The organism is Brevibacillus composti (assembly GCF_016406105.1).
Classification (GTDB): Bacteria; Bacillota; Bacilli; order Brevibacillales; family Brevibacillaceae; genus Brevibacillus; species Brevibacillus composti.
The window spans coordinates 2,948,210-3,005,880 of sequence record NZ_CP066308.1 but is presented as its reverse complement, the minus strand read 5'-3'; the positions used below and the strand labels follow the sequence as shown (position 1 = coordinate 3,005,880).

Below are 57,671 nucleotides of genomic sequence, written 5' to 3'. Positions count from 1 at the left end.
AGGCTGGAGGAAGAATCGGGTTGGACGGATATCTTTATTTATCCGGGGTATCAATTCGCGATCATCGACGGCCTTTTGACCAATTTCCATCTTCCCAAATCAAGCCTGGTCATGCTGGTCAGCGCTCTCGCCGGACAGGAGCATATCCGGCGGGCCTACGAGGAAGCCATCCGGGAGGAGTACCGTTTCTTCAGCTTTGGTGATGCGATGCTGCTGATCTAACCGGGGAAACCCGGTTTTTTCTTGTGCTATCCAAGCCGTTTCTATATAATAGGAAAGAATTACATTCTTGAGGAGTGTACATAATTTGGCTGTCCGCTATGAACTGATCAAGACTTGCAAGCAAACCGGGGCCCGCCTCGGAAAGCTGCATACGCCGCATGGGACCATCGACACTCCTGTATTTATGCCGGTGGGTACACAAGCGACGGTAAAAACCATGAGTCCCGAAGAACTGAAAGCAATCGGGGCCGGTATTATCCTCAGCAATACCTATCACCTTTTTTTGCGGCCCGGCCATGAAATCGTCAGGGAAGCAGGCGGTTTGCACGGGTTTATGAACTGGGACCGCGCCGTCTTGACCGACTCGGGCGGGTTTCAGGTGTTCAGTCTCAGCAATCTGCGCAAGATCACGGAAGAGGGCGTTTCCTTCCGCTCCCACCTGAACGGAGAAAAGCTGTTCATCGGTCCGGAAGAAGCGACCCAGATCCAGAATGCCTTGGGTGCCGATATCTTTATGGCTTTCGACGAATGCGCCCCCTATCCGGCCGAGTACGACTATGTGAAGCAATCCATGGAGCGTACCAGCAGATGGGCGGAGCGCTGCCTGAAGGCACATGCCAGACCGAATGAACAGGCGCTCTTCGGAATTGTGCAGGGAGGCATGTACAAGGACCTGCGGGAGCAAAGCGCCAAGGATCTTGTATCCATGGATTTTCCGGGATACGCCATCGGGGGATTGAGCGTGGGTGAGCCATTCCCGTTGATGTATGAGATTCTTGAGCATACGGTTCCGCTTCTGCCCACGGGCAAGCCTCGCTACCTGATGGGGGTCGGCTCGCCGGACGCCTTGATCGAGGGGGCCATGCGCGGGATCGACATGTTTGACTGCGTTCTGCCCACCCGGATCGCCCGCAATGGGACATGCATGACGAGCCAGGGCAGACTGGTGATCCGCAATGCCAAGTACGCCCGCGACTTCGGTCCGCTCGACCCGCATTGCGAATGCTACACCTGCAAAAATTACACCCGGGCGTACATCCGTCATCTCGTGAAGGCGGAAGAGACATTTGGCATCAGGCTGACCACGTATCACAACTTGCACTTTTTGGTCAATCTGATGAAAGAGGTGCGTCAGGCGATAGCCGAAGACCGCCTCGGCGATTTTCGAGACCAGTTTTTCGCTCAATATGGGTTGAGTGAAGATAGATCTTTTTAAGGAGGACTCCCATGGAAGGTATCCAAAGCTTTTTACCGATTATTATCATGTTTGCGATTTTCTATTTCCTCTTGATCCGCCCGCAGCAGAAGCGCCAAAAGCAGCGCAATGCAATGCTGGCCTCGCTGAAAAAGGGTGACAAGGTCGTGACCATTGGCGGCGTTCACGGGACCATTCAGGACATAGGCGACGACACCGTTACGCTGCGCATTGCCCACAACGTCAACGTCACCTTCGACCGCGGCGCCATCAACAGCGTGGTAGCCAGCAGCAATGAACCGGCGGCGGCAGAATCCAAAGAAGCCAAAGAAGCCAAAGAAGAAAACAAATAAATGAGTAAAAAAGAGAGGGCCCGCCGCATCTGAGCGGAAGCCCTCTTTTTTTACCCATGATAGACCGCATAGCACCTATCTGCTGCTGGAGGAGGCGTTGACGCCGAAGATTCCCCCGATGGAGGCCATGACGAATGCGCCAATCAGGTAGAACAGCGTTCCCCACTGCATCGGCGCATCGAATCCCAAAAAGCCGATCAACAGCACCAGCAGGAAGTAAAAAAGTCCAGTCAGCCCGCCGTAGTACCAGCCCTTGCCACCACAGCGCCGGCCGGTTACATAACCGCCGACCAACAGGCCGATTGTATTAATGACATAGGTAAAATAGGGCAGCGAGCTTTCGCGGATCGAGGTGAATGAGAGCAGCAAGGCGACGATCAGGGCGCCTACCAGGACCAGGCCGAGCGTGTACAGCAGACCGGCAAAGACTGAGGTGGAAGCACTCCGCAAGGAAAACCCTCCTAACTCGTCAAGTTTGTACCATCTATATGAGAGGCTTGGTCCCGGTATTCATCTTCGCGTTGAACATCATGAAGAATTTTCGTAGAATGGATGAGGAACCAGACGGGGGGTGAGGATACATGATTAAAACCTACTTCTACAACCACTCGGAACAGAAGATGTATCATGACGTGGACCTTAGCCAAAAGGACCAATTTCTGAAATCGCCGGAGGATTTGCTCTGGATCGATCTGTACGACGTGGGCAACAGTGAGCTGCAGTACATTGCTAAGATTTTTGATTTTCACCCGCTGGCCATTGAGGACTGCCTGCATGTGAGCCCTCGCGCCAAGGTGGACAAATACGATGATTATTGTTTCTTCGTGTTTCACGCCTTGCGCTATAACGAAGAGAGCGATGATGAAATCACAACGGTAGAACTGAACGTGTTTCTCGGGCCCAACTACATCGTTACGATCCATAAATCGCCGATGAATACCATCGGACGTATCGCCTCGATCTGCCACCGCAACATTTCATACCTGAATCGCGGCCCTGATTATTTGCTTTATGCCATTGTTGACGGAATTACAGACGAGTACTTTCCGATCATGGATCGTATCAGCGTGCGGATTGACGAATTGGAAGATGAAATCTTCGATCACCAGATGGAAGAAATTACGGAAGAATTCCTCGCTCTCAAGCGGACGATTATCCTGATTCGTCGCGTCATTCTGCCGCAAAAGCGGATTTTTGCCAGTGTCAATGGACGCTATTCCTTTGACATCTCCGAGGAAAACGTTCCGTTCTACATTGACCTAAATGACCACCTGGAGCGGATCGCCGACTCAACCGAGACGTTTCGCGACCTGGTGAACGGAGCCCTGGACACGTATTACACCATCATCAGTGCGAAAACGACGGAGACCATGCGTGTCCTGACGATTATCTCCACGATTATCCTGCCTCTGACCTTTATCACCGGCCTTTTTGGAATGAACACCTTCAGCTGGCTGGGGGAAGAGGCGGAGCCGTACATGCTGATCGTCGCCTTAACGGTGATGATCACGATGACGTTCGTGATGCTGCACATCTTCCGAAAGCGAAAATGGCTGTAGACGTTTAGCCAAAATTGGCGATAATAGTTGCCCCTTCTTACGCGGAGACTAGATATGAAACTCTGCGTGAGGGGGGGCGTCTGTATGGAAGACTTGACTACGGCCGTAATGCGGACCATCTTCTCGTTCTTTTTCATCCTGCTTCTGCTCCGCCTGATGGGAAAAAGAGAGCTCGGCAAGCTCTCCATCTTCGACGTCGTCATCTCCATCATGCTGGCAGAAATGGCCGTTATGTCCATTGAACAGATTGATAAAAAAGCGAGCCTGTTTTACGTGCCGATGCTGCTGATCTGTCTCTTGGAAATCACCATGTCCTGGTTCTTTATGAAAAGCAAAAAGGCCCGCGATGTGATGGAGGGCTCGGCGGATCTGATCATTGAAAACGGGGAGATTCGCGAGGACGCCATGCGCCGCAACCGGCTCAATTTTGACGACTTGATGGTCCATTTGCGCCAAAAAAACGTCAAGAACATCGCCGACGTCGAATTCGCGGTAATTGAACCGACGGGAGAGATGAGCGTGTTTCCCAAGGAATCGAGGCTTCCGGTGACCCGCGGTGATCTGAACCTGCGAGGGCCAGCACCCGCCAGCCAGGTAACCTATTCCGGTTTGCCGATTCCGCTCATTTTGGATGGAAAAGTGCGTAAGCAAGCTCTTCAAAAAATCGGCCAAAACGAGCTGTGGCTGAAACGGGAGATACGCAAATTCGGCGTCAAAGATATACGGGAAGTCTCCTTTTGCAGCATCGATGATCGCGGCTGCATTTTCTTGGACAAAAAAGACAAGCCGCGGCACTAGCGTGTCAGCGGCGTGGAAAGAAAACGGATAGCTGTTCGCCGATCCAGGGAATGCGGCGCACGTCCTGTTTGCCGAGGATGCGCAGAGCGACGAGCAGCAGGACATACAGCAGCGTACTGGCCAGGGAAGAGAGGATCAGCAGCTGGACGACGGGCGCTTCCGCAAAGAGATGCGAAGACATGTAAGAGCCGGCGTATCCCATGGCCAGCATGGCGATGACGATTTTCCCCATCTCCACCAGATCCACGGTGAAGCCGATCTGCTTGATCAGGCTGGCAATGTGCAGCAGGGTGACCAGGGTGATGCCGATATTGGTCGCGATCACCGCGCCGTGTATCCCGAATTCCGGACGGGCCGTAAAGACAAACATAGTGGCGGTTTTGACGATCGCGCCGATGAGGGTATTGCGAAAGACGACCTGGGCAAAATCTAAGCCTTGCAAGGCGGCAGCCAGCGGCGCCTGGAAAAACAGGAAGACGGAGAAAGGGGCCATCTCCCGCAAAAGCACGCCGACTTCGGCATTGCCGTAGAGAAGAGCGCAGAGCGGCTCGGCAAAGATAAACAAGAGCACGGTACAGGGAGCGCCGATGACCAGCGTGATCCGCATTGCCTGGTAGATGCGTCTGTGAACCAGCGGCGCGTTTTTTTGATAAGCCGCTTCGGCTACGGCAGGAACGAGCGATACGGACAGGGAATAGGTAAGGAACGTAGGAAAAAGCAATAGTGGCACAGCCATCCCTGCAAACTGTCCGTACAAGCCTGTAGCCGCTGCGGTCGAAAAACCTGCCAGTACCAGTGCAAAGGGGACAATCATCGGTTCCATCACGTAGGCGATCGAGCCGATCAGCTTGCTCATGGTAACGGGCAGCGAAACGTGAAACAACTTCCGTAAGCTGTTGCGGCTTTCGAACATGGCTGCCAGGAGAGGGCGTTCCCACACCTGTGCGGCCGTTTTCTGTGTCGCTCTCCGGTATTGCCACAGAATGTACAGGAAGCCTGCAGCTTCACCGAACAGAATGCTGCCCACCGCACCGGCAGCCGCGTATTGTACGCCGAGAGGCATAAAGGTGATCGTCATCACGACGACGAGCGCCATCCGGATCACCTGTTCGACGACTTGGGAGACAGCAGTCGGCGTCATGTTGTGTTTCCCTTGAAAATATCCCCTGAGGACCATGGAGAAGCTGGAGATGGGAATCACCGGTATGGCTGCCAGCAAGACTACATGTGCGCGCGGATCGGTAAAAAACAGTCCGGCGAGCGGGGCCGACAGGGTAAACAGGATGGTGCTGATGACCAGGCTGATCCCTCCGGTCACGCCCAGGGCCAGGACCAGGAAGCGGCGTGCTTGGCGGGCATCCCTGGCGGCTTCTGTCTCCGCGACGTGTTTGGCAATTGCCAGCGGCATGCCAAAGGTGGCCAATGTAATGAGAAAGTAGAGCAGAGGCACGACCATTTGATAAAGTCCGATCCCTTCTGCTCCGAGGATGCGGGAAAGTATGATCCGATTGGCGAAACCGAGCAGTTTGGTGACGCCGCCCGCGATGATGAGGATGACCGTTCCGTAAAAGAAAGACTGTCTCATGGCAGGCTCCTTTACCGCCGAAATTTCATGAACAGTTGATGTGTTCGAAAACATCTTCTTTAAGAGAATATGGACGTGCTGCTGGCTGCATGACAAGTTTATCTGCATAACCAAGCGCTTCTTTTGGCTCGATAGCGGGCAGGGAAAAGCTGGCGAATGAGGGGGATTCGGATGGAGGAGAAAGAGAAACAGGCATGGTACGCGCACGTAGCGAGTCTGTGCCAAAGCAAGGCGGAGGAGTTCGAGATTCTGGGCTATGAAAATGTGGGGCCACAGGACATCTGGGATTGTGTGACGAGCGGCTATAAAACGGTGCCCCCGCTGCATCAATTGGTCAATGACATTTTGTCGTTAAAGCCCAATAAATACATGAATTATCTCATGCTGCAAATGTACAAGAACTCATAGGCGAAACTTTTTTGCGGGCTTCTCGTAGAGAAGAGGAAGCAAGGGGATATGAGGGCTGAGGAACTCATTCCCTAATCAAGGGGTTGGTTACCATGGTTCCGCTTTCCTGCAAAAATTGACACGTTTTTTCTTACTTCGCTATAATGGGCATATTGGTTTCGCGACAACCGACGGAACCCTGGAAGGAAAGAGGGGTATTACTACATGGTTAAATGGGGAAGAGTCATCCTGTTTCTCGTTATCGTGGGGTTGCTGGGAACACTGATCACCACGACGACGACGCGGGTGGCGGACGAAATCACGCTGGGTTTGGACTTGCAGGGCGGTTTTGAGATCCTGTACGTGGTCGAGCCGCTGGAGTCCAACCAACAGGTGGATATTGAACTGTTGAAAGCGACCGCTCGAATGGTAGAGAAGCGGATCAACATCGGGGGAGTGGCGGAGCCTGTCATCGAAACGGAGCTGCCCAACCGACTTCGCGTCAAGATCGCCTCACAGGAGGCTGACCAGGACAAGCTGCGTGAACTGATTGGAAAGCCGGCAGTACTGACATTCCGCGACGAGCAAGGCAATATCCTCCTGCGAGGCAGTGATTTGGCTCCCGGCGGTGCAGGAGTGGGCTTCGACGAATTGAGACGGCCCGTCGTTACCTTGAAAATCTCCGATCCGAAAAAGCTGGAACAGGTTTCGCGGGAAAATCTGCATAAACATATGGCCATCTACCTGGATGAAAACATGATGACCAACCCGGTCATCCAAAACGTCATTACCGGGGGAAGTGCCCAGATCTCCGGTGATTATACGCAGGAGTCAGCACAAGAGCTGGCCGACCTGCTCAACTCCGGCGCAATGCCGGCAAAATTGGTAGAGAAGCAGGTTACCTCTGTGGGGGCCTCGCTCGGTAAGCTGGCTCTGGAAAAAACGATTAACGCCGGTTACGTCGGTGCAGCCCTGATCTTTGTGTTCATGCTGCTGGTGTACCGATTGCCTGGGCTGGTGGCCAATATCATGCTGGCGACCTTTACCTATGTGAGTATCGTCGTCCTGCACTGGATGGATGCGACGCTGACCCTGCCGGGGATTGCTGGTTTTATCCTTTCTGTAGGGATGGCTGTCGATGCCAACATCATTACCTACGAGCGGATTCAGGAAGAGATTCGCTCCGGCAAAACAATATTGTCTGCTTTCCGTGCAGGTGAACGCCGTTCATTGATCACCATCCTTGACGGGCATATTACTACGCTGATCGCCACGGGTGTCCTTTTTTACTTTGGGACAAGCTCCATCCAGGGATTTGCGGTTGTCCTGGCGATGACGCTTATCGTCGGTTTGCTGACCAACGTATTGGGATCCCGTTTGCTGCTGGGGCTGCTCGTCCGAGCCAATCTGATCAGGAAGCCATCTTGGTTCGGCGTAAAGGAGAGTGATATCGGTGAGCTCTAAACGACAACATGACGATATCGTCAAGTTTGACATTGTGAAGAATAGACGAAAATTCTACGCGTTTTCTATCGTAATTTTGCTGGTGGGCCTCGTGTGCACCTTGATTATGGGACTGAATCTCGGGGTAGACTTTAAAGCAGGGACCCGCCTCGATATCTACATCGGGAAGGATTTCCAGGTTAGCGATATCGATGCGATTATCAAAGAGACCATTCCCAATACAATGTACACGCCTGTGACCCCTTACGGGGAGCAGCAGGTACAGACGCGCTTTGACCACACGATTCCTGCCGATCAACTGGCGGCGCTGGAAGCAGCGTTGAAAGCGAAATACGGGCCGCAGGTATCCAAACAAGAGGCGACAGTTGACCCGAGCATCGCGAAGGAACTGGTGAAAAAAGCGGCCATCGCCGTAGCTGTAGCGGGTATCGGAATCGTCATCTACATTGCGTTCCGTTTCCAATTCCTGTTCGGGATTGCATGTATCATCGGCCTGGTCCATGACGTGTTTATTCCGATTGCGCTGTTCTCGGTCTTCCGGTTGGAGGTTGACCTGACCTTCATCGCTGCGATCTTGACCATCGTCGGTTATTCGATTAACGACACAATCGTAATTTTTGACCGGATTCGGGAAAACCTAAGAACCATGAAGTCCAAAACGGTGGAAGATCTGGAGCATCTGGTCAACGTCTCGCTCTGGCAGACGATGCGCCGCTCCATCTTTACTGTAGGTACGGTATTCCTGACGGCTGTCGCGATCGCGATCTTGGGGAGCGAAGGCATTCGCACCTTCTCGCTGGCGCTCATCTTCGGTCTGGTGAGCGGGACCTACTCCTCAATCTTCGTCTCCGCGCAGTTTTGGGTTACCTTGAAAAAACGGGAAATGGCAAAAAAGAAACGTCTTGCTCCGGCCCCGACAGAGGGCTGATTAATTCGTACCGCGGGGATTTCCCCCGCGGTTTTTTACTCTAGGCGATCCGCAAACGGGAGGAAGTGGCGAATGGACAATCGTACGGCAAGAGCTCAGTTTGGAGCGTGGGTGGGGATCGTCGGCAATATTGCCTTGGCGGCTGCCAAGCTGTTCATCGGGCTTATGGCCAAATCCCAGGCGCTGGTTGCCGATGCTGTGCATTCTGCGTCCGATGTGGTCGGCTCGGTAGCGGTTTTGATTGGACTGAAAGCGGCGGAGCGTCCTCCTGACGAGGATCATCCCTACGGTCATGGGAAAGCGGAGTCCATCGCGGCGATCATCGTGTCCGTTCTACTCGCGATCGTCGGCTTTGAAATCGGTTCGTCCTCGGTAAAATCCCTGTTTTCTCCTTTGGCGGCTCCAGCTTTTATCGCGGTCTGGGCGGCCGTCGGCTCGATGATCATCAAAGAATGGATGTTTCGCTACAAATACAAGCTGGGCAAAGAGCTGAACAGCCCCTCCCTGATCGCCAATGCCTGGGAGCATCGCTCTGACGTCTTTTCTTCTTTCGCTGCCCTGATCGGGATTGGCGGTGCGATACTCGGCGGGCGTTACGGCATCCCCTGGCTGCTCTACCTCGACCCGCTCGCAGGTATTTTCGTCTCCGCGCTCGTCCTGAAAATGGCGTACGGCCTGTTGATGGAATCCATTCACAACACCCTGGATCACGTCCTGCACGAAGACCAGTCGGTCGAATTGCGCCAAGCGATTGCATCCGTCGAGGGCGTGATGCGGATCGACTCGCTGCGGGCTCGGGAGCACGGGCATTACCAGATCGTCGACGTGAAAATCGGCGTGGATCCCCAGATCACGGTGGAAGAGGGACATCGCATCGGCAAACGGGTGAAACACTGGGTGCTGGACCGCTTTCCCCAGGTCAGAGATGTGTTCATTCACGTCAATCCCTGCGATCCAAAGCCTGCCGAGGCAGAAAATCGGCCAAGGGAATAAAGCCCTTTCGCCAGTTGTCAGTTTCCCTCTCTTTCCTCTATAATGAATGAGGATTGGAGGAAGGCCTATGCTGAGAGCGAAAACACGCTGGCAATTGGCTGCGTATGACCAAGAGACGGCGGACTTGATTGCCCGCGAGTGCGGCTTGGCTCCGCTCGTCGCGAAGCTGCTGGTGATTCGCGGGATCGATTCCCCCGAACGCGCAAGAGAATTTATGGAGGCAGGCCCGGAGCTCTTCCATGATCCCTTTGCCTTGTACGGCATGGAAGAGAGTGTCTTTCGCATCCGTCAGGCCATCGAACGGGGAGAGCCGATCTGTATCTACGGAGACTACGATGCAGACGGTGTCAGCTCCACTTCATTGATGGTGCATCTCATGAGACGGATGGGGGCCTCTTTTGATACCTATATTCCCAATCGTTTTACAGAAGGATACGGCTTACATAGGGACGCCATTTCAGAATTGAAAGAACGCGGCTTCAAGCTGATCGTCACGGTCGATACGGGGATCAGCGCGGTAGAGCAGGTGGACCATGCAAAAAAACTGGGGCTGGACGTCATCGTCACAGACCACCACGAACCTCCGGAGGTGATCCCGGAGGCATTTGCTGTGATCAATCCCAAACAGCCGGCCTGCAGCTATCCCTTCGATATGCTGGCAGGCGTCGGCGTGGCCTTTAAACTGGCTCACGCCCTGCTGAAGGAGCCGCCTCTCGACCTCGCCGACCTGGCGGCACTGGGAACGATCGCTGATTTGGTGCCGCTCGTCGATGAAAATCGCATCCTGGCCAGACTCGGACTGAAGCGGCTGAACCAGACGCGCAATGTCGGGCTGCAGGCTTTGATTAAGGTGAGCGGACTTTCTGACAAGGAGATGCTGACCGCCGGACATGTCGGGTTTGCCCTCGGTCCGCGGTTAAATGCGGGGGGCCGCCTGGAGACAGCGGCCGCGGCGGTGAAGCTCTTGACGACCGAAGACGTGCAGGAAGCGGAGGAAGCAGCCAAGCAGCTGGACGACCTGAACCGGGAACGCCAGGAGCTGGTGGAGAGCATCACTGAGGAAGCGGTCCGCATGGTGCAGGAAAAGTACCCGCTGGATGAAAATAGGGTGCTCGTGCTGGCCAAGGAAGGCTGGAATGTCGGAGTCGTGGGCATCGTCGCTTCCCGGCTGGTAGAAAAATTCTACCGGCCGACAATCGTGCTCGGGATCGATCCGGAAAAGGGCATCGCCAAAGGTTCGGCCCGGAGCATCACCGGCTTTGACATGTACGAGGCTTTGACCGCTTGCAAGGAGTGGCTGCCGCATTACGGCGGACATACGATGGCGGCCGGGATGACGCTTCCTGTGGATAACCTGGAGCCTTTTCGCAAACAGCTAAACCAATTGGGCAGCGAATGGCTCACAGAGGAAGACCTGATCCCGTTGACACGCGTGGACGTCGCCCTGGAGGTAGGAGATATCAATTTGGAGACGGCCGATCAACTGGAGCAGCTCGCTCCGTTTGGCATGGGCAATCCGACGCCGCTGGTCCTGGTCGAGGACGTGGAAGCGGCGGGAATGCGGGCCATCGGCCGGGATCAGACCCATCTGAAATGTTCGCTGGTCAAGGGAAGCGAGCAAATCGACGCCATCGGCTTTAATTGGGCGCAAATCGTCCCGCAGGTGACGCCAAAGGCGCGCTACCGGATCGTCGGGGAATTGTCGGTCAACGAGTGGAACGGCAACCGCAAACCGCAGATGACGATCCGCGATCTGTCCATCCCCCATCGGCAAGTCTTCGATTGGCGAGGCTGCCGGGATAAACAGGACAGATGGAGAAGGATGCAGGAGAGCGGAAATACCCGCACCTTGCTGTTCCGTCAGGAGAGCTATGAGGAGCTGCTTCCGGTCGCCACGTTGTCGGGGCGGGCCGACACCCTGGTCCATCTCGCATCTGTACGGGGAGATGCCGCCGGAGCGGAGGCGGACACCGTCATCCTCTACGATCTGCCCAAGACGCGCAGCGACCTGATGAGGGTAGCGCCACATCTGGAGAGAGCGGAGAGGATCTACTGCCTGTTTGGCGATCCCGATCTGGGGCTGGAGCGGCTGTCCTGCCCGGGACGAGAAGAGTTTAAGCTGGTGTATCAATTTTTCATGCAAGTGCAACGGGTCCAGCGCGTTCACCTGGATGCGATGGCACGCAGATTGAAGCTGAAGCGGGATGTGTTGGAAGGAATGCTGGCTGTGCTGGTGGAACTCGAGTTCATCAAACAGGAGCCCGATGCCTTCCGGCTGCATCCGGAAGCGGCAAAACGGCCGCTGGAAAGCTCCCGCTTGTATATAGAATGGAGGGAAGAGAGCGAACTTGCGACAGAGCTTTTGCTTTCTTCCTATGATTCATTGGTTACCCATTTTCAGCAGCAGGTGGCAGCGACCACCTCGTAGGAGGAATTATTTCATGGATTTTAAATCGTACATTCGCGTGGTTCCCGATTTTCCGCAGCCAGGCATTCGCTTCAAAGACATCACCACCCTGTTGAAGGATGGTCCGGCCTACAAGGCGGCGATCGAGGAGCTGACCACTTTTGCCCGCGAAGTGCAGGCTGATGTCGTCGCGGGACCGGAAGCGCGAGGATTTGTCGTGGGCGCGCCGCTCTCTTTTGCGATGGGCATCGGCTTCATTCCGGTGCGCAAATCGGGCAAACTGCCTTATGAATCGATTAAGGCCGAATACAATCTGGAGTACGGCAAAGATGCGTTGGCGATTCACGTGGATGCCATCCAGCCGGGGCAGCGCGTGCTGATCGCCGACGATTTGCTCGCGACAGGAGGCACGATCACCTCGACGATCAAACTGATCGAGCAACTGGGCGGTGTCGTCGTCGGAGCGGCTTTCCTGATCGAGCTCTCTTACCTGGAAGGACGGCAAAAGCTGGGGGACATACCGGTCAAGTCCCTCGTCGTATACTAAACAGAGAAAAACGGGCGCACAGCCCGTTTTTTTGCATTCACGCACCCAGCCGCGTTTCCCTTGAGATTCACCTTTACAATACAGGGGACTTACAAGATAATAGGATAAATAGTCGTCATTCGTCATATCCTCCCTTGCGAGTGCGAGAGGGAAGAAGAATCGGCTTTTGGATGAATGCATTAGTAACTCCGAGAAAGCTTCCAAGGAAGCTTTTTTATGAGAGGATAAGGGAAGGAACTATGAGCACCGGCATTAATGAAGTTCTCACAAAAGCAGGCAGTTACTTGTCCAAAGCGGACCTTGATCTGATCACGCGCGCTTATCAGCTGGCCGAACAGGCACATGAGGGCCAGGTGCGGAAATCGGGCGTTCCTTATATCATGCATCCGATTGCCGTCGCAGGCATATTGGCAGGGTTGCATATGGATGCGGTCACGATCGCTGCCGGTTTTTTGCATGATGTAGTGGAAGACACCGACATTTCGCTGGAGGACCTGCAGAGCCAATTTGGCGCAGAGGTAGCCTTGCTCGTCGATGGCGTGACGAAGCTCGATAAAATCAAATACAAGTCAAAAGAAGAGCAGCTTGCTGAAAATCACCGCAAAATGCTGGTAGCCATGGCCCAGGATATCCGGGTCATCATGATCAAATTGGCCGACCGTCTGCACAACATGCGCACGCTTCGCCACATGTCGGAGGAGAAGCAGCGGGAAATTTCGGATGAGACGCTGGAAATTTTTGCGCCGCTCGCTCATCGTCTGGGGATCGCCTCAGTCAAATGGGAACTGGAAGACACCTCCCTCCGCTACCTGAACCCGCAGCAATACTACCGCATCGTTAACCTGATGCAGAAGAAGCGGACGGAGCGGGAAGCGTACATCAACGAAGCCGCTGACACGATCAAAGACAAGCTGAAAGAGCTGAACATCGAGGCGGAGATCTCCGGCCGCCCCAAGCATATCTACAGCATTTATAAAAAGATGACCAAGCAGAACAAGCAGTTCAATGAAATTTATGACCTCTTGGCGCTGCGCATCATCGTCAATGACATACGGGACTGCTACGCCGTGCTCGGGATTGTCCACACCTTGTGGAAGCCCATGCCAGGCAGATTCAAGGATTATATCGCGATGCCCAAAGCCAACATGTACCAATCGCTCCACACGACCGTCATCGGGCCGAAAGGGGAGCCGCTGGAGGTGCAGATCCGCACCTGGGATATGCATCGGACGGCCGAAATCGGGATCGCGGCGCACTGGGCCTACAAAGAAGGCAGAAGCGTGGTCCAGGGCTCTTTCGCTGAAAAGCTGGGCGATTTGCGGGAGATCATTCAGGGAGGCTCGGAGGAGGCGCCGAACGCGCAGGAATTCATGGAGTCTCTGAAGCAGGATCTCTTTTCCGATATGGTTTTCGTCTTTACGCCAAAAGGCGACGTGGTGGAGCTGCCCAAGGGCTCGGTGCCGCTGGACTTTGCCTACCGCATCCACTCGGCAGTCGGCAATCGGACGATCGGCGCCAAGGTGAACGGCAAAATCGTGCCGCTCGACTACTCGCTCAAGACGGGCGACATCGTAGAGATCTTGACCTCCAAGCACTCGTACGGTCCCAGTCAGGACTGGCTCAAGATCGCCAAGTCGGCGCAAGCGCGGAATAAGATCAAGCAGTGGTTCAAGAAGGAGAAGCGCGAAGAAAACGTCGCCAAGGGCCAGCAGATGGTGGAGGCGGAAATCAAGGCTCGAGGCTTTGACATCAAAGAGGCGATGACGGAAGCCAATCTGAAAGAGGCCGCTGCCCGCTTTAATTTTCAGGGACATGAGGACATGTTCGCGGCCGTCGGTTACGGGGGAATAACGGCCTCGCAGATCGTGACCCGCCTGATCGACAAGCTGCGCAAGGAGAGGGAAGAGCAATTTCCGCCCGTGCCGGAGTTCAAGCCTACCCAGCCGCAGACGGTCGTACGCAGCGAGTCGGGTGTCAAGGTAAAGGGCGTAGACAATCTGCTCGTGCGGATCTCCCGCTGCTGTACGCCCGTCCCCGGAGACCAGATCATCGGATTTATCACCCGGGGCAGAGGAGTGTCGGTCCATCGCAAGGACTGCCCCAATGTGCTCACCGAAGAGTGCATGGAGCGCTTAATCGATGTGGAGTGGGACACGGACTACAAGCATAATTACCATGTGGACATCGAGATTACCGGGCACGATCGCAGCGGCCTGTTGAACGATGTCTTGCAGGTCGTGGCGGAGACCAAGACCAATATCTCCGCCGTCAGCGGCAAAGCGGACAAAAACCGTGTCGCGACGATTCACATGACCATCTCGATCAGCAATATCGACCACCTCTTAAAAGTGGTGGAGCGCATCAAGCGCATCAAGGACATTTATTCCGTTCGCCGGATTTTAAGCACCTGATCGAAGCGGATCAGGTGTTCTTGTTTCAGAAGAGGAAGGAGATTGAAGCTGTGCGTGTCGTCGTTCAAAGATCCCGGGAGGCAAACGTCACCGTGGCGGGAGAAGTAGTCGGCCGGATCGATCACGGCCTGGTCCTGCTCGTCGGGATTACCCATGAAGATACAGAGAAAGACGTCGATTTTCTCGCGGATAAAATCGCTCACTTGCGGATATTCGAAGACAGCGAGGGAAAAATGAACCACTCGGTGCTGGATCGGGGCGGCCAAATCCTCTCGGTGTCCCAGTTTACACTGTACGGAGATTGCCGCAAGGGCAGACGCCCCAATTTTATGGCGGCCGCCCGTCCGGAGCAGGCAGAACCGCTTTATGAGCTGTTTAACGCCAAGCTGAGGGAAAGGGGCCTGCACGTGGAGACGGGCCGGTTTGGGGCGATGATGGAGGTCCGTCTGGTAAATGACGGACCGGTCACGTTGATTGTCGAAAGCTAGTCGGATCGCTGTGGCGCCAATGTGTATCGCATTCTTTCACAGGAAGACGGCCAGGCCAAGCGATGATTACAATTTCTCGGTGGCCGCCAAGTCCGAAGTTTCGTCCGGGGACCACCGATGCTAGCTGCTATAAGTCGAGCAGCTCCACTGCATCGACGACGGCCTTCGGGTTCACATCGGGAATCATGTGGCCGGTCTGCGGCAGTCTCACCAGCTGCGAGCCTTTCACCGCCCGATGCAGCCGCAAGCCCTGCAATTCCGGCCGGAACGGGTCTTGTTCTCCGACGACTATCACCATCGGCGTGGCGATGCTAGCGTAGTGCCTCTCCATATCGGGAACCGTCTGGACATACGCAAGCACATCCTCGCGATTGGCTTTTAGCTGTCTCGGCCTGGCCCAGAGGGCTCTGGCAGCAGCCAGATAGCCTGCAGGAACCGGGTCAGGGGAAAAGGTAGACTGCACCATCGCGAACGAGAGCTTCCGCGCCAGCGGCGGCAGCAAGGTATGGGCGAGCAGACTGCCCAGCAGGGGCAGGCGCATCAGCTGTCCCAGCAAGAGGTCGGCAGCGCCGGCAGGATACGCTTTTCCCCCATAAGCGCCGGGGGCGAGCAATACCAGGCCGGACAGCTCCCGCGGGTAGGCCAGCGCATACGCGAGCGCCAGCGAGGCGCTCCAGGAATGACCGACCAGAATCGGCTGCTCCGCTTGCAGAGCGGCGAGCGCTTCTTTGAGCAGATGCGCCTGGTCCCGCGGGGTCAATCTGCGCTTCTTCGGCCGTTCACTGTAACCGTAGCCGGGGCGGTCAAAGGCAATCGCGCGGTAGCCGCGCGAAGCAGCCTCTGTGAGTACCGCGGAAAAATCATAGGAGGAAAGGATGCCCCCGTGCAAAAAGACGAGCGGGCGTCCTTTTCCTTTTTCCAGGTAATGGAGGCGGGTGCCCTCCACTTCTACGAATGAACCGCCTGGCGGATACGAGCGCTCGGCTGCTTTCACCGCTTTGCGATTGGCCAGATAGAGCCAGAAGAGAAGAACAGCCGATACGAGAAGCAAGGCATGGGACAAATAGGGGAGAATGACGCTGGCATACATGGTATCCATAAGGCGAAAACCTCCTTTTTCTCCTACTGACGGTGCAATTGAGGCGGCCGGTTTATGCAATGAAGATACTCCATAGTGTATGAAACGCATACTTGTCAGTATGTTGATCGCATAGAAAATCCCGTTTGCCGAAAACGGGCTATTCCCTCTTGGCCTGCGGGGCGGCAGATGACTCTTTGTGCGGCAAGCCGCTCCAGAGCAATTTCGCCAGCTCCGGGAATAGGGCAGGCAGGGAAAGGCGCTTTTTATCAATGAGTGATCCGATGGTCAGTCCGTGAATCAGCGACTGAAGCAGAATGGCGATCACCTCTGGATCGACGTCGGCATTGAGCAGCTTGTCATCCTGCCATCCTTTGATCACCGCGCTGGTGCGGCCGATGATCTGGCTGTACGCTTCTCGCAGCGCATCGGCTACACGCGGGTCGCGGGAAGCCGTGACGAACTCAAAAAAGAGCATTGGCTGAGGAGAATCAGGAGGGGCGCAGCAGACCAGCTCTTCCAAGAGAGCGGCGAAGCCCGCCTGCGCATCGGGGCCTTGCTGCAGCGCGGCCCGGCCCACCTGGGGAAGCGTCTGAAGCTGTCGCGACAGATGATGCTCACAGAGGGCGGCAAACAAATCGCTTTTGCTGGAAAAGTGCCAATAGACAGCACCCTTCGTCATGCCGGCATCGGCGGCGACCAGCTCCAGCGAAGCTCCTGCATAGCCGTGCCTGGCGAAGACGCGGGCGGCTGCCTCCAGGATTTTCGTCCGCGTATCTTGAAGCGCGGAGGGATCGTCAGACTGCAGACTCTCCAGCCAGCGCCGCATTTCCTGTTTCGAGCCAAAATGTCTCCTCACCGCTGTCCAATGGACGCCAGCCGCCTTCCCGACATCGGCGAAGCTGATCTTGTCGAAGGGAAGCTGTGCGGAAAGCTGCGCGGCGGCTGCCCGTATGCGTTCACTCGCACTCATCTCGAACACCTCAATCATCCCCAGTATATTCACGTACCAAACAGTATGTGAACATCATATCGTTTCCAGATCGTGGCAGTCAAGCGTCGGGGCACAAAAAAATCCCTTGCCTTTTCGCAGAAAGACAAGGGATCGGGAGCGGCCCAATAGGCTAGCCCTCACTTGTATTGAGAGAGGAGAAATACTGCAGGATGCCCTTGAACAGCCCGTCGGCAGCCAGTTCTTGCTGCTTTTCCGAACGGAGCTTGATTTCCTCGTTGTAGTTGGAGAGGAAGCCGATCTCGGCCAGAATGGACGTCACAGGGTTCTCGCGCAGCACGTAGTAATTTCCAAAACGGGATTGCAGATCCTTGTAGTTGGTTGCTTTTACCACTTCATTTTGCACCAGCGAGGCCAGTTTTCCGGAATTCCCCCGGTTGTAGTGGAAAATGATCGTCCCGTTGGTCATCGAATTGGGATGGGTGTTGTGATGAATGCTGACGAAGATGTCGGCATTGTTTTGGATCGCCACGTCGACGCGCTGTTGAAGCGTCAGCTTTCGGTCATCGCTGCGTGTCATGATCACCTTGGCGCCAGCCGCCTCCAGTTTGTGGCGCAGGATCATACCCACCTGCAGATTGACCGTCTTTTCCAATGTGGAGAAGCTGGAGCCGGTCGCTCCGTTGTCATTGCCGCCATGGCCGGGGTCGATCACGATTACTTTGCCGACCAGCTCATTTGTTTTGACAATAGCAGGGACGCCGACCGCCGAGACGAGCCATCCGGCGACGTAGCCGGAGGTGCCATCCGGAAAGCTGAGCTGGAACCAGTCGCCTTCCCGTTTCAGGATAGGGTATTTTTCGCCGGGCTGCATCTGTCTGACGATTTCATGTTCAGTGCCAGGGCCGGAGCGCACATTGGTGTCCGGATTCAGCACATGGACGTGCGGTCCGGCCGGGGCGGGCATCTCCGGCTGCTTCACGGTGACGAGCCATCCTGCTACCCAGCCTGTTTTTCCATCGGCCGTCTGCACTTTGTACCAGTCCGCCTGTTTTTCCAGGACGGTCAAGGTCGTTCCGATTTTTAGCGTGCCGAGGACACTGCTTGCCGTGCTGGCCTCGGAGCGGAGATTCAAGCCGTCTGTCTGGACGATGGCTGTCGGTTTGGGCAGCGCGGCGGCCGTATCCGGCTGCACGACGGCACCGCCAGGGCCCGGAACTTCAGTGTCCGTGCCGATGTCTCCCCCGATGTCATGTCCGTCTCCCTGATCCGTTGAGGGGGATGATGCGTGCACGGTCCCTGCCTTCGGGATCCACGCAGGAACCCCGTCGTAGGCAAACTGGATCCAGCCATTCTGCTGGCTGCTGACGGTGATGGTCATCCCGGAATGGAGCTGGCCGATCGCCGGCAGAGAGAGATCAGGGGCCGGATAGACATAGGGGTTGTAGTCCAGCGTGAGCGCGGTGCCGTTTTGGACGGCTTGTCCAGCTCCGGAAGACGGTCCCGGTGCCGTTTGCGCAGGGGAGGGCGTACTGCCCGCCGCTGGAGCCGAGGGAGCATTTCCAGGCGGATGTTCGGTTACCAGCCAGGCGGCCACCCACCCTTTGCTGCTTGCGGACAACTGGATTTGATACCAGTCGCCGCTTTTCTGCAGTACGGTGTACCGGCTGCCGGGATTGATCGTCTGCAAAATCGAATGGGTTTGGCCCGGTCCCGATCTCACATTGAGATTGTCGGTATTGCTCTCGATCTGGGATTTGGCAGCGGGAGCAGGGACGGCGGGGGCAGCGGGCTTGACTGCGGATCCCGGCTGAGCAGCCGGTTTCGCTGCTGCAGGGGTCTTTGCGGCGGTCTCGCTCACCAGCCAATTGGCCACCCATCCTGTTTTTCCGTTTGGCAGGCGAATTTGATACCAATCGCCTTTTTCAGAAATGACAGGCAACACCGTATTGACTGGCAATGTCGTAACCACCTGTTCCTGCGTGCTGGGACCGGATCGCACATTCATGTTGTCGACCTTTACTTGAATCGCTCCGGCAGCCCATACGCTTGCAGCAGGCAAGCTGACGGCAAAAGTAACAGCAAGGAGTGTCCGCAGGAGCTGTTTACGTAAGAACAAGATTTGACACCCTTTCCCATCATTTTCTTAAGGATATTGCGCATGCATGCTTGTTTACATGAAATTACCAAATGACTTCTTTCGTCCTCTGTCTTGTTTTTTCCTGCTCTTCCGACAAACTTCTTTCTCATTTTCCATCTTTTTTCCTTTCCTTTCCCCTGCCTTATGCTTTTGGGTTGATCGGGCCATACTAGAGAGCACAGCCCCAAGTGACAAAAGGAGGTAGACGGGTGAGACAGTCAAAAAAAGAGGCTTTCGCCCAGGAGACGAACAGGCGGTTGTTCTCCGTCGATTTTCACGACTTTCTCGAAAAGGAAGCTGCCTTGAATGATGTGGAAATGTCGCGGGAGTTTCACATCAGCGTGAGAGACGTGCAAGAGCTGCGAAAGCGGATGCGCAGATAAGCGTGGAGCTGGTGCTCCGCTTGTTGACCCGGCTTTTCCGGTCAGCTAAGATGAAGGGGCAGACTGAAAAGCAGGTGAACCCATGATTCAAGTGAAATGCCTAGGACATCAATTCGAGCGGGAAATCGGTTTGATTCTCGCCTTGTTTTATGAAGATCCGGACATCGCCTATGTATCGGAGTGGCAAAAGGACGACGGGCTTCGCATCACGCTTGCGCTCGAGGAGCGGCCGGATGGCGTCGCGGCCAGAGGCGCGCTGGAAGCGGAGGAGCGGCACATCGAGAAGATGACGGAACGCTCCTACGCTCTCTTGCAGAAAGCGGCCGCGGATGAAAGAGAGCAGCGCAAAATCGCCAAGCGGGCCGTCAGCTACGTCCTGCTGCTCCTGCTGGAAGAGCTGACCGGCATCGAGCAGGGCTGGGGGGTACTGACAGGCATTCGTCCGACCAAGCTGATGCACCAGTTTCTCTCTTCGGGCGAGGCGCGTGAAGCCGTCCATCAAAGGCTGCGGCAGGATTACATGGTGCGGCCGTACAAAATCGAGCTGCTGCAGGAGATCGTCGACCGCCAGCTGAAGGTGGTCCCTGACTTCTACCGGATCGACCGGGAGCTGTCGGTCTATATCGGCATCCCGTTTTGTCCGACCAAATGCGCTTATTGCACCTTCCCGGCTTATGCGATTCGCAGCCATACAGCGTCGGTCAATCCGTTTTTGGAGGGGCTTCATTACGAGATGGAGCGGCTGGGGGAATGGCTGACGAGGCGGGACATGCGCATTACCTCGATCTACTTTGGCGGAGGAACGCCCACCAGCATCACAGCGGAGGATATGGATCAGCTGTTTCAGACGATGCACCGCACGTTTCCGCATATGGACAGCGTGCGGGAGCTGACGGTGGAGGCGGGGAGACCCGATACGATCACGCGGGAAAAGCTGGACGTGATGAAGCGGTGGAATGTCGATCGCATCAGCATTAATCCGCAGTCCTTTACCCAAGAGACGCTGCAGGCGATCGGCCGCCACCACACGGTCGAAGAGACGATCGAAAAATACCATCTGGCCATGGAGATGGGCCTTCGCAATATCAATATGGACCTGATCATCGGCCTGCCCGGCGAAGGCATGAGGGAGTGGGAGCACAGCCTCCGGGAAGTGGAAAAGCTGATGCCCGCTTCGCTGACCGTCCATACGCTCTCGTTCAAGCGGGCATCGGAAATGACGCAGAACAAAGAGCGTTATCAGGTGGCAAGCCGGGAAGAAGTAGGCCGGATGATGGCGCTTGCTTCCGATTGGACCCGTGCGCATGGCTACCATCCCTACTATCTCTACCGCCAGAAAAATATTCTCGGCAATTTGGAAAATGTCGGCTATTCGCTGGATGGCCAGGAGAGCATCTACAACATCATGATCATGGAGGAAGCGCAGACGATTCTCGGCCTTGGCTGCGGAGCCGTCTCCAAGCTGATGGCCCCCGGCAGCGGGAAGCTCGTGCGCTGGCCCAACCCCAAAGACCCGCGCACGTACAATGAGACCTACCGGAGATTGACGGAGGAGAAAATTCGCGATCTGGACGAGGTGTACGGGTTCGCTCCGCTGGAATCGAGCGGAGCCAGGTAGCACCGGCCCTCCCGTCCTGGCATGGCAAATCCGCGGGCCTGACGTCGATGAAAAAAGTTTTACCGAGCGCCTGTTGACGCGTGTTTCTCCGTTTGCTATGATTTGCAGTAAGATTTTGCGTGTACCTTTTGAACCTTACAATGATCTGATGACGGGAACAAGTACCCAGGAACCGGATAGCCAGAGAGGAACTGCCGCGGCTGAGAGCATTTCCCTATGACGGCTTGGCGAATGACATCCCCGAAGACCGCAGTGAACGAATGGCTTTTTTGGGCCCTTTCAGTAACTGGCAGGCGTATGCTGGCGTTAACGGCTGAAAAGTGGGATTCTTCTCATCGGGAAGAGTCCAATCAGGGTGGCACCACGGGAGCAATATCTTCTCTCGTCCCTGACATGTTCGCATAGAGCGCATGTCAGGGGCGGGAGATTTTTTGTTTTTGGAAAGGATTCGACAGGATACGAAGATGGAGGGGTAACACAGATGGCAAAGATTCAAATTCCTCGCGGCACGCAGGATATCATGCCCGGCACTGTTGAGCTCTGGCACTACATCGAGGACAAAGCGCGAGACCTGTGCCGCCGGTTCAATTACCAGGAGATCCGCACGCCGCTGTTTGAAAACACCGAGCTGTTCCAGCGCGGAGTCGGAGAGACGACGGATATCGTCGAGAAGGAGATGTACAGCGTCTCCAATCCGCGCAGCGACGATACGCTGACGCTTCGCCCGGAGGGAACAGCCGGGGTCGTCCGTTCGTACGTGGAAAATAAGCTGTACGGCTCGCCCAACCAGCCGGTGAAGCTCTATTACATGGGACCGATGTTCCGCCATGAGCGTCCGCAGGCGGGGCGTTACCGCCAGTTTGTGCAGTTCGGCGCCGAGGCCATCGGCTCCAGCGATCCCGCGATTGACGCGGAAGTGATCGCACTGGCGATGCGCCTCTACCAGGAACTGGGTCTGAGCGGGCTGAGCGTCGAGCTGAACAGCGTCGGCACGCTGGAGGACCGGGCCCGTCACCGCGAGCATCTCCTCGCGCATCTAAATGGCGTCCGCGACCAGCTCTGCCCGGATTGCCAATCCCGCATCGACCGCAATCCGCTGCGGGTGCTGGATTGCAAAAACGAGACGTGCAAGAGCTTGACCAAAGACGCTCCGTCCATTCTGGACTATTTAAGCGAAGAGTCAGCGGCCCATTTTGAAGCCGTCAAAGCGTATCTGACCGCGCTGGATATCCGCTATACCGTCAATCCGCGCCTGGTGCGGGGGCTTGATTACTACACTCTGACCGCGTTTGAGATCAAGATGGCGGAGATCGGCGCAGTCGAAACCCTCTGCGGGGGCGGCCGTTACAACGGTCTGGTCGCACAGCTCGGGGGCGATGATATGCCGGGGATCGGCTTTGCGCTGAGTATCGAGCGTCTGCTGCTCGCTTTGGAAAAACAAGGCATCCAGCTTCCGGTATCTACCGGCATCGATTGCTTCGTCGCCATACAGACGGAAGAAGCGAAAGACGCAGCCTTTGGTCTCGTAGACCGCCTGCGCAGCGCGGGCGTATCTGCCGAGCTGGATTATCTGGGCCGCAAGATGAAGGCCCAGCTGAAGCAAGCTGACCGCCTGGCGGCCCGTTATACCGTCATTATCGGGGAGGCGGAGCTGGAAAATGGCACAGCCGTCCTGAAAGAGATGGCCACGGGCGAGCAGCAGGAGCTGAAGCGGGACGATTTGCCCGCCGAGCTGGCCAAGCGCTTGCAGAAGTAAAAATCACTGGACTGGCCCTGCATCAAGCGGACGGCCGCACAAAAAAGCATGGTAGAAAAAGAGTGGAGGAAAAGACAATGAGTTTGCAATATCGCACCGTACATTGCGGAGAGGTTGGCAAAGAGCACGTCGGACAGGAAATAATTCTAAATGGTTGGGTGCAGAAGCGCCGCGACCTGGGAGGCGTCATCTTTATCGACTTCCGCGACAGAACCGGGATCGTGCAAATCGTGTTCAACCCGGAGCATGACAAAGGAGCCTGGGAAATCGCAGACAAGGTGCGCAGCGAATACGTTTTGGCTGTAAGAGGAACGGTTGTCGAACGGTCCCCTGAAGCGGTCAACCCCAAGCTGAAGACGGGGGAAGTCGAGGTGTACGTCAGCGAAATTCACATCCTGAACGACGCGAAAACGCCTCCGTTCCAAATTGAGGACGAGATCGACGTGGATGAGCAGGTGCGCCTCAAGTACCGCTATCTGGACCTTCGCCGTCCCGAGATGCAGCGCTCCCTGATCCTGCGCAGCAAAGCAGCCAAAGCGTTCCGCGACTTCCTCGATGCCCAGGGCTTTGTCGAAGTGGAGACGCCGATGCTGACCAAGAGCACTCCGGAGGGCGCGCGTGAATACGTGGTTCCGTCCCGCGTCCATCCAGGCGAATTTTTCGTGCTTCCGCAATCGCCGCAGCTGTTCAAACAGCTTTTGATGGTCTCCGGCATGGAGCGCTACTACCAGATCGCCCGCTGCTTCCGCGACGAGGACTTGCGCGCGGACCGTCAGCCCGAATTTACCCAGGTGGACATCGAGACCTCGTTCCTTTCGATGGAGCAGCTCTTGCCGATGATGGAAGAGATGGTCGCCCATGTATTCAAAGCGACCATCGGCGTAGAGGTGCCGACTCCGTTCCCGCGCCTGACCTATGCGGAAGCGATGGAGCGCTACGGCTCGGACAAACCGGATATCCGCTTTGGCATGGAACTGACCGATGTATCCGACCTGGTCGCAGGCAGCGACTTCAAAGTGTTTGCCAGCGCCGTGGCCGCAGGCGGTCAAGTCAAGGCGATCAATGCCAAGGGCTGCGGGCATTACTCCCGCAAGGAAGCAGACGATCTCGGCAAGTTCGCCTCCCGCTACGGAGCCAAAGGCCTGGCTTGGATCGGCTTCAAGGATGGCGAGGTCAAAGGGCCGATCGCGAAGTTTTTCAGCGAGGACGTCTTTACCGCCATGAAAGAACGTTTGGCGGTAGAAGACGGCGACCTGCTCCTGTTTGTCGCCGACAAGCCAAAGGTAGTGGCGGACGCTCTGGGTGCGCTGCGCAGCAAGCTGGGCGCTGAGCTGGGCCTGATCGACCACAGCCAGTTCGCTTTCCTCTGGGTGGTAGACTTCCCGTTGGTCGAGTGGGATGAAGAGAGCCAGCGCTATATCGCACTCCACCATCCCTTCACCCGTCCGAGAGACGAGGATATGCATCTCTTGGAGACGGATCCCGGCAAGGTGCGCGCGCAAGCCTACGACATGGTGCTCAACGGCTACGAGCTGGGCGGCGGTTCGATGCGGATCTACAAGCGCGATGTGCAGGAGAAAATGTTCCGCACGCTGGGTCTCACCGAAGAGGAGGCCAAACAAAAATTCGGCTTCCTGCTCGATGCCTTCGACTACGGCACGCCTCCGCACGGCGGAATCGCACTGGGGCTGGACCGCTTGATCATGCTGCTCGCCGGAAGAAACAATCTGCGCGAAGTGATCGCTTTCCCGAAAACTGCGAGCGCGAGCGACCTGATGGTAGACGCGCCAGGTCCGGTAGATGCCAAGCAGCTGGCCGAGCTGAATATCGCGACCACCCTCAAAGAAGAAGAATAAAGCAGACTTGCACAGTCGCATGAGCGTCTGATACATTGGTAATACTACAAAATAGCCCTGCGATGCACGTGACTTCCGATAGTTTTGAGCCGCAAAGATTTTCTAGGGAGTTTTTCGTCCCGAACCGAGAGGACATGCCTCCATCGAGTGGACGTTCGGGTCGGTTGGGCAAGACACCCACCTGCGATGCGCAGGTTCAAAACTGTAGGAGCAGCACGGCATTTTGGGGCTCCTTTTTTGTCTGGCATTCCCACTTTTCCGATTGCATATAAAACGGGGAATGACCTGGTGCAAATACGGACATGCAGATCAGAAAGGTTGACGGATGATGCTTCATCAATTTTCCCGATGTGAATTGGCCTTCGGTCCCGAAGGTTTGGAAAAAATGAAAAACAGCAAGGTAGCCGTACTGGGTATTGGAGGAGTAGGCTCCTTTACCGTGGAAGCGCTGGCCCGAACCGGCGTCGGCAAGCTGGTGCTCGTAGACAAAGATGTCGTGGATATCACCAATATCAACCGGCAGATCCACGCCACGCTCCACACCATCGGCCAAAAGAAGGCAGAGCTGATGAAAGAGCGGATCGCCGCGATTAACCCGGCTTGCGAAGTCGTAACCCTGAACATGTTTTACAATGCGGAGACGGCGGAGGAGCTGTTCGCCCATCAGTTCGATTACATTGTCGATGCGATGGACACGATGTCCGCCAAGCTTCACCTGATTCTGGAAGCAAAACGGCGAAACATTCCGATCATCTCCAGCATGGGAGCGGCCAACAAGATGGACCCGACCCGCTTTGAAGTGGCCGACATCTCGCAAACCAGCTACGACCCGATCGCCAAGGTGATTCGGCGCGAGCTGCGCAAGCACGGGATCTACAAAGGCGTAAAAGTGGTGTATTCCAAAGAAATTCCGGTGACGATTCGGACAGATGTCCGTGAAAAAATCGTATCCAATCCGGATTCACCAATCAGCAAGGTACGGCAGCCTCCAGCGAGCAATGCCTTCGTCCCGTCGGTGGCTGGATTGATTTTGGCCAGCGTCGTCGTGCGCGATTTGCTCGACTGGCAGCCGGCAAAAGGATAGAGAGCCATGGATTTATTTTCATTTGCACATGAGACGCAGGACAAGGGACGTTCGAAGCCGCTGGCTGCCCGCATGCGTCCGCGCACGATTCAGGACGTGATCGGGCAGGAGCATATTCTCGGTCCGGGCAAACTCTTGCGCCGGGCGATTGAAGCGGATCAGGTATCTTCGCTGATCTTCTACGGTCCGCCCGGGACAGGAAAAACCACGCTGGCCAAGGTGATTGCCGGCACGACGCGCACGTACTTTGCCGAGTTGAATGCAGTTACCGCAGGCGTGGCCGATATTCGCAAGGTCGTCGACGAGTCCAAGGAGCGGCTCGTCATGGGCGGGCAGCGGACGACGCTGTTCGTGGACGAGATTCACCGCTTCAACAAATCGCAGCAGGACGCGCTGCTGCCGTATGTGGAAGACGGTACGATTACGTTGATCGGGGCGACGACGGAGAATCCCTTTTTCGAGGTGAATCCCGCTCTTTTGTCCCGCTCGCAAATCTTCTCGCTGCAGCCGCTGACCCATGAGCACCTCCGCCAGGTCATGGAACGGGCCCTCCGGGACGAAGAGAATGGCCTCGCGGAATTGTATGTAGAGGTGACGCACGAGGCGAGTGAGCATCTGATCCACTACGCGGAGGGCGATGCCCGCAGGCTGCTCAACGCGCTGGAGTTGGCCGCCACGACGACCCCGCCGGGGCCGGACGGGCGGATCGTGATCACATTGGATGTGGCGGTGGAGTCGATTCAGCGCAGGGCCGTGCGCTACGACAAAAGCGGAGACAACCATTACGACACGGCTTCCGCCTTTATCAAATCCATTCGCGGCTCAGATCCCGATGCAGCCTTGTACTGGCTGGCGCGGATGATTGATGCCGGTGAGGACCCGCGATTTATCGCCCGCCGCCTGATCATCTCCGCCTCGGAGGATATCGGCAATGCCGATCCGCATGCCATCACGGTAGCCGTCTCCTGTTTTCAGGCGCTGGAGCTGGTCGGGATGCCGGAGGGACGGATTCCGCTGGCGCAGGCCACGACGTATCTGGCGACAGCGCCGAAAAGCAATGCCGCCTACAATGGCATCAACAAAGCTCTTGAAACCATCCGAACCGACGGTCACAAGCCAGTTCCGATCCACCTTCGGGACGCCGCCTACAAAGGTGCGTCCCGCCTGGGCCACGGCCAGGGCTATCTGTATCCGCATGACTACCCCGGCGGCTATGTGCCGCAGCAGTATTTGCCGGATGAGGTGCAGGCGCGTTTCTACGTGCCCAAACCGATCGGCTACGAGAGGGAAATCATGCGGCTGCAGACCGAAAGGCGATCGACAGAGAAAGAGCGAGACTAACCGCCCATGCCAGGCGGTCAAGCCCGGTTTACCCGGTGCAGCGCTTGGCTGAGACGGCCGCGCCCCCTAAAAAACTCCCCCCAAGCGGGGGAGAAGATCAGGTTCGCACATCTCCGCCCGGCTTGTTTGGCAAATCGCCGTTTTCATTTGGCTGCTTGCTTTGTTCGCTGGCGCCAAACCGCGCCTTGTGGGCAATGGTGCCTGCCGGATGATCATAGAGCGTCTCGGAAGGATGGTTGCGCCCTCTCTCCGAGCGTTTGTTTGTGGCCATCGTGATTCACCCCCTGAAAGCTAGTGTGTCCCTGTCGCGTCGAGTCATGTACAGAGATGGGCGGTGAAACGGGGGGACTCGGGGAATACTGCAGGAAGAGGAGAGTTGGACTATGAAAATTTCTACGAAAGGACGATACGGCCTGACCATCATGATGGATCTGGCCAATCGTTTTGGGGAAGGGCCTGTTTCCTTGCGGAGCATCGCCCAACGCCATGACTTGTCGGAGCACTATCTGGAGCAGTTGGTGGCGCCGCTGCGCAATGCCGGCCTGGTGAAGAGCATTCGCGGGGCATACGGGGGCTACGTACTGGCGAAGCAACCGGAAGAGATTTCGGCTGGAGACATCATCCGCGTCCTGGAGGGGCCGATCAGTCCGGTGGAATTTGCCGAAGAGGAAGATCCGGCCAAGCGCTATCTCTGGCTGCGCATCCGCGACAGCATTTCCTCCGTGCTCGATTCCACATCCCTGCAGGATTTGATCAGCTACCAGGATGACGGGCATTCTGACGGCTACATGTTCTATATATAGAAGGTGACTTTTGTGCAAGAGAGAATCTATCTGGATCACGCTTCCACCACGCCTGTCCATCCGCGCGTGCTGGAAGCGATGTATCCCTATCTGACTCAGGTATATGGAAATCCGTCCAGTGTTCACAGCTATGGGCGCGAGGCTCGTCAGGCCATGGAAAAAGCCCGTGATCGGGTGGCCGCCTTCATCGATGCCGATCCGCAGGAGCTGATCTTTGCCAGCGGCGGGACGGAAGCGGACAACATGGCCATCATCGGGGGCGCGATGGCCCTGCGGGAACGGGGCCGCCACATCATCACGTCGAGTATCGAACATCATGCCGTCCTGCACGCTTGTGAACATCTGGAGCGCTCTGGCTTTGAGGTGACCTATCTGCCTGCCGACGAGACAGGGATGATCAGCGTCGACGAACTGAAGCGGGCAGTGCGGGAGGATACTGTACTCGTCTCGATCATGTACGGCAATAACGAAGTCGGAACCATCCAGCCCATCGAAGAGATGGGTCATTTCCTTCGGGAGCGCGGGATTGTCTTTCATACCGATGCCGTTCAGGCTGCCGGCGTGCTGCCGCTCAGCGTCAAACAGCTCCCGGTGGATATGATGTCCATCTCTGCTCACAAGATCAACGGTCCCAAAGGCGTCGGCGCGCTGTATCTCGGACGCAAGGTGCCGTTTGCGCCGCATCTGCACGGCGGCTCCCAGGAGCGCAAACGCCGGGCCGGAACCGAAAATCTGGCCGGGATCATCGGTTTTGCCGAAGCGACGGTCATCGCCGGCGAGGAAATGGCCGAGCGTTTGGACAAATACCGGCGGATGCGGCAGGCCATGCTTTCCCGCTGGGATGACAGCGGGATCGCCTACGTGGTCAATGGCCACCCGGACAAGCATCTCCCGCATATCCTGAACGTCAGCTTCCCCGGCGTGCAGACGGAGACGATGCTGATGAACCTCGATCTGGCCGGAGTGGCTGCTGCCAGCGGTTCTGCCTGCACCTCCGGCTCCCTGGAGCTGTCCCATGTGCTCACGGCCATGTGTCTGGAGGATGCGCGGGCGCAGTCGGCGATTCGCTTCAGCTTTGGCATCACCAATACGGTAGAGGAAGCCGAGCGCGCTGCACAAAAAGCGGCGGACATCGTGCGGCGTCTGAAAAGGTGATAGAAACCCAACGGAAAAGCAATCCGTTGGGTTTTTCGTTTTCTATTCTCAAAAAATTGTCATTTTTTCATTGGCCCAAATAGTGGCTGTTCTGGTACGATTCTGAAACAGGTCTATTGAACTATGTAAAAAGGTTGTACATATGTATAAAAACTGAGACGTGGAATGGAGAGAACGTATGAAAAAATCCAGTTCGATTCGCTACAAATTCGTGATCACCATGCTGGCCATCACGATTATACCTCTCATGATTGCCGGCTGAGCAGTCGAGTCAGTCAGCAGAGGAGATCGCTCATCTGATTCATCGTGTCAGGGATGACATCCAGGCTTCCGTCAAGGCGATGGGGGCGACCACTTTATCCGTCCAAGAAGGACGAGTGGGTGTATCGCATGCAGGTGAATCCTTTGCGCAAATCCTAACCGCTGTCCGGGATGTGAGCAGCCAGGTACATCGGATGAATGATTCCGCGCAAGCGATGAATCAAGGCACCGAGCAATTGGTTGCCCAAGCGGATGAGATCGCCCGGCTGGCGCAGCAGACCGCCCTCGATACCCAAGAAGTAGCCGGCGCCTCCGAACAACAGACAGCCACGACAGAAGAGATGACGGCTGCAGCGGAGACTTTGGCAAAAATGGCCGAGCGGTTGTCAGAACAAGTAAAACAATTTACAATCTAAACATGGTTGAGGAAAACCCAGCCCGGCGCCGCATCAGGCTTCTGCCAGGCGGGTTTTCTTGTTATCTGCCAGTCCAGCAGACTTACTGTATTGCGAGGGGGCGCTACTAATGTCGCAGCAAACACTCCCTTTGTTTGCCGAATCATTTGTTCGCGGCAATATCGTTCAAGAAATTTTTTACAATGAAGAAACATGGTACGGAGTTATACGTCTTAAAGTAGAGGAGACAGCGGAACCGATCAAGGAGTCAGAGATCGTCGTGGTCGGGAACTTTCCCCGGCCGCATCCGGAAGAACTCTATACATTCTATGGAGAATGGAAAACACACCCTCGTTTTGGACAGCAGTTCGCCGCCTCCCGGTATGAGCGCGAAACCCCCAAAACGGCGGCTGGCGTAGAAAAATATCTGGCCAGTGGTCTCTTCCAGGGAATTGGAAAAAAGATGGCGAAACGGATCGTGGAGCATTTGGGCGTCAATGCGCTGTCCATCATCGCAGACCGTCCCGAAGCGCTGGCGGAGATTCCGGGCATCTCGGAAACACGCGCCAAGCAGATTTATGGTTCGGTGATGGAACATCGTTCCTTGGAACAGGCCATGGTGTTTTTGTACGAGTTCGGCATCGGCGTCCAGCTGGCATTGCGCATCTACCAGACCTACAAGCTGGAGACGATGAAGGTCCTGACGGAAGAACCTTACCGCCTGATCGAGGATGTGCAGGGTATCGGCTTCAAGCGTGCGGATGAAATCGCCCGTTCCACGGGAATTGCCGCCTCCTCCGAGCAGCGGATTCAGGCCGCAGTGATCTTCACGCTGCAGGAGGCTTCCTACGCGGAGGGACATGTCTTCCTGCCCATGGAGGAATTGGTGGAAAAGACGATGCGCCTCCTGCATGAATGCGGCGGCCATCTGTTTCAGCCAGAGGAGATCAGCCAGGCCATCGAGGCGCTGTTTGTGTCATCCAAGCTGGTGTGGGACGAAGACAGGGTATACCTGCCCAGCCTGTTCTTTGCGGAAGTGGGCCTCGCCAAACGGCTTCGCTTTTTCGCGGATCGCGAGGATTTCGGTTCGTTTCCCGTCTCCGAGCTGTATCATGCGCTCGGCGCGGTAGAAGAGGAACTGGCGATCACCTATGCCCAGACGCAGCGGGACGCGATCGAACAGGCGATCAAGTCGGGTCTCATGCTGCTGACGGGCGGACCCGGAACAGGGAAGACGACAGTGATCCGCGGGATCTGTCGCGTTTTTGCCTATCTGCACGGCATCTCCTTCGATCTCAAAAAGTACGATGAAAAAAATCCGTTTCCGATCCTGCTGGCTGCGCCTACCGGCCGGGCAGCCAAACGGATGGCTGAAACAACCGGTCTCCCTGCCATGACGATTCACCGCTTGCTTGGCTGGAAGGGAGAGAGCTTCGAGCATGATGCCGAACATCAGATTCAGGGCAAGCTGCTGATCGTCGACGAGATGTCGATGGTCGACGTCTGGCTGGCCAATCAGCTGTTCAGAGCGCTGCCCAGCGACATGCAAGTCATCCTCGTCGGCGACCCGGACCAGCTGCCCTCCGTGGGGCCGGGCAATGTGCTCCAGGATATGATCCGCTCCGGCCTGTTGCCGCGCATACAGTTGACCGAGATCTACCGTCAGGCGCAGGAGTCCTCGATCATCCGTCTGGCGCATGATGTGCGCAAGGGAATCGTCCCGGACGATTTGCTTCAGACCTCCCCAGATCGAAGATTTTTCACAAGTTCGCCACAAGATGTAAATGAAGCGGTGAAACAAATTTGCTTGGGCGCCGTAAGAAAAGGATATACAGCAAAAGATGTTCAGGTGCTCGCCCCGATGTACAAGGGAAATGCCGGGGTGAATCGGCTGAACGAGGAGCTTCAAGAGCTGTTTAACCCCAAGACGGGGCAGAAGCGGGAAGTGGCGTTTGGCGATACCCGTTTCCGCACCGGGGACAAAGTGCTTCAGCTGGTAAACAATGCCGAAGAACAGGTGTTCAACGGCGATATGGGTGAGATTGTTGCGATCTTTTACCCGAATGAAAACGCAGAGAATGAAGAGATGATCGTGGTTTCCTTTGACGGTCGCGAAGTCACCTACAAGCGATCCGACTACCATCAGTTGACGCTCGCCTATTGCTGCTCGGTACATAAGTCGCAAGGCAGCGAGTTTCCCATCGTCGTCATGCCGTTTGTAAGAAATTACCATCGCATGCTGCGGCGAAAGCTGGTGTATACGGGAATCACGCGAAGCAAAGCATTTTTAATCATGTGTGGAGAGCCGGAAGCATTTCGCCTCGCCGTTCAAAGCGATGAGGAAGGCGTGCGATACAGCTACCTGGAGGAACGTCTGAAACAAGGTTGACGCTGGCACAAGTTTGGTCGAATGGAACGCTCTCCTCCGCCGGATACTAAAAGGGCGGAAGGGGGAAGAGACCCGTCATGCGCAAGGCAATGGATGTGGTCGGCTTGCCGGTTTTCTCGCTGGAGACAGGAGAAGAAATCGGTGTGATCCGTGACATTCTAGTGGACTCAGAGACATGGCTTGTCCTCGGAGTCTTGCTGAGCGAGCAGGGCTGGTTCCAATCGGGCACCTACATCCCCTACGACCGCATTCACGCGGTGGGTGAATCCTGCCTCACCGTGTCGGGCGAAGACGCGATTACCTCCTTGGAGCAACTGGCTGCTCCCGAACCTGCCGGGATTGTGACCGGAAAAGGGAAATTGAAGGGCAAATCCGTCATTTCCGTTTCCGGGGACCTGCTTGGCCGATTGGAAGATGTTTACTTCTCTGCGGATTGGGAGAAAATTGTAGGGTATGAATTATCGAACGGTTGGCTGGCGGACGTCACCGAAGGACGCAAGCGCCTTTCCGTTCCTCCATCCGTCATTATTGGGGAAGAAAACCTGATCGTGCCGGACTAGGGTTCGAAGCCAGGCGTCAAAGGGAGGAATCAAATAGATGCGTGTTATTTGCCCGAATTGCAGTTCCAAAGATGTTGGGAAGATTGGAACCAACCAGTACTACTGTTGGAATTGCTTTATCGAAATGAGCGTAACGGGTGAGCAGATCGCTTCCGTGTATCAGGTGGAAGAAGACGGCTCGCTCCATTCGCTGAATGATCTGTTTATCGACGAACAGAGCGTACCCACCGAGCTTAGCATGTAGACTCGAACAGGAGGTGTGTCACGAATGATCGTGCGTAACCTGATGCGCGTCATTACAGCAGGCGGCATCGTCGCTGCCATTGGTTACATGTTGGCTCCGCGCAGACGCAGAGGTTTTGCGTTTAACATCAATCGCTGGCCTGTCTCCATGCGGGATGTACAAAAGCTGATGAAGGCAAGCAGGAAACTGATGCGGGCCATGGCTCGCTGAACGTGAATACGTGGGAAAAGCCCGGCGCGGAATCGTGTCCGGGTCTTTTTTTGGCGATACCCGTTCTGTCCGTTATATCCCGCCAGAGCGTAAACGCAGAGAATGAAAAAAGGCTCTTGCCCGCATGCGAGCAAAAGCCTTTTTTCGTTTCGGTTACGATTGTTCGGCAACTCTTTTTTGTGCCTGGTCCTTCATTCGTCCGATTAAGAGGACGCCGACTACGATGACCGCAATCAATACCCACTTCAGTGCAGGGTACTGGACGAAGAAGGTTTTGATAAAGGGTTCGCTGGTAATCATGCTGCCGGCGGTATAGGCCAGGACAGCCGATCCAATGTAGATGACAGCCGGATAGCGCTCCATCAGCTTCAGGACGAGCGTACTGCCCCAAACCATGACCGGTACGCTGATGACCAAGCCGAGGACCACTAAAAGGAAGCTGCCGTGCGCCGCACCTGCCACCGCGATCACATTATCCAATCCCATGACAGCGTCGGCTACGACGATGGTCCAGATGGCGGAGCCCAGGCTGGAGCCGGCTTTGACCGATTCATGACCATCCTGTTGTACCAGCAGCTTCATCGCAATCCAGATCAGCATCAGCCCGCCGACGAGCAGCAGGCCCGGAATCTTGAGCAGCCAGACGACGGCGAGCGTCGCGGCAGCCCGAATGACCACCGCACCGACTGTTCCCCAGATGATCGCCTTTTTCTGTTGGTGGGCCGGCAAATTGCGAGCAGCCATACCAATGACAAGGGCATTGTCACCTGCGAGGACAAGATCGATCACGATGATGGCGAGCAGAGCAGACCAAAAAGCGGGTGTTAACAGCATCTCCAATTTCTCCAACCTCCTTTTATGTGGATGTCCCGAAAGGCCGCTGTTCCTGATCTGCTAGACACCTTGTATGTAGGGTGTGTCACGATGAGGAAAACAAAACGACCTTTACCCCGACAGGTAAAGGTCGCCAGAAAACAGAAAAGACCCTTACCCAATCAGGCAAAGGTCTTGCTTACAACGAACGTGACGTTGCCAACAAAGCCGGGGAACGAATTCCCGTAATGACGACTTTGTTGCGAAAAAGCTACTCCCCTTTGGAGAATATCCATTTATGTTTATATCGTACACCCGCACTAAAAAGCTGTCAATAAGCAACTGCGAAAAAGGGTGCATGTTTTTTCCTGACTTACATGTTTTTTTATCTTTCCGCACAGCCTATTCATACGGATACCGGAGAGAGGAGGAACATGCCGCTGTGGATGGATTTCGCAATAGCCGCTTTTTGCCTGTGGCCATTTGGCTGATCATCCTGCTCGTCATCGGCAACCTGCTCTGGCTGCTGCGCCCAGTCCTCACCGCCTGGCTGCGGCTGCTGTCGGAGATCTTACTCCCGTTTCTGGTCGGGTTATTGATCGCCTATCTCCTGCACCCGATCGTCGAGGTGCTGGAGCGGCGCCGAGTGCCTCGGCTCATCGCGGTCCTGCTCATCTACGCTTCGTTCGTCCTGGTCATCGCGGTGGCGGTGGTCAATGCCATTCCCATTTTTACGAACCAGCTGGTGGAGCTGGCTGACGATATCCCCCGGCTGACCGAGTGGTATCACAAATGGATGAGCGAATGGGAAGCGCATAAATATTTTCTGCCGGACAGCATCTCCCTCGGAGTGGACCGAGTGATTATCCAGTCCCAGGAGAAGATGTCGCACACCATCTCGCAGATGGTCGATAACGCTCGCAATACGCTGGGCAAGCTGCTTGGCTTTGCCGTCGTCCCTTTTGTCGCTTTCTACCTGCTCAAGGATATGAAGGACCTGCATCGGACGGGCATGTCACTGATCCCCGCCCGCTACCGCAAGCAGGTGCTGGCTGTCCTGCGGGATGTCAATGAATCCCTGGGCAATTACATACACGGCCAGATGCTCGTGGCGCTGATCGTCGGTCTCTGCGCCTATATCGGGTACTGGCTGATTGGGATGCCGTACCCGTTCGTCCTGGCGGCGATGGTCTGCCTGACCAACGTCATCCCGTACGTCGGCCCGATCATCGGGGCAGCTCCGGCCATCGTGGTCGCGCTGACCATTTCGGTCCGGATGACCTTGTTCGTGCTGGCTGTAAATGTGATCATCCAGATCCTGGAGGGGAATATCCTGTCGCCCAATGTCGTCGGCCGCTCTCTCCAGCTCCATCCGCTGCTGATCATCATGGCGCTGCTCGCCGGGGAGGCGATCGGCGGCATCGTCGGGCTGATCGTTGCCGTGCCTGTTCTGGCCGTCTGCAAAGTCGTGATCAACCGAATCGCTTTGATTTACCATGAAAGTTGACAGCGGTCAGTCAAAAAAATTATAATACGGACAATGACATGTATCGGGGACATCCCCTAGATCGATGAAGGAACGAGTACGTTGCAGCCCTTCTACAGAGAGGACACTCCACAGGTTGAGAGAGTGGCCAGAAGAAGTGCAGCGGAAGGCTACTCCCAAGACCGGGAAAAAACCGGCGGCCAGACGCCGTTACCGTCTAAAACGAGCGACAGGCATGTCCTTTTTTCGAGGAAGGCCTGTAAGCAGGGTGGTACCGCGAGAACAAGTTCTCGTCCCTGAGGGGATGGGGGCTTTTTTATTTTTTCTACTTATCACTGGAGGGAAGTTTTTGATGAAAAAGCTGACAGGCAACCAAATCCGCAGGATGTTTTTAGACTTTTTTGTGCAAAAAGGGCACCGTATCGAACCCAGCGCATCCCTGGTTCCGGTGGACGACCCGTCCCTGCTTTGGATCAACAGCGGGGTGGCCACGCTGAAAAAGTATTTTGACGGACGGATCATTCCGGAGAATCCGCGCATCACCAACTCGCAGAAATCGATCCGCACCAACGACATCGAAAATGTAGGCCGCACGGCACGCCACCATACCTTCTTCGAGATGCTGGGCAATTTCTCCATCGGCGATTACTTCAAGGAAGAGGCCATCCACTGGGCTTGGGAATTCCTCACCAGCAAGGACTGGATTGGCTTCGACCCGGAGAAGCTGTCTGTTACCATTCATCCCGAAGACGACGAAGCCTTCGAGATCTGGCACAAGCAGATTGGCTTGCCAGAGGAGCGCATCATTCGCCTCGAGGGCAACTTCTGGGACATCGGGGAAGGTCCGAGCGGTCCTAATACTGAGATTTTCTACGATCGCGGCGAAGCGTTCGGCAATGACCCGAACGATCCGGAGCTGTACCCGGGCGGGGAGAATGAGCGCTATCTGGAAGTATGGAATCTGGTGTTCTCCCAGTTTAACCACAATCCGGACGGCACCTACACGCCGCTGCCGAAAAAGAACATCGATACCGGCATGGGCCTGGAGCGGATGGCCTCCATTATTCAGGAGGTGGACAACAACTTTGAAACCGACCTGTTGTTCCCGCTGATCGAAGCGACCAGCGCTATTTCCGGCGTCGCCTACAAACAGTCGCCGGAAACCGATGTCGCCCTCAAGGTGATCGCCGACCATGCCCGTACCGTTACGTTTGCGATTGGCGACGGCGCTCTGCCGTCCAATGAAGGACGCGGCTACGTCATCCGCCGCCTGCTCCGCCGCGCTGTGCGGATGGGCAAAAAGCTGGGCATCGAAAAGCCGTTCCTGTTTGGCCTGACCGAAACCGTCGGCAAGATGATGGGCGAATTCTATCCGGAAGTGGTAGAAAAGCGCGCATTCATCGAAAAAGTGATTCGCGCCGAGGAAGAGCGCTTCCACGAGACGCTGAACGACGGCCTGGCGATTCTGGCCGACATGGTGAAGGAAGCGAAAGCAGCGGGCAAAAGCCAGCTGTCCGGTCCCGAGGTCTTCAAAATGTACGACACGTACGGCTTCCCTGTAGATCTTACGGAGGACTTCGCCGGCGAGCAGGGTCTCACCGTCGATCGCGATGGCTTTGAGCAGGCGATGGAAGAACAGCGGGAGCGCGCCCGTGCGGCCCGTCAGGACGTAGACAGCATGCAGACGCAGGGAGGACCACTTTCTGAGCTGACGGTTACGAGTGAATTTGTTGGATATACTGAATTGGTAACGACTGGGAAAGTAGAAGCGATCGTTCTGGGCAATCAGCTGGTTGACCAGGCGGACGAGGGTCAAACGGTTCAGGTGGTTCTCAGCCGGACGCCTTTCTATGCCGAAAGCGGCGGACAGGTAAACGATGAAGGAGAGCTGGTCTCCGACAGCGTGAAAGCCCGCGTCAGCGATGTGCAAAAAGGACCGATGGGACAAAACGTCCACACCGTCACCATTGTAGCGGGTACGCTGCATGTCGGCGACGAGGTGCGTGCCGAGGTCAACCGTGAATCCCGCCTCGACATCACCAAAAACCATACGGCCACTCACCTCCTGCACCAGGCATTGAAAGACGTGCTGGGCACTCATGTGAATCAGGCAGGTTCCCTGGTAGCTCCGGACCGTCTCCGCTTCGACTTTACACATATCAGCTCGATTACGTCTGAGGAGCTGGAGAGGATCGAAGCGATTGTGAACGAGAAGGTATGGGCCAATCTGTTGGTCGAGATCTCTCACCGTTCGCTCGCGGAGGCAAAAGAGATGGGCGCCATGGCCTTGTTCGGCGAAAAATACGGCGATGTCGTCCGCGTCGTCAAAGTGGGCGGATACAGCCTGGAGCTTTGCGGCGGATGCCATGTGAGCAATACAGCGGAAATCGGTCTCTTCAAAATCATCAGCGAGAGCGGCATCGGTGCCGGCACACGCCGGATCGAAGCGGTTACCGGACGCGGCGCTTACACCTATCTCAATGAGCAGCTGAGCATTCTCAAGGACGTGGCGCAAGCGCTGAAGGCTCCGCTTCTGGCAGAGGCTCCGGCACGCGTCGAGGGACTGCAGCAGCAGCTCAAGGATGTACAGCGGGAGAATGAATCCCTGCGCGCCAAGCTGGGCAATATCGAAGCGGCATCCCTGACTGACGAGCTCCAGGTGGTGGACGGGGTGCAGGTATTGGCTGCACGCGTCTCCGCTTCTGACATGGATAACCTGCGCGGCATGGTGGATGAACTGAAGAACAAACTGGGCTCGGCCGTCATCGTGCTGGGGGCGGTGGAAGGAGACAAGGTGAACCTCGTCACAGGGGTGACCAAGGATCTGATCGACCGGGGCTTGCATGCTGGGAAAATGATTAAAGAAGTAGCGACGCGCTGCGGCGGCGGCGGCGGTGGCCGTCCCGACATGGCTCAGGCCGGCGGGAAGGACCCGTCCAAGCTGCAGGAAGCGCTTGATATGGTCACAGAGCTGGTGAAAGGGCAGATGGCGGCGAAGTAAGCCGCCCTGCTTTTCGCCGGCGGCAGCGCCAACATGACAGGGGAGCCGCCCATTCTCACAGCATTCGCCAACTTTCGCGGAAAAGTGTAGGCACAACAAGGAAAAGAGGTTGGGCGAAGCGAAGTAGTACGGTAGAATTGAGCAACGAGCCATGTGGAAGAGTCTCTATGAATCGAGGTGTAGATCGTGAGTTCGATGGACAATACCATGAAGTTCACGGTGCCCAAAGAGAATAAGGCAGAGGAAGTACGGGAAACCTTGACCGAGGTGTATCAAGCCTTGCAAGAGAAAGGCTACAATCCGATTACCCAGATTGTCGGCTACCTCTTGTCTGGAGATCCGGCGTTCATTCCCCGCCATAACAATGCAAGAAGCCTGATTGGCAAAATCGAGCGGGACCGCATCATTGAAGAGTTGGTGACCGTGTATTTGACAGAACAACGTAAGTAGGCGAGCGTATGAAGCGGATTATGGGATTGGATCTGGGCGACAAGACCATCGGGGTCGCTGTCAGCGATGAGATGGGCTGGACTGCCCAGGGCGTGGAGACAATCAAACGCCAATCGCGGGAAAAGGATCTGGCGCGGTTGGACGAGCTGATTGCCAGCTACCAGGTGGGAGAAATTGTCGTCGGTCTGCCCAAGAACATGAACGGAACCATCGGCCCCCGGGGCGAGAGCTGTCAGGCTTTTGCCCGCATGCTGGAAGAGCGGATGGCGCTGCCTGTTCATCTCTGGGACGAGAGGCTGACGACGATGGCGGCGGAGCGGATGCTGATCGCTGCAGATGTCAGCCGGCAAAAGCGCAAAAAAGTAATAGACAAAATGGCGGCGGTACTCATTCTGCAGGGGTATCTGGACGCCAAATCGAGGTGACGAGCATGAGTGAAGAGGTTTTTGAGGAGTTTGAAGTAGGCGATGTAATCGCGCTGACTGAAGAAGGCAGCGATGACCCGCGAGATTTCCGCATCATGTATATTTTTGACATCGAGGATCGTTCCTATCTGGTCCTGGTGCCGGTCGATCAGGAGGAGGAAGAGGAGTACGAAGTGCACTTCCTTCGCTATGACGGAACCGACATGCTGCAGCCGATCGAGGACGATGAAGAGTGGGAGCAGGTAGAAGCCACTTTCGAAACCTTGATCACCGATCTGGAAAAAGAAGATTTGTAAGCGATCACCAGGTAGAAAAAACGAGAGGAATGGAGATCCTCTCGTTTTTTTTATGGGCCCACGTTTTTCCCGAATCACCGCAGAAAAATCGGCGGCAGATGCAAAGAGCGGCGAGCAGGAGATCAGAATAAGAGAAAGGGCTTGGCCGCGGAGAACCCTCACTATCCATTTCAAAAGCGTCAGCATTTTTTCCATCATACGTTCCTTTTTATCCGCATTTTCCGTATGGATTGCGCAGTCTGCCTGCTGATCCGCACATGGGCGCGCTCTTGCGGCAGTTGATGACAAGATGGACCTGCTTTCGGTATAATGTAACGGATAATGGGCGGGTCTTGCATGACTCGACCGTGATGTGTGGTTTGCCGCAGGAATTTTCTCTTGTGTAGAGGAACCACCAAAGGAGGACTCTACTGTGAATGCCATGTATATGGATCATGATGATCAACCGGATCACCCGCCGGGGAAAAAGCGGCGGCGGGGCGGCCGTCTTCTGCGGATCCTGGTCATCCTGTGCTGCGTGATTCTGCTTGGTCTGGGAGGGGCCGCTTACTACGTCTACCAGGGACTGCAGCCCGTCGCTGGCGAGGCTGTGGAGAAACGAGTGGAGATACCCGCTGGTTCGTCTGTCAAACAGATAGGCCGGATCCTGCACGAAAACGGTTTGATACGCAATCCGGATCTGTTCACATACTATGTCAAATACAAAGGGACCGGCTCGCGTCTGCAGGCCGGGGCCTACCAGTTTCAGACCGGGCAGAGCATCGACGAGCTCGTGCTAGCGATGGCGGACGGAAATACAGTGGTGGACGCCAGCCGGTTTACCATTCCGGAGGGGTGGAATGTCGAGCAAATCGCTGATCATCTGGCCGAGAAGGAATTGGTGGACAAGGCCAAATTCCTTGCCGAAGTGAATCAGGGGAGCTTTCCCGAATACCCGTTCGTGGCGTCTATTCCAGTCAAAGAAGGGCGTAAATACCGGTTGGAAGGTTATTTGTTCCCGGAGACGTACGAGATCAAAAAGGGAGCGACGGAGCGCGAGATCATCGCGAAAATGCTGGCTCAGTTCCAAAAAGAGTGGAAGCCCGAGTGGGACGAGCAGCTAAAAAAGCTGAACATGACCATGGATGAAGCGGTCACGCTGGCGTCCATCGTGGAGCGCGAGGTTGTCGTGGACAAGGAGCGGCCGGTAGTGGCGGGCGTCTACTACAACCGCATGCGGGAAGGCTGGCTGCTGCAGGCAGACGCGACGGTGCAGTTCGTCCTCGGAAAGCAGCGGGACCGGATCACGTATGACGACCTGAAGGTAGAAAGCCCGTATAACACCTATCTTTATCCGGGACTGCCGCCGGGGCCCATCGCCAATGCCGGCAGAGAGTCGCTTGCCGCTGTCGCGTATCCCGAGCAGCATGACTACTTCTTTTATGTAACCAAAAAGGACGGCACCTCCGAGCATTACTTCTCCCGCACGCTGCAGGAGCATGAGGCCAATGACCGAAAGAGCCGCGGCAAGTAAGGGATGCAGGGAATGATCCGGTTGTGATGAAGGGGATGACGAGATGATCACCAATCCTGTGATCGAAGACTACGTAGCGGGACTGGTTCCCCCGCGTTCGCCGCTCTTGGAGCGCCTGGAGAGGGAAGCAGAGGCGGAAGGGATACCGATCGTGCAGCTGCCGACGGCCCAGGTGATGCGCGCATTTTTGCGGCTGCATCGGCCTAAACAAATCTTGGAGATCGGGACCGCGATCGGCTACTCGACGATCTGGATGGCGGAAGCCGCGCCGGATGCGAAGATCGTGACGATGGATATCGACGAGGAGAGGCTCAAGCGGGCCAAAGCCAATCTGCAGGAAGCGGGCGTCGACGATCGGGTCGAGGTCCTGCTCAGAGATGCGACGACTGGCCTGGCGGAGCCCGCCTCTTTTGACTGTCTGTTTATCGATGCTGCCAAGGGCCAGTACCAAGCCTTTCTGGATCTCTATCTGCCGATGCTGCGTCCGGGGGGCATGGTTCTGAGCGACAATGTGCTGTTCCGCGGTCTGGTGGCGACGCCGGAGGAAGCGGGGAAAAGACAGCGCCCTTTGGTGGACAAGCTGAACCGTTTTAATCAATACCTGACACAGCACCCGGATCTGGACACGACGTTCATACCGGTAGGGGACGGGCTGGCGGTCAGTTTCAAAAAGGTAACCACAAAGAATAATCGCAAACAAGCAACAAAGAACCTCAGAACATCTGTACTTGAGGGCTGCTAGAGGAAGGGGATATGTACATGGGTCACCCCGTCGTGATTGGGGTAGCAGGGGGAAGCGGTTCCGGCAAAACGACTGTGGCGAGGGAGTTGTTCCGCCAGTTCCAGAACGACAGCGTCACGATGATTGAGCAGGATTCCTACTACAAGGATCAAAGCCATCTCAGCCTCGAAGAGAGGGCACTTACCAACTATGATCATCCGTTCGCTTTTGACAATGACTTGATGCTGCATCATTTGCAGGAGCTGATCGGAGGGCGGGCGATCGACAAGCCAATCTACGATTTCAAGCTGCACACGCGCAAGCAGGAGACGGTGCGCGTCGAGCCAAAGGATGTCATCATCCTGGAAGGCATGCTGATTCTGGAGGACGCGCGCATTCGCGACATGATGGATATCAAGGTATTTGTCGACACGGATGCGGATGTGCGGATCGTCCGCCGGATCGTCCGCGACATCGAGGAGCGGGGACGTTCTCTCGACTCGGTGGTCAACCAGTACCTGAGCATCGTGCGTCCCATGCACCTGCAATTTATCGAACCGACAAAGCGCTACGCCGATGTCATCGTCCCGGAGGGCGGGTACAACCGCGTCGCACTGGATTTATTGTCCACCAAGATCCGCGACATTCTGCTGGAGAAGCAGCAAGTGGGAAAACACTCCTGACAGACAAAGGCATATCGCAGCAGACAGCATAAGCAAGCACGCCGACCCAAAGGCGTGCTTTTCTGTTTCTCCCCCCTTCATTCGGGCAATACTGGATGAAAAAGGCAGGGGAGGGACGAGAAAGATGCAGGTAGAGAGGCGCATCAAAAGAAGACATTTTATTCTGCTGCTCGGCATGACCTTTCTCTGGATCGGACTGATCGCGAGACTGTGGTGGATACAACTGGCAGCAGCCCACCGCTTCACCAGCCGGGGCATCGATCTGGTCAAAAATTCGGTGAAGCAGCGGCAGCAAAGCATCGTTCTGCACAGCGGCAGAGGCGACATCCTGGATCGAAACGGCTATCGTTTCACAGGCGAAGAACAGCAGGCGCTGATTCTGTTTCCTCTGGCCAGAGGCAGCCTGAAGGGGACAGACGGCCTCAAACGGGTAGCCGCGATCGCCCGCGTGAGCGAAGAGAGGCTGTCCGAAGAGATGCAGAATGCCAAAGTGCCCGTCATGCTGCGGGATGAAAGCAAACGCCTGATCACGCTGTCGGAGCGGCAGGCCGAACAGATCAATCAATTGGCGATCCCGGGGATCGTCTCTTTGCTGGTGACGGAACGGTATCGCGAGGATGAAGTGGCGAAGCATGTGACGGGCTACATCCATCGCAATCCGCAACTGGTACAGTCGCTCTACCCGGATGAGTGGGAACAGGGGAAGAAAAACGCCGAAACGACCGTCGGCGCGTCAGGCCTGGAGCGCAGCTTCGACCGCTTTTTGCAGGGAATCGAGCCATCCACCTTGTCCTATTACGTAGATGGACAAGGCAACCCATTGCGTGGACTGGACATCCGCTATACGCAGCAGAAAAACGAGTATTACCCGCTCTCCCTGATCACCACGCTGGATGCGGACGTGCAGCGGTTGGCTGAACGGATCGCAGATGAAGAGAGACTGGAGCAGGGGTCGATCGTCGTACTGGATGTCGCAACTGGCGATGTGGTGGCCATGGCGAGCCGTCCCACCTACGATCAAACGCGCGTCGATGTGGAAAAAGGCGCCTGGAAAAATCGGGCCGTCAAGCAGATCCCGCCCGGTTCTGTCTTTAAAATCGTCGTGGCCGCCGCCGCTCTCGCCGAAGGGATCGTCTCCCCAACGGAGCGCTTTTCCTGTCAGGGCAGCTACGGTAAATACGGGTTTTCCTGCTGGAAAAAAGAGGGGCATGGATCGCTCACGATGGAAGAGGCTTTTGCCCATTCCTGCAACATCGCCTTTGCGGAAATCGCCAAGCGGATCGGCGGCGACAAGCTGGATGAATACGCACGCCGTCTGGGCCTTTTGACGCAAGTGGGCCATCGCACTGCCCATCTGTTTAAGCTGGAAGGCTTTCGGCAGCTGGACGGCGAAGAAAACGGCCGAGTCTTTTTGGAGCCGCAGTCGGGCAAGGATGAAGGTGTGCTGATCCAGACGTCGATCGGGCAGAGGGATGTGAGAATCACGCCGCTGCAGGCCGCCAATATGATGGCTACGATCGTCCGCGGGGGACAGCCGGGACAAGTGAGGCTGGTATCGGAGATCACCTATAAAAACGGGCAGTCCTTCTTCCGTTTTCCCGTCCAAAGGCTGGACGAGGCGGGCATCGACTACGTGACGGCCAAAAAGCTCAGAAGGATGCTCAGACAGGTGGTGACGGAGGGGACAGGCAAGCATCTGGCCCAAAGCCCCTGGCCGATCGCCGGAAAAAGCGGGACAGCGCAGACCGGCGCCGGGCATCAGGAACGAAACCATCTCTGGTTTGCCGGATATGCGCCGTATGACGATCCGCGCTATGCCCTCTGCGTCGTGGCCGAAAATCAGTCCTCGTCGGGCGGCAATCGGGCTATGGAGATTTTCCGCCGCGTGGTGGCTGAGCTGGCCGGTCAATCAGACTGAGATTCTTCACCTCACGGAACGCCTCATCCAACAGGAAGGCCCGGGCCCGCAGCTCGTTCCGCTTGTCGAGACCGACGATCAGCATAAAGGGAGAAGTGGACATGTAGATGGACTGGGAAGCCTTTTCCCAGACGGTGCGGCGGTCTGCCTTGCTGGGAGAGAGCCGGCGAACGGTATGGCTGTGCCAGTCGCCGATGTAATCCCACCGCCTCCGTCTGCTTTGCCTTTTAATCAGTTGAAAGAGGTACTGATCATCAAACATGATAGAATGGGGCTGATGAATGGCGTTGGGACCGGGACCGCTCGCATAGGTCACCAGCCACTCCTCCTCGCCCAAGGAATACCCCATCAGAATCCCGCCTGTCTCCAGATCAGGCCGTTTTCGCACTGCTTGCTCAATCTGTTTCCACGCTTTCCGTGTGAGATACAATGAGGCCATGTTGCAGGGGAACCTCCTCTTTTCAGACATCACCGTTCCTGACAGACCGCGTGTTATTATATGAAGGAGCTGCATGATGTGACTTAGGGAGAAAGGCGCAGAAGAAAAAGTTGTTGCCAGCCATGTGACACTTTTCCTATAATTTAGGAAAATGGGTATAAGGGAAGGTTTGATCCTATGTTACTGGCTTCTGTCAACCATTCACTTATTGGACGTGTTTTGGAGCAGGATCTGTATACAGATGCAGGGGTACTGCTTTTGACCAAAACCACTGTTTTGACGGAGAACCACATCCGTATGCTTCGTATGCAGCATATCCGAAATGTATATGTAAGTGATCACGGTTGGTCAGAAGGCGATGGAGAAGTGATCTCGAGCCAACTGCTGGAAATGGAAATCGACCATGAAAGCGTCTCTTCTTATCTCGAAGCCATGGAGGATACGAGACGCCTGTTCGAAGCGGTTCAACTGGACAACATGCCCAAATTGGAAGCGTTTACAGAGGCCTTTCAAAAGGTGGCTGCCTGTACGGAAAAGCGGATGAGCCTGTTTCGTTCCCTGTACGTGCTGGAGGGGGCCGACAGCTATACCTATCGCCACTCCATCAATGTCGGAATTCTCTCCGCTCTGATTGCCCGGCTGCTCAAATGGGATGAAGAAATGGTGCAGGTCATGGGGGCAGCGGGTTTTCTGCACGATATCGGAAAGATGAAGATCTCCAAAGAAATCCTGCTCAAACCGGATCAATTGACCAAGCAGGAGTTTGAAGAGATGAAAAAGCATACCATCTACGGCTACGAGCTCATAAATGGAATGGAGGGCAAATGCGAGACGCTGGCGCTTTGCGCCCTGCTTCACCACGAGAGACTGGACGGCTCCGGCTACCCGGAAGGCAGGACGAGGGAAGAGATCCCGATCGCCTGTCAGGTGCTGGCGGTGGCAGACATCTTTGACGCCATCTGCTCGGATCGCGTCTACAAGACGCGCACCTCCCCTTTTGAAGCGGCCCAGCAATTGTGGAAGCTGGCCTGTGACGGCTTGATCAACATCGAGATCGTTCAGGTGTTCGTCCACTATATCGCACAGCTGTACGTCGGATCGCGGGCGAGGCTGAGCGATGGAGATGACGTGGAAATTATCCTGATTCATCAAGACGAACCGATGAGGCCACTGGTCCGCAGAAGAGAAGAGTTTATCGATTTGCGCTATCATCGCCAGCTTTTGATTGAAAAGCTGATCGTCTAAAACAGGAATGATAGGGAGAGACGCCTGCTCGAGGGAGCGGCGTTTTTTCGTTGATCCTGTTACTCGGGGTCGAACTTTTTCCCGCTTTATGGCACAATGGTACGGTGTGTCCATCCGCCGATCTTTTATGCAAAGGACATCTAGCGGCGGATGCAGCAGGGAGGTAAACCATGATACGATACGCAGCCGCGGAGGATGCTCACTGGGCAGCTCCTCTGATCTTTGAAGCGATCGGCGATATTGCCTATACGTTGACCGGCGCGGGCAGACCGGAGGATGCGATTCAGGTGCTGGCCTCGTTTTTCCGGGAAAAGAACAACCGGATCAGCTACGAGAACAGCCTGGTGGCCATGGCGGGAGAAGAACCGGTCGGCCTATTGATTTGCTACCACGGGAGCCGGACGGAAGAGCTGGACAGGCCGTTTGCCGACCGACTCCAGCATATGACCGGAACCGCCCCCACGATTGTAAAGGAGGCACGCTCCGACGAATTCTACCTGGATACGCTGGTCGTCTCACCGCGCCATCGGGGAAAAGGAGTGGGCAAAAAACTGCTCCTCCGTTTTGAGGAAGAGGCGGTCAAGCAAGGCTATGATCGCACGGCTTTGCTGGTCGAGGAGGAAAACAGGCGCGCACGCAACCTGTACGAACAGATGGGCTACCATCCCGACGGTATGCTCAGGGTAAGCGGGCACGGGTACCATCATATGGTCAAGCTCCTGGCCGTCCCGATCTAATTCCAGAAAAAGAAGTAGGCGATAAGCCCCGGAGTGCAGATGAATGCCGCTCCGGGGCTTAGTCATATCGTACGATTTCAAAGAGCAGGCAGAGAGTCTCACAGGGAGGATATGGTAGAATGAGAGAATCTACGGAGAAAATCGGAACGTAAAGGGGTCGCAGCATGAAAGAGAAGAAAAAATGGCTTTGGATACTCGTGGCTCTCGCGGTTTGTGTGGGGGGAGGGTTTGCCGTACGCTCCCTGACGGCCGTCACCTATGCCGAAGGCTATCTGTTTGCCGCAGACGATCGGCTGCTCCACGCCCGCGTCATCCCCGGGAAAGAAGAGGTGGCCGTAGAGCTGGAGGAAGCAAAGATAGAGTCCAAGGATGGCTTGCCAGCGGTTATCATTGAGTACCACCAGTACAAAGGAACCGTGGACGGGAACAGCCTCCTGCTCCAAACGAAGGAGGGAGAAAAGTTCGCGGCGACGGTCGATCAGGAGACGCTGGTTTTTCAGCAGACGTGGTTGGAGGAGTACGGTCCCGAGACACGATTGCTCGCCGTCCAAGCAGCGGATTATCGACAGAAAATGGAGGAACTGAATCGGCGGGCCCGCGCAGAAGCGGAAGAGATCCAGAAACAGATCGCCGAACAAAAAGCGCAGGAGCGGGCCGCCCTGGACAAACAGGTCAAACAGTTTGAGCGGCTGGAGGCAGATATTCGCGAACATATCGATTATATTGCCGATTACCAGGTAGCTGAGGAGCAAGCAGCCTATGAGCAGCATCTGGCCGACCTGCAGGCGCTGCATCAGGAAATAACCGCCATGGGACCCAAAGCGGGCCTCTCCGCCACCGAAACCGCTCTCGCGGAGTCCCTGGCCAGCAGTATGAACATGCTCATGGATGGCGTTCACACCCTGGATGATAAAGTCGGAAAGAAAGCCAAGGCGCTCGCAGGCATCATCGATACGCTGCAAGACGATATGGAACAGGCCCAAGCGCTGTGGGAGCAGCTCAAGGAGACACACCTAGACGTAGGCAAGCGGGGAGAAGCGTTTGCCGAGACGTTGAAAGCGGGGACAGCCGCGCTGGCGGAGGCGAGGAAAAATGCAGCGGCGGCCGATAAGATGTTGAAGACCTATAGAAAACAGGCGGAGGATACCTACAAGCAGGCGACGGCCGGATTGGCCCCGTAGGGCTGGATTTACCCAAATGGGTCGCCTACGATTCAGCTTGTCCTCGGCTTTCCTCCATTCTCCTGCGTGTGCGCATCTGCCGCCGCCTTTTCGCTGCAGGAGGTGCAACTGATCGTCTGGTCATCATGGATGACTCCGACGAAGAATCCGTTTTGGCAATAGAGTTCTTTGTTGCAGGACTTGCAATACCCGATCAACTCCATACGGCCACACTTCCTTTCTGTTACCAGTATAAGACAATCGTTGACGGAATGGACCCACGGTAAAGGCAATTTCTCTATGGATCAGACCGATCTATGCGGAGAAATTGCCTTTGCTATTGTGAGGGGGATAAGCGCATGCACGTCGGAGAAAAAACGGAGGAACCGAATAGCCCGGTACAGGCACGTGTAGGCAGGAGCCCACATAAGGTTAAATAAACGGATATCCTTCGTGGGAGGTGGCAAGCGTGTCCAGCATCTTTGCAGCGCTATCGCTGTTCATCAAAGAAATCATGCTGTTCGTGGCCTATGTCAAGAACAATGCTTTTCCCCAGCCGCTGCCTGACACAGAAGAGGAAAAGTATCTCCGGCTGATGGCCAAGGGTGATCCGATGGCGAGGAACAAGCTAATCGAACATAACCTGCGGCTGGTCGCCCATATTGTGAACACGTTATGAACACGAACCGATGTCAGGAAGCGGCGCGGTTTGTGTGCAGCGGGAGGTTTGTTCGGTGAGGGCGGACAAGCCATCTGGATCGATAAGCTATTCCGAAAGAGGCCAGCTTATCTCCTTCTGGATTTTGAGTGTGTTATGTTATACTGTTGGTAACACGAAATGAAGCGCTCCAGTATGACAGAAGAAACGATTATGACATACAAACTTGGTATAGAGATGAGTACATCAGAAATCCTGAAATCATTTTCTCATGATGACTTTCGCCAATGAATTCCGTGTCTGTTATGGCTAACGGTAAAAGGCATTTCTCCTGTATCCGTTGCCGGTATGATATAAGAGCTCAAATCTCAGATTGGAAGGAGGACGTCCTTTAATGTCCCTGCCCAAAAAAATGGATCAACAAACGGCAAATGAGCTTCGCTCCATTTTGACGAAAATGAATATTACGCAAAGCAAAGTGAAAATTAATTTGGATAACCAAACGATTGAAGTCGAGGATGACTACTCCATTGATGACATACTCGAATCGGCAGGAATATTGACTCCGGAACAAGCTAAACGATTGACGGACGAAGTCAAAAAAATGCGCGAGGAAGAGTGGAATTAGATGGATGGTTATTTATTCGATACGAATATTGCCATTGCACTGCTTGCAGGTGAGCATGCCGCGTTGGAGTTTGTCAGGCAGGCCAAGGATGATCGAATGCCTATCTATTTTTCCGTTATTACGGAATGTGAAGTGTTCAGCGGATTAGATTCCGAATTTCGCTTGCAAGGGATCAAGCTGTTTAATTCACGCAGATGTATTGAGGTTAGTTCAAGTGTTGCCCGGCTTGCCGGAGACATAAGAAGGGAACAAAGGTCAAAGGGCCGTAAGCTTAAAACCCCAGACGCTATTATTATTGCAACATCTATCGAGCATCAGCTCGGTCTTGTATCAAGAGATCATGACATGAGCTTTGTTCGAGAAGCATTCGGTTTGCCGCTATTCACCATTTAGCCAACCCAGTGTATCTCTGTTGAGGATACAGTGGGTTTATTTATAAGCAACTAGAAAGTCTTTTTCATTCTATCCCGAAAATAATAGTCGCTAAAAAGCACAAAAAGGCCAACCCACCGTTACATCGCTTCAAATTGGAAAATGATAGGGGATTATGCAGTTTGCTCCCGTTCTTTTAACATAACGTCATATCCTAACATTTCCAACTTCCGTATCGCTTGTCGGGCCATCTGTTCACGCCGGCGTTCTTCGTAATAATGAGGCCCCAGTTCGTTGTAAACCTGTTTTTCCTTTAGCAGATGGTAGACGATGGTCAGGATCCGATGGGCCACCGCCACAGCCGCCCGATTGGCCCCTCGTCTGGCGGCAATGCGATGATATAGACTGGACAGATACGTGTGTTTCGTTCGGACTGCTGCCCGTGCCGCCTCGATGAGAGCGCTTCCTAAGCTTCGGATTCCCTTTGGTCGTTCGCCCGGACTTTCGTTTCCCAGCACTTTCGTTGTTCCCTGGAGCCAACCCCGCCCACGAACACAAATGAGCGGCAGACGGCAAGCGGCTCATGTCGGTACCCGTTTCAGCGACAATTTGTTCCGCCGTCCGCCGGGCCACCCCGGGAATGGTTTCCAGCCGCTCCAGGTCTTCCTCAAAAGGGAGCATCCGCCTCTTGATCTCCTCGTCCAACTGTTGAATCAGCGCGTCCAGTTCATCGACGTGCCGCAGTTGGGTTTGGAGCATCAACCGTTGGTGCGGGCCGATCAGTCCTTTGAGCGCGCGCTGGAGATCCGCTTTCTTGTTCTTCAGACGCCGAAGTGCCAACTCCGACAAGGATTCCGGATCAACGTTACCGGCTATCAGCGCTTCGATCATCGCACGCGCCGATTTGCCCAGAATATCGCTGGCTACCGACGACAGTTTGATGTTGGCGCCTTCCAGCACTTTCTGAATCCGGTTGACTTCTCGTGCCCGCTCCTCGATCAGAATACGGCGGTATCGGATCAACTCGCGAAGCTCCCGTTGATCACGTGGCGGAATGAAGCTGCCTCGGAGCAATCCATGCCGGAGCAACGAAGCGATCCACTCGGCATCCTTCACATCGGTTTTTCGTCCGGGAACATGCTTGATATGCTGCGCATTGACGACCAAGGTTTGAATCTCTTCCGTCTCCAACAGGTTATAGACGGGTTTCCAGTAGGAACCGGTGCTTTCCATGGCGGCGTGGGTGCAACCTTTGCTCTTGATCCAGTCCACCATCTGCAACAGATCGTCGGTCATGGTCGAGAATGTGCGGATTTCTTTCTCGTCCGGCGTGATAATGCAGGCCACGACCGTCTTTTTGTGGACATCCAGTCCACAGACATGGCTGTAGACGACATCCATGATGGACAATCTCCTTGCGGCTTTGTCGATTGAGGGCTGGTGCAACGACCACACATGGGCCATTCTATCCCGCGTGCTTCCCGAAGGAGCGACAATCTGTGGTGCACCTGGTCGTTGGGGTCCGTCTAAGAGTCGGGCTCGCAGCACCAAGAAACAACGACCTCCCTCCACCAGCCGCAGGAATATTGTACCGCATTCGCCCATTTTCATCATCTGCTGGTGCCGCATTAGCGGCATGGGGGTCTATGAGGGCATGTGTCATAGCGCATTGAGGGAGAAAAAAGATGTCAAGGAAATTAACAATGAATCCGAACTTTGTCCCTGTTCCTGTTCATGAAACGGACGAGTTGTTCCGAAACGGTATATTTGAATGGAACATCACATGCGTGATTCGAATGATAGAAGACAGTGAAAGGGATTTTTTCAAAACGGCTATCGATATACGATCTGTGTCGCTGTCACCATTTCTAAAAGATGAACATGTCGAGGCTGCGGACCTATCCAAACCGATCATCCAAGCCGAAATTTTGCCTGAGGTTTACCTTACCATCGACGGTAACCATCGTGTAGCAAAAGCTAGAAGAAAGCAGGTACAGCGTCTTGAGGCCTATCGTTTGTCGGCAGACCAACATATTCCCTTCTTTACTTCTGTACGATCTTATCAGACGTTCATCGACTATTGGAATTCCAAGGTGGAAAGAAGCGTCCAAAGGGGGCGGTCCTCTTGAATTTATTCGATTTTTTCAGATTCATTGATCCAGCAGTTGTACACAGAGGGAAGGAATACGCGTCCGAAGGCCGGGTGATTTCCTTGAAATCGTTTGCCGAAAGAAAGTACACTTCGGTTGTGCGCGGGAACGAAGATTATGAGGTCTACGTAGAGCTGGACGACGAGGGAAACATTATGGAATCAGAATGCGATTGTCCGTACGATTTCGGGCCGGTATGCAAGCATCAAGTCGCCGTATTCCTCGAGCTTAAGAATAGAGAAGCAGACGAGGCATCTTCAACGGAGCCGTCTCTCCGGCAACTGTTGGAAGCAGAGAGCAAGGAGAAATTAATCGAATTGCTGCTCTCGATTACATCGGATTCATATGCCGCGGAAGAGCGCATCAGACTCCATTTGTCGAAAAGTGGCGCAGATCAAGAGTTGGACGCCTGCCGACGGTTGATCCGATCCTACATTGACACATATTCGGATGATCATGGTTTTGTGTCTTGGCGGAACGTAAGCCGCGCGGTGGAAGGTGCGGAGATCGTCGCTGAAAAGGCTCTCTCCGCCTTCGATGAAGAGGAATGGTTGCACGGGCTGGCGATTCTGTTTTGCATCATCGAAGAGATGATTGAATTATTGCAGTCCGCCGACGATTCGGACGGTGGAGTCGGGATCGTGATCGAAAGCTGTCTGGAATCGATCTTCAAGCTGGTTCAGGATCACCATCATATTCCGGCGGAAGAACGCTTGAAGATTTTCCACCGGTTGTTGGAGGAGACACACCAGCCTTATTACGACGGGTGGTCGGATTGGCAGCTCGCGCTCCTCGAGGCGGCGGGCGCGCTGATCGAGTCGGAACAGATGCAACATCAATGGGATGATGCGGCGGATTCGCTCCTGGGTCATACGTCCGGAAGCAATTGGTCGCGGGAGTACACAGACGAGCGGGTAACTGTGCTCCGATATGGTCAAATTTTGGAACGTTCAGGTGAAGAACAGGCGAAAGCTTATTTGTATAAACATCTGCATTTCCCGGAAATCCGGGAGATTGCGATTCGTGCGGCGCTTGAGCAAGGCGATGCCGAGGAAGCGATCCGATTGGCAGAGGCCGGGGAAGCTCAAGATCAGGGGCTGCCGGGGCTCGTCTATCGCTGGAAGAAATATCGGTATGAGGCATACCATCGCACAGGACAAGTCGAACAGCAGCGGAAACTCGGGATGGAGCTGATCGTGAACGGAGAGTATGCGTATTATCGCTCTGTGAAGGATACATTTTCCGATGAGGGAGAATGGTCCTTGTATCTGCAAGATCTGTTAGATCAAATGGAGCAGAGCCCGAGGGGAGAGCACACATATACCCAAATCCTGGTGGAAGAGGAGATGTTCGCACGGCTTTTGGAATACGTCCGCAAGGCACCTTACCGAATTGAATCGTTCTATGAGCAATTGCTTCCGCATTACCCGGAGGAGGTGAAGGCGCTTTTCGTGGCATATATCGAATTCCGGGCGGATCAATCCAGGGACAGGCGAGATTACGCCGATGTTTGCCGGATCATTCGAATGCTTCAACAGGTTGGCGGGCGGAAAGAAGCGTTCACCGTCACACAAAAATTGTTAACCAAATTTCCGCGAAGACCGGCTTTCCGGGAGGAGTTGGGGAAGATTCGTTTTTGAAGAAAGACTAGAAGAACCTTTCAAGCTGGAATGTGTAGCCGAAACTTTCTTCACGGAGTCGGTATAGCCGATCATCGAGCAGCGCAGCGGTGAACGGAAAAAGTGTTGGGAGTTTGCCGTCAGAGTTCAAACGATGGGCATCTATCGACTAAAAAATCATTCGGAGAAATTGTTATATGAGAGATGAAATCAACGTTTCAGCTGCCGATATTGATGGTGTCTTGAAATATTTGGAGATTCTGGAACCCATTCCCGATATGATGAAAGCAAAAGGAGACAGGCTTAAAGCAGGAATGATTTGCAGAGATGATGGAGCTTACAAATTTGATTATAAGAGCTTTTACGAAGACAATCGGAATATATTTGACATCGAATCAAAAATAACGAAGGCTTTATACGAGCATAACTTTATCCTTTAGATGGGATAAATGTGAAGCCAAAGATGTAACTGGAGCAAAGTTTGCGTACATATTTATACCAACAAGCCTAGGATTGGTTATCAAGGTTCAGTGTGATGTCTGTAAAAGGGAATTACTTCTAACCGAATATGATTAGAGATTGAATTTTGCTTTCTTACCAAATGTGAATTAGGATTGCTACGCGACCAGAATCGTTCTGGTCGTTTTTTTGTAGAACGTACATTCGCTGACAAGCAGTTGTCATGACTTAACTTTAAAATAAAAAATATACCAGGTGATTTTAGCTTATTACCGGTGGTGTTGAAATGCAAATTGACAAGAATGATGTTAGGGATTGTCTGCTGAACTTAATCGCAGGTTTGGAACAGTGGGGAGAAGACTTCAGCGAGCTGCCGACTCTGTTACGCAAAGGACATATGCAGTTTGTACGCCTTCTGATGCTGCAAGGAAAAGATGCTCCAATAGACTTGCCATCACTCATCCAATTCCTTCAGAAACCGGCAGCTGAATGGGGCATTCCTGTTGACGATATTTTTCCGCTGGAAGCTCCGCTCCTGATCCCATATCTGGGCTTGTCGCCAGCGGCTCGTGAATTTATCTTCCTTTATGACTCGCCGGAAGAAGCGCAAGCGCAAGAAATGTTAGAAATTTTGCATTACTGTCGGGGTACGGTACCAATGTTGGAGGAGAAGTACAGAAAGGTTCGTGAGTTTATCATTACGAATCCGGTAGTATCGGCACATCGTTTAATGGAGTTCGGGCTGGAGTTGCAAGATACGGAATTGATGAAGCGGCTAAGTCGCTGTTATGAAGATATGACGGATGATTCAGACCGATATCGTAGATGTCCACGATGCGGATGGACACTGGAGTATCGTAACGATAACTGGCAATGTGGGACAGAAGATCTCTGCGGTAATCTGTCCAGTCGCGAAGATCTTAAGAGATGGGAAACTACCCAGCCCTTGCAGAGACTGCGTTATGGAATTTATCGTTACACGATGTTACCGGGTTTGGCAGAACTCTCTGTCAAAGATTGGCTTACAAAGAAAGGCTACAAAGTAACACTATTCCCGCAAGTTGATCGATTTGATCTTGCGATTCAGTTAGATTCCCATTCTGTATATTTGGATATGAAAGATTTTAAGCATCCGCTTCATTTGGCCAACTTCTTCAACAAGATGCAACCTCACAAACTAGAGAAATATCGAGAGCCTCATGTATATATTGTCATTCCGCAATACCGAAATAAACTATATCCCGGTTATGCAAGGCTCGTTACACAAGCACTCGCGTCTCATACGAGTCATCTTCAGGTAATTAATGAAAAAGATATCCTAAGAGTGCTGGAAAGGGAGGCGATGAACGAATGAGAGTATCATATTGGAACTTCTTTGAGCAACTCCTTCCTCGTCTCGCTCCATCCGGACTGCCGCGACAAACGATCGAGACAATTTTTACAGTTGAATTCAATAGCGTTGCATAAACATTGCTTTTCTATCGTTTATAGAATTTTCCGAAAACGGACCTGCCGCCGTATAGGCTAAAAAGTTAAGGGGGCTATGCATGCAAGGCAGTCATTGTCCATTTGGTAATATCTAGGATTTCAAGGTGCTGATTACCTTTTCTTGCTTTGCGTTGCCTTAGCTCTTCACGACCTTCTGCCGACCTTTCGAAGTGCGTGCTGGTTTTCGAAATACAGCCGCTTTAAAAACTTCCCACGACTTGGTGAGATTCGATTTTAGTAGTCGGCTTAGATCAAGCAGCGACTTAGTTGTCGAGAGCTCCAGTTTCATCAGGAGCAGAAGGCAGTAACTAATCAGGCAAATCAGGATCTGGTTCCATACGGCGTTTTCATCTTCACCGTAGAATCGCGTCAACTTCAGATGCTGCTTCAACCATCGGAAGAAGGTTTCAATCTTCCAGCGATTGCGGTACAAGTCGCCGATTTCTTCAGCGGTCAGATCGAATCGGTTCGTTATGATTCGGATGGGATTTCCTTTTAAATCGACGGTTTCGATGAGGCGAAGAACATGCTTCATCTGTTTGGCCCCTTTGCCGATCTTCACCATGCGATCCCGAGTCATGACCGAGCCTTCCGCTGTTGGAAATTCATCCATCACTTCGACAATAGCATTGTCTTTCAACCGAGTAACGAAGAAGACTCCATCCCAGCAGTACTGGTCGTATTTCTCGTAGTCCACGTAGCCGCGGTCAAATACATAAGTAGCGCCGGTTTCATCGATGAGCGCATCCATTTGGGTGCGATCTGACGGCTTGGCCGGAGTGAGCACGGCCTTCTCCGGATAGACCGTATCCGGATCACAGAAGGTCACGCGTAAGTGGAGTTTCACGCCGGCTTTCGTTTTCCGGTACGTTGCCCACTTGTACTTGCTAAGACACAGACTCATGGTCGTGGAATCCAGCAGTTTAACCGTACCGACTCGCCCAGCGGCAGGCGTGCGAATGCGAGTGACCTGAGCGACCAGATCGACAAATAGCTGCTGTAAAAGTTCCGGCGACAGCTTGTTGTTCTTCCTGGAAAGCTGCGAAATACTGATGGAGGTGATGCCGAGTTCTTTCTGGAAGGCTTCGTTATTCTCAATTTCGGTGACAATGTCCCGCAAAGCCTTGCGCTGATTCAGCTGAGCGTCCATGAAGATGAGAAGGTACGCTAGAGTGGTAAGCTTCTTCACATACTTGTCTTCGCCGGTTTCTGTGGTCCAGTCGGAAATTATTTTTGCATTTAAGGGTGCAACCCATTTACCAAATGACGAAAGTAGTGTATCCTTGTCCATGCGTGATCTCCTATGATTAGGGATTTGGACAGGACTACCTGCTACCCTAATTATGGAGATTTTTTCTTGCAATGGACGTCTTTAATTTAACATTTTTAGCACAATTTAGAATAACAGAGAAGGGTTCGAATTTAATGCAACGCTATTGAATGCGAATATATACTCACCGACAAATATATGTCAGCGATATTTTGTATAATAGTATATGAGCTTAAGTAATCCAGGGCAGGAATACACCATTAGGCTGTCGAAATATAGTTCTTGAGATCCGATTTTGGAATTCGAATGCACGGATGACCGGAGTGAAAGTATGGCGAGTTTACAAGAATCGATTGCTTTGGAGATCAAGACTGCTAGAACTAAACGAAATAAAATGTTATTTGTTGTGGTGAGTCGGATTTCACAAGTAGAGTTGCAACGTGCCATTCATCAAATGGAGATTCCAATCCTTAACGTAGGCTTATTATTGTCTGAGCAACTACGACTACTTCCTCCAGAAAAAAGGCCTTTCGAAGTAGGCAGGATACTTCGATCACTTCTAGCAGGGGAAAATAAGG

Annotated in this window: 56 protein-coding genes, 1 other RNA gene and 1 pseudogene (2 of these 58 running past the window's edge); 47 read left to right on the top strand and 11 right to left on the bottom strand. The window is 54.6% G+C overall.

All coding sequences use genetic code 11. The features are described 5' to 3' along the window. From queA to yajC, 3 genes are all read left to right on the top strand, one after another. On the top strand, positions 1-222 hold the end of the coding sequence (gene queA / locus JD108_RS15305) for a tRNA preQ1(34) S-adenosylmethionine ribosyltransferase-isomerase QueA (RefSeq protein ID WP_198826890.1). 807 nt of this gene lie to the left of the window's left edge; only the last 222 of its 1,029 coding nucleotides appear in the window; its start codon lies beyond the left edge, outside the window; the stop codon is at positions 220-222. 85 nt (positions 223-307) lie between these two features. Further along, positions 308-1,438 (top strand): tRNA guanosine(34) transglycosylase Tgt, encoded by a 1,131-nt coding sequence (gene tgt / locus JD108_RS15300; RefSeq protein ID WP_198826889.1) that lies wholly within the window; start codon positions 308-310, stop codon positions 1,436-1,438. 11 nt (positions 1,439-1,449) lie between these two features. Further along, entirely contained in the window at positions 1,450-1,770 is a 321-nt protein-coding gene (gene yajC / locus JD108_RS15295; RefSeq protein ID WP_198826888.1) for a preprotein translocase subunit YajC, read from the top strand. Between the two features lie 75 nt (positions 1,771-1,845). On the opposite strand, the gene JD108_RS15290 is transcribed toward yajC, so the two are convergent. Next, the gene (locus JD108_RS15290; protein WP_198826887.1) at positions 1,846-2,220 is read right to left on the bottom strand and encodes a TIGR04086 family membrane protein; all 375 of its coding nucleotides are present in this window, start codon (positions 2,218-2,220) and stop codon (positions 1,846-1,848) included. A gap of 131 nt (positions 2,221-2,351) precedes the next feature. Between JD108_RS15290 and corA the strand changes: the two genes are divergently transcribed. Both corA and JD108_RS15280 read left to right on the top strand, forming a co-directional pair. After that, on the top strand, positions 2,352-3,329 hold the full coding sequence (gene corA / locus JD108_RS15285; RefSeq protein WP_198826886.1) for a magnesium/cobalt transporter CorA: 978 nt from the start codon (positions 2,352-2,354) through the stop codon (positions 3,327-3,329). 84 nt (positions 3,330-3,413) lie between these two features. Next, a complete protein-coding gene (locus JD108_RS15280; RefSeq protein WP_198826885.1) occupies positions 3,414-4,127 on the top strand; it encodes a DUF421 domain-containing protein in 714 nt (237 codons plus the stop codon). A 4-nt stretch (positions 4,128-4,131) separates the two neighbouring features. On the opposite strand, the gene spoVB is transcribed toward JD108_RS15280, so the two are convergent. Further along, positions 4,132-5,712 carry a stage V sporulation protein B gene (gene spoVB, locus JD108_RS15275; RefSeq protein ID WP_198826884.1) on the bottom strand — a complete coding sequence of 527 codons (1,581 nt, stop codon included), beginning with the start codon at positions 5,710-5,712 and terminating at the stop codon, positions 4,132-4,134. Between the two features lie 171 nt (positions 5,713-5,883). Here spoVB and JD108_RS15270 point away from each other — a divergent pair, with 171 nt between their 5' ends. The 8 genes from JD108_RS15270 to dtd all read left to right on the top strand — a co-directional run bounded on the left by JD108_RS15270 (position 5,884) and on the right by dtd (position 15,337). Then, positions 5,884-6,120 carry a post-transcriptional regulator gene (locus JD108_RS15270; RefSeq protein ID WP_198826883.1) on the top strand — a complete coding sequence of 79 codons (237 nt, stop codon included), beginning with the start codon at positions 5,884-5,886 and terminating at the stop codon, positions 6,118-6,120. Between the two features lie 204 nt (positions 6,121-6,324). Further along, positions 6,325-7,563 (top strand): protein translocase subunit SecD, encoded by a 1,239-nt coding sequence (gene secD / locus JD108_RS15265; protein WP_198826882.1) that lies wholly within the window; start codon positions 6,325-6,327, stop codon positions 7,561-7,563. After that, positions 7,553-8,491: a protein translocase subunit SecF gene (gene secF / locus JD108_RS15260; RefSeq protein WP_198826881.1), complete on the top strand. Its 939-nt coding sequence runs from the start codon at positions 7,553-7,555 to the stop codon at positions 8,489-8,491. The genes secD and secF overlap by 11 nt, the downstream gene beginning before the upstream one ends. A 72-nt stretch (positions 8,492-8,563) precedes the next feature. After that, on the top strand, positions 8,564-9,484 hold the full coding sequence (locus tag JD108_RS15255; protein WP_198826880.1) for a cation diffusion facilitator family transporter: 921 nt from the start codon (positions 8,564-8,566) through the stop codon (positions 9,482-9,484). 67 nt (positions 9,485-9,551) lie between these two features. Continuing rightward, on the top strand, positions 9,552-11,912 hold the full coding sequence (recJ, locus tag JD108_RS15250; RefSeq protein WP_198826879.1) for a single-stranded-DNA-specific exonuclease RecJ: 2,361 nt from the start codon (positions 9,552-9,554) through the stop codon (positions 11,910-11,912). Positions 11,913-11,925: 13 nt separating this feature from the next. Continuing rightward, a complete protein-coding gene (locus JD108_RS15245) occupies positions 11,926-12,438 on the top strand; it encodes an adenine phosphoribosyltransferase (RefSeq protein WP_198826878.1) in 513 nt (170 codons plus the stop codon). A 239-nt stretch (positions 12,439-12,677) separates the two neighbouring features. Then, the gene (locus JD108_RS15240) at positions 12,678-14,849 is read left to right on the top strand and encodes a RelA/SpoT family protein (RefSeq protein ID WP_198826877.1); all 2,172 of its coding nucleotides are present in this window, start codon (positions 12,678-12,680) and stop codon (positions 14,847-14,849) included. A 50-nt stretch (positions 14,850-14,899) separates the two neighbouring features. After that, positions 14,900-15,337: a D-aminoacyl-tRNA deacylase gene (gene dtd / locus JD108_RS15235; RefSeq protein WP_198826876.1), complete on the top strand. Its 438-nt coding sequence runs from the start codon at positions 14,900-14,902 to the stop codon at positions 15,335-15,337. Between the two features lie 127 nt (positions 15,338-15,464). On the opposite strand, the gene JD108_RS15230 is transcribed toward dtd, so the two are convergent. The 3 genes from JD108_RS15230 to JD108_RS15220 form a co-directional block, all read right to left on the bottom strand. Next, entirely contained in the window at positions 15,465-16,436 is a 972-nt protein-coding gene (locus tag JD108_RS15230; protein WP_198826875.1) for an alpha/beta fold hydrolase, read from the bottom strand. A 139-nt stretch (positions 16,437-16,575) separates the two neighbouring features. Next, entirely contained in the window at positions 16,576-17,388 is an 813-nt protein-coding gene (locus tag JD108_RS15225) for a TetR/AcrR family transcriptional regulator (RefSeq protein WP_198826874.1), read from the bottom strand. Positions 17,389-17,539: 151 nt separating this feature from the next. Beyond that, complete coding sequence (locus JD108_RS15220) at positions 17,540-19,486, bottom strand: N-acetylmuramoyl-L-alanine amidase family protein (RefSeq protein ID WP_198826873.1); 1,947 nt, start codon at positions 19,484-19,486, stop codon at positions 17,540-17,542. A 230-nt stretch (positions 19,487-19,716) separates the two neighbouring features. Between JD108_RS15220 and JD108_RS15215 the strand changes: the two genes are divergently transcribed. The 7 genes from JD108_RS15215 (at position 19,717) to JD108_RS15185 (ending at position 27,545) form a co-directional block, all read left to right on the top strand. Further along, entirely contained in the window at positions 19,717-19,890 is a 174-nt protein-coding gene (locus tag JD108_RS15215) for a hypothetical protein (RefSeq protein WP_198826872.1), read from the top strand. 82 nt (positions 19,891-19,972) lie between these two features. Next, on the top strand, positions 19,973-21,508 hold the full coding sequence (locus JD108_RS15210; RefSeq protein ID WP_198826871.1) for a coproporphyrinogen III oxidase: 1,536 nt from the start codon (positions 19,973-19,975) through the stop codon (positions 21,506-21,508). Positions 21,509-21,989: 481 nt separating this feature from the next. After that, positions 21,990-23,264: a histidine--tRNA ligase gene (gene hisS / locus JD108_RS15205; RefSeq protein WP_198826870.1), complete on the top strand. Its 1,275-nt coding sequence runs from the start codon at positions 21,990-21,992 to the stop codon at positions 23,262-23,264. Between the two features lie 77 nt (positions 23,265-23,341). Then, a complete protein-coding gene (aspS, locus tag JD108_RS15200; RefSeq protein WP_198826869.1) occupies positions 23,342-25,120 on the top strand; it encodes an aspartate--tRNA ligase in 1,779 nt (592 codons plus the stop codon). 51 nt (positions 25,121-25,171) lie between these two features. Beyond that, a non-coding RNA gene (ssrS, locus tag JD108_RS15195) (6S RNA) lies at positions 25,172-25,354 on the top strand. Between the two features lie 94 nt (positions 25,355-25,448). Next, positions 25,449-26,204, top strand: a complete 756-nt coding sequence (locus tag JD108_RS15190) for a tRNA threonylcarbamoyladenosine dehydratase (protein WP_198830146.1) — start codon at positions 25,449-25,451, stop codon at positions 26,202-26,204. 6 nt (positions 26,205-26,210) lie between these two features. Next, on the top strand, positions 26,211-27,545 hold the full coding sequence (locus tag JD108_RS15185) for an AAA family ATPase (protein WP_198826868.1): 1,335 nt from the start codon (positions 26,211-26,213) through the stop codon (positions 27,543-27,545). Between the two features lie 97 nt (positions 27,546-27,642). On the opposite strand, the gene JD108_RS15180 is transcribed toward JD108_RS15185, so the two are convergent. Then, complete coding sequence (locus JD108_RS15180; protein WP_198826867.1) at positions 27,643-27,816, bottom strand: hypothetical protein; 174 nt, start codon at positions 27,814-27,816, stop codon at positions 27,643-27,645. A 112-nt stretch (positions 27,817-27,928) separates the two neighbouring features. Between JD108_RS15180 and cymR the strand changes: the two genes are divergently transcribed. The 7 genes from cymR to JD108_RS15145 all read left to right on the top strand — a co-directional run bounded on the left by cymR (position 27,929) and on the right by JD108_RS15145 (position 33,562). Then, positions 27,929-28,348, top strand: coding sequence for a cysteine metabolism transcriptional regulator CymR (gene cymR, locus JD108_RS15175; protein WP_198826866.1), 420 nt, complete (start codon positions 27,929-27,931; stop codon positions 28,346-28,348). A gap of 12 nt (positions 28,349-28,360) precedes the next feature. Beyond that, entirely contained in the window at positions 28,361-29,503 is a 1,143-nt protein-coding gene (locus JD108_RS15170) for a cysteine desulfurase family protein (protein ID WP_198826865.1), read from the top strand. A 251-nt stretch (positions 29,504-29,754) separates the two neighbouring features. Further along, a complete protein-coding gene (locus JD108_RS15165; protein WP_198826864.1) occupies positions 29,755-30,180 on the top strand; it encodes a methyl-accepting chemotaxis protein in 426 nt (141 codons plus the stop codon). 109 nt (positions 30,181-30,289) lie between these two features. Continuing rightward, entirely contained in the window at positions 30,290-32,548 is a 2,259-nt protein-coding gene (recD2, locus tag JD108_RS15160) for an SF1B family DNA helicase RecD2 (RefSeq protein WP_198826863.1), read from the top strand. Between the two features lie 77 nt (positions 32,549-32,625). Beyond that, on the top strand, positions 32,626-33,108 hold the full coding sequence (locus tag JD108_RS15155) for a PRC-barrel domain-containing protein (protein WP_198826862.1): 483 nt from the start codon (positions 32,626-32,628) through the stop codon (positions 33,106-33,108). A gap of 37 nt (positions 33,109-33,145) precedes the next feature. Continuing rightward, complete coding sequence (locus JD108_RS15150) at positions 33,146-33,352, top strand: hypothetical protein (RefSeq protein WP_198826861.1); 207 nt, start codon at positions 33,146-33,148, stop codon at positions 33,350-33,352. A gap of 24 nt (positions 33,353-33,376) precedes the next feature. Beyond that, complete coding sequence (locus JD108_RS15145; RefSeq protein WP_198826860.1) at positions 33,377-33,562, top strand: hypothetical protein; 186 nt, start codon at positions 33,377-33,379, stop codon at positions 33,560-33,562. A gap of 153 nt (positions 33,563-33,715) precedes the next feature. On the opposite strand, the gene JD108_RS15140 is transcribed toward JD108_RS15145, so the two are convergent. After that, complete coding sequence (locus JD108_RS15140; RefSeq protein ID WP_198826859.1) at positions 33,716-34,402, bottom strand: TerC family protein; 687 nt, start codon at positions 34,400-34,402, stop codon at positions 33,716-33,718. A gap of 415 nt (positions 34,403-34,817) precedes the next feature. Between JD108_RS15140 and JD108_RS15135 the strand changes: the two genes are divergently transcribed. The 9 genes from JD108_RS15135 to JD108_RS15095 all read left to right on the top strand — a co-directional run bounded on the left by JD108_RS15135 (position 34,818) and on the right by JD108_RS15095 (position 44,868). After that, entirely contained in the window at positions 34,818-35,882 is a 1,065-nt protein-coding gene (locus JD108_RS15135) for an AI-2E family transporter (protein WP_228728164.1), read from the top strand. A 331-nt stretch (positions 35,883-36,213) separates the two neighbouring features. Beyond that, positions 36,214-38,862: an alanine--tRNA ligase gene (gene alaS, locus JD108_RS15130; protein ID WP_198826857.1), complete on the top strand. Its 2,649-nt coding sequence runs from the start codon at positions 36,214-36,216 to the stop codon at positions 38,860-38,862. A gap of 186 nt (positions 38,863-39,048) precedes the next feature. After that, positions 39,049-39,312: an IreB family regulatory phosphoprotein gene (locus tag JD108_RS15125; RefSeq protein WP_198826856.1), complete on the top strand. Its 264-nt coding sequence runs from the start codon at positions 39,049-39,051 to the stop codon at positions 39,310-39,312. An 8-nt stretch (positions 39,313-39,320) separates the two neighbouring features. Continuing rightward, positions 39,321-39,737 carry a Holliday junction resolvase RuvX gene (gene ruvX / locus JD108_RS15120; RefSeq protein ID WP_198826855.1) on the top strand — a complete coding sequence of 139 codons (417 nt, stop codon included), beginning with the start codon at positions 39,321-39,323 and terminating at the stop codon, positions 39,735-39,737. A 5-nt stretch (positions 39,738-39,742) separates the two neighbouring features. Further along, positions 39,743-40,033: a DUF1292 domain-containing protein gene (locus JD108_RS15115; protein WP_198826854.1), complete on the top strand. Its 291-nt coding sequence runs from the start codon at positions 39,743-39,745 to the stop codon at positions 40,031-40,033. A gap of 421 nt (positions 40,034-40,454) precedes the next feature. Further along, positions 40,455-41,546: an endolytic transglycosylase MltG gene (gene mltG, locus JD108_RS15110; RefSeq protein ID WP_198830145.1), complete on the top strand. Its 1,092-nt coding sequence runs from the start codon at positions 40,455-40,457 to the stop codon at positions 41,544-41,546. A gap of 43 nt (positions 41,547-41,589) precedes the next feature. Beyond that, entirely contained in the window at positions 41,590-42,288 is a 699-nt protein-coding gene (locus JD108_RS15105) for an O-methyltransferase (protein WP_198826853.1), read from the top strand. Between the two features lie 17 nt (positions 42,289-42,305). After that, positions 42,306-42,950: a uridine kinase gene (udk, locus tag JD108_RS15100; protein WP_198826852.1), complete on the top strand. Its 645-nt coding sequence runs from the start codon at positions 42,306-42,308 to the stop codon at positions 42,948-42,950. A 124-nt stretch (positions 42,951-43,074) separates the two neighbouring features. Further along, on the top strand, positions 43,075-44,868 hold the full coding sequence (locus JD108_RS15095; protein ID WP_198826851.1) for a peptidoglycan D,D-transpeptidase FtsI family protein: 1,794 nt from the start codon (positions 43,075-43,077) through the stop codon (positions 44,866-44,868). Here the strand turns inward: JD108_RS15095 and JD108_RS15090 are convergent. Further along, complete coding sequence (locus JD108_RS15090; protein ID WP_198826850.1) at positions 44,816-45,307, bottom strand: Mov34/MPN/PAD-1 family protein; 492 nt, start codon at positions 45,305-45,307, stop codon at positions 44,816-44,818. The genes JD108_RS15095 and JD108_RS15090 overlap by 53 nt on opposite strands. 177 nt (positions 45,308-45,484) lie before the next feature. On the opposite strand from JD108_RS15090, the gene JD108_RS15085 reads away from it, so the two are divergent. The 3 genes from JD108_RS15085 to JD108_RS15075 all read left to right on the top strand — a co-directional run bounded on the left by JD108_RS15085 (position 45,485) and on the right by JD108_RS15075 (position 48,470). Further along, complete coding sequence (locus JD108_RS15085) at positions 45,485-46,552, top strand: HD-GYP domain-containing protein (protein ID WP_198826849.1); 1,068 nt, start codon at positions 45,485-45,487, stop codon at positions 46,550-46,552. A 170-nt stretch (positions 46,553-46,722) separates the two neighbouring features. Then, a complete protein-coding gene (locus tag JD108_RS15080; protein WP_198826848.1) occupies positions 46,723-47,289 on the top strand; it encodes a GNAT family N-acetyltransferase in 567 nt (188 codons plus the stop codon). 164 nt (positions 47,290-47,453) lie between these two features. Further along, positions 47,454-48,470 (top strand): hypothetical protein, encoded by a 1,017-nt coding sequence (locus JD108_RS15075; protein WP_198826847.1) that lies wholly within the window; start codon positions 47,454-47,456, stop codon positions 48,468-48,470. Between the two features lie 32 nt (positions 48,471-48,502). On the opposite strand, the gene JD108_RS15070 is transcribed toward JD108_RS15075, so the two are convergent. Then, entirely contained in the window at positions 48,503-48,673 is a 171-nt protein-coding gene (locus tag JD108_RS15070) for a hypothetical protein (RefSeq protein WP_198826846.1), read from the bottom strand. Between the two features lie 245 nt (positions 48,674-48,918). On the opposite strand from JD108_RS15070, the gene JD108_RS15065 reads away from it, so the two are divergent. From JD108_RS15065 to JD108_RS15055, 3 genes are all read left to right on the top strand, one after another. Further along, positions 48,919-49,128 (top strand): hypothetical protein, encoded by a 210-nt coding sequence (locus JD108_RS15065; protein ID WP_228728163.1) that lies wholly within the window; start codon positions 48,919-48,921, stop codon positions 49,126-49,128. Positions 49,129-49,501: 373 nt separating this feature from the next. Further along, positions 49,502-49,735 (top strand): hypothetical protein, encoded by a 234-nt coding sequence (locus JD108_RS15060; protein WP_198826845.1) that lies wholly within the window; start codon positions 49,502-49,504, stop codon positions 49,733-49,735. After that, the gene (locus JD108_RS15055) at positions 49,736-50,128 is read left to right on the top strand and encodes a PIN domain-containing protein (protein ID WP_198826844.1); all 393 of its coding nucleotides are present in this window, start codon (positions 49,736-49,738) and stop codon (positions 50,126-50,128) included. A gap of 152 nt (positions 50,129-50,280) precedes the next feature. On the opposite strand, the pseudogene JD108_RS15050 reads toward JD108_RS15055, so the two are convergent. Next, positions 50,281-51,508: pseudogene (locus JD108_RS15050) on the bottom strand (IS110 family RNA-guided transposase). Between the two features lie 284 nt (positions 51,509-51,792). Between JD108_RS15050 and JD108_RS15045 the strand changes: the two are divergent. The 4 genes from JD108_RS15045 (at position 51,793) to JD108_RS15030 (ending at position 55,689) form a co-directional block, all read left to right on the top strand. After that, positions 51,793-52,236: a hypothetical protein gene (locus tag JD108_RS15045; RefSeq protein WP_198826843.1), complete on the top strand. Its 444-nt coding sequence runs from the start codon at positions 51,793-51,795 to the stop codon at positions 52,234-52,236. Then, positions 52,233-53,897: an SWIM zinc finger family protein gene (locus tag JD108_RS15040; RefSeq protein ID WP_198826842.1), complete on the top strand. Its 1,665-nt coding sequence runs from the start codon at positions 52,233-52,235 to the stop codon at positions 53,895-53,897. Before JD108_RS15045 ends, JD108_RS15040 begins: the two co-directional genes overlap by 4 nt. Positions 53,898-54,073: 176 nt before the next feature. After that, on the top strand, positions 54,074-54,316 hold the full coding sequence (locus tag JD108_RS15035; protein ID WP_198826841.1) for a DUF6508 domain-containing protein: 243 nt from the start codon (positions 54,074-54,076) through the stop codon (positions 54,314-54,316). A 305-nt stretch (positions 54,317-54,621) separates the two neighbouring features. Then, positions 54,622-55,689 carry a restriction endonuclease-related protein gene (locus JD108_RS15030; RefSeq protein ID WP_198826840.1) on the top strand — a complete coding sequence of 356 codons (1,068 nt, stop codon included), beginning with the start codon at positions 54,622-54,624 and terminating at the stop codon, positions 55,687-55,689. 270 nt (positions 55,690-55,959) lie between these two features. Here the strand turns inward: JD108_RS15030 and JD108_RS15025 are convergent, their stop codons facing one another. Then, positions 55,960-57,114: an IS4 family transposase gene (locus tag JD108_RS15025; protein WP_198826839.1), complete on the bottom strand. Its 1,155-nt coding sequence runs from the start codon at positions 57,112-57,114 to the stop codon at positions 55,960-55,962. 310 nt (positions 57,115-57,424) lie between these two features. Here JD108_RS15025 and brxF point away from each other — a divergent pair, with 310 nt between their 5' ends. Then, positions 57,425-57,671 carry the 5' portion of a BREX-3 system P-loop-containing protein BrxF gene (gene brxF, locus JD108_RS15020; RefSeq protein WP_198826838.1) on the top strand. Its footprint extends 212 nt past the window's final position, so the window shows 247 of its 459 coding nt (coding positions 1-247); it begins with the start codon at positions 57,425-57,427; its stop codon lies off the right edge, out of view.

What these genes read in the sequence shown, in the direction of transcription:
- JD108_RS15145 (WP_198826860.1), top strand. Translation starts at nt 33,377, where the DNA reads ATGATCGTGCGTAACCTGATGCGCGTCATTACAGCAGGCGGCATCGTC.
- spoVB (WP_198826884.1), bottom strand. Translation starts at nt 5,712, where the DNA reads ATGAGACAGTCTTTCTTTTACGGAACGGTCATCCTCATCATCGCGGGC.
- JD108_RS15225 (WP_198826874.1), bottom strand. Translation starts at nt 17,388, where the DNA reads ATGAGTGCGAGTGAACGCATACGGGCAGCCGCCGCGCAGCTTTCCGCA.
- hisS (WP_198826870.1), top strand. Translation starts at nt 21,990, where the DNA reads ATGGCAAAGATTCAAATTCCTCGCGGCACGCAGGATATCATGCCCGGC.
- aspS (WP_198826869.1), top strand. Translation starts at nt 23,342, where the DNA reads ATGAGTTTGCAATATCGCACCGTACATTGCGGAGAGGTTGGCAAAGAG.
- JD108_RS15255 (WP_198826880.1), top strand. Translation starts at nt 8,564, where the DNA reads ATGGACAATCGTACGGCAAGAGCTCAGTTTGGAGCGTGGGTGGGGATC.
- JD108_RS15280 (WP_198826885.1), top strand. Translation starts at nt 3,414, where the DNA reads ATGGAAGACTTGACTACGGCCGTAATGCGGACCATCTTCTCGTTCTTT.
- yajC (WP_198826888.1), top strand. Translation starts at nt 1,450, where the DNA reads ATGGAAGGTATCCAAAGCTTTTTACCGATTATTATCATGTTTGCGATT.
- JD108_RS15270 (WP_198826883.1), top strand. Translation starts at nt 5,884, where the DNA reads ATGGAGGAGAAAGAGAAACAGGCATGGTACGCGCACGTAGCGAGTCTG.
- JD108_RS15055 (WP_198826844.1), top strand. Translation starts at nt 49,736, where the DNA reads ATGGATGGTTATTTATTCGATACGAATATTGCCATTGCACTGCTTGCA.
- JD108_RS15155 (WP_198826862.1), top strand. Translation starts at nt 32,626, where the DNA reads ATGCGCAAGGCAATGGATGTGGTCGGCTTGCCGGTTTTCTCGCTGGAG.
- ruvX (WP_198826855.1), top strand. Translation starts at nt 39,321, where the DNA reads ATGAAGCGGATTATGGGATTGGATCTGGGCGACAAGACCATCGGGGTC.
- JD108_RS15105 (WP_198826853.1), top strand. Translation starts at nt 41,590, where the DNA reads ATGATCACCAATCCTGTGATCGAAGACTACGTAGCGGGACTGGTTCCC.
- JD108_RS15095 (WP_198826851.1), top strand. Translation starts at nt 43,075, where the DNA reads ATGCAGGTAGAGAGGCGCATCAAAAGAAGACATTTTATTCTGCTGCTC.
- JD108_RS15030 (WP_198826840.1), top strand. Translation starts at nt 54,622, where the DNA reads ATGCAAATTGACAAGAATGATGTTAGGGATTGTCTGCTGAACTTAATC.
- alaS (WP_198826857.1), top strand. Translation starts at nt 36,214, where the DNA reads ATGAAAAAGCTGACAGGCAACCAAATCCGCAGGATGTTTTTAGACTTT.
- secD (WP_198826882.1), top strand. Translation starts at nt 6,325, where the DNA reads ATGGTTAAATGGGGAAGAGTCATCCTGTTTCTCGTTATCGTGGGGTTG.
- JD108_RS15025 (WP_198826839.1), bottom strand. Translation starts at nt 57,114, where the DNA reads ATGGACAAGGATACACTACTTTCGTCATTTGGTAAATGGGTTGCACCC.
- udk (WP_198826852.1), top strand. Translation starts at nt 42,306, where the DNA reads ATGGGTCACCCCGTCGTGATTGGGGTAGCAGGGGGAAGCGGTTCCGGC.
- JD108_RS15240 (WP_198826877.1), top strand. Translation starts at nt 12,678, where the DNA reads ATGAGCACCGGCATTAATGAAGTTCTCACAAAAGCAGGCAGTTACTTG.
- JD108_RS15080 (WP_198826848.1), top strand. Translation starts at nt 46,723, where the DNA reads ATGATACGATACGCAGCCGCGGAGGATGCTCACTGGGCAGCTCCTCTG.
- JD108_RS15070 (WP_198826846.1), bottom strand. Translation starts at nt 48,673, where the DNA reads ATGGAGTTGATCGGGTATTGCAAGTCCTGCAACAAAGAACTCTATTGC.
- JD108_RS15245 (WP_198826878.1), top strand. Translation starts at nt 11,926, where the DNA reads ATGGATTTTAAATCGTACATTCGCGTGGTTCCCGATTTTCCGCAGCCA.
- JD108_RS15210 (WP_198826871.1), top strand. Translation starts at nt 19,973, where the DNA reads ATGATTCAAGTGAAATGCCTAGGACATCAATTCGAGCGGGAAATCGGT.
- recJ (WP_198826879.1), top strand. Translation starts at nt 9,552, where the DNA reads ATGCTGAGAGCGAAAACACGCTGGCAATTGGCTGCGTATGACCAAGAG.
- JD108_RS15115 (WP_198826854.1), top strand. Translation starts at nt 39,743, where the DNA reads ATGAGTGAAGAGGTTTTTGAGGAGTTTGAAGTAGGCGATGTAATCGCG.
- JD108_RS15060 (WP_198826845.1), top strand. Translation starts at nt 49,502, where the DNA reads ATGTCCCTGCCCAAAAAAATGGATCAACAAACGGCAAATGAGCTTCGC.
- JD108_RS15045 (WP_198826843.1), top strand. Translation starts at nt 51,793, where the DNA reads ATGTCAAGGAAATTAACAATGAATCCGAACTTTGTCCCTGTTCCTGTT.
- JD108_RS15185 (WP_198826868.1), top strand. Translation starts at nt 26,211, where the DNA reads ATGGATTTATTTTCATTTGCACATGAGACGCAGGACAAGGGACGTTCG.
- JD108_RS15035 (WP_198826841.1), top strand. Translation starts at nt 54,074, where the DNA reads ATGAGAGATGAAATCAACGTTTCAGCTGCCGATATTGATGGTGTCTTG.
- JD108_RS15230 (WP_198826875.1), bottom strand. Translation starts at nt 16,436, where the DNA reads ATGGATACCATGTATGCCAGCGTCATTCTCCCCTATTTGTCCCATGCC.
- recD2 (WP_198826863.1), top strand. Translation starts at nt 30,290, where the DNA reads ATGTCGCAGCAAACACTCCCTTTGTTTGCCGAATCATTTGTTCGCGGC.
- JD108_RS15085 (WP_198826849.1), top strand. Translation starts at nt 45,485, where the DNA reads ATGTTACTGGCTTCTGTCAACCATTCACTTATTGGACGTGTTTTGGAG.
- JD108_RS15180 (WP_198826867.1), bottom strand. Translation starts at nt 27,816, where the DNA reads ATGGCCACAAACAAACGCTCGGAGAGAGGGCGCAACCATCCTTCCGAG.
- mltG (WP_198830145.1), top strand. Translation starts at nt 40,455, where the DNA reads ATGTATATGGATCATGATGATCAACCGGATCACCCGCCGGGGAAAAAG.
- JD108_RS15090 (WP_198826850.1), bottom strand. Translation starts at nt 45,307, where the DNA reads ATGGCCTCATTGTATCTCACACGGAAAGCGTGGAAACAGATTGAGCAA.
- cymR (WP_198826866.1), top strand. Translation starts at nt 27,929, where the DNA reads ATGAAAATTTCTACGAAAGGACGATACGGCCTGACCATCATGATGGAT.
- JD108_RS15150 (WP_198826861.1), top strand. Translation starts at nt 33,146, where the DNA reads ATGCGTGTTATTTGCCCGAATTGCAGTTCCAAAGATGTTGGGAAGATT.
- corA (WP_198826886.1), top strand. Translation starts at nt 2,352, where the DNA reads ATGATTAAAACCTACTTCTACAACCACTCGGAACAGAAGATGTATCAT.
- JD108_RS15190 (WP_198830146.1), top strand. Translation starts at nt 25,449, where the DNA reads ATGCTTCATCAATTTTCCCGATGTGAATTGGCCTTCGGTCCCGAAGGT.
- JD108_RS15075 (WP_198826847.1), top strand. Translation starts at nt 47,454, where the DNA reads ATGAAAGAGAAGAAAAAATGGCTTTGGATACTCGTGGCTCTCGCGGTT.